This window comes from Caulobacter sp. 602-2, from assembly GCF_011043625.1.
In the GTDB taxonomy this organism is placed as follows: domain Bacteria; phylum Pseudomonadota; class Alphaproteobacteria; order Caulobacterales; family Caulobacteraceae; genus Caulobacter.
The window spans coordinates 113,186-169,228 of sequence record NZ_JAAKGT010000007.1 but is presented as its reverse complement, the minus strand read 5'-3'; the positions used below and the strand labels follow the sequence as shown (position 1 = coordinate 169,228).

The following is a 56,043-nucleotide window of genomic DNA, read 5'->3' as shown; positions in this document are numbered from 1 at the left end:
TTGCGGGCCATGGCGTCGGTGAAGGTCTTGGTCGCGCCGTTCCCGGTGGGATGCCAGTCGTGATAGGCCCACGTGTCGCTGATCGGCCAGCGGTCGGGCGCGGGCACTGCGGCCGAAAACGCCTCAAGGGTCGGGAACGACGGCGTGCCGACCTCGACCGAAAAGCCCTTGGCGTGCTCGGTGAAGTAGGTTTCCGGCTCACGGTAGTTGTAGGGCCCGCTGTTCTGCAGGTTCACGCGGTTCGAGCTGCCGGTGTACCAGCGCGTGCCGTCCAGGTCGTGGACCAGGGCCTCCAGGCCCTCGTTGAGGATCGGGTGCGGCACCCCCTCGTTGCGGCCGAACCACAGCACGATCGAGGGATGGTTGCGATAGCGCCTGACGACGTCGGCGGCGTTGGCCAGGAACAGCGGCACGTCCTGGGGTTCGAGCTGGTAGTCCTGGGTCGAGGCCCAGAAGTCGTTGAGCACCAGCAGGCCGTACTCGTCGGCCAGGTCGTAGAACGGCTCCTCGGTGTTCTGGCCCACCCAGTTGCGGATGGTGTTGAGGCCCGCCTCCTTGTGCAGCCGGAAATAGGGCTCCAGCCGCTCGCGCTCGATGCGCTTGCGCCAGTCGTCCGTGCCCCAGTTGCCGCCCCGCGCGGCGATCTTCACGCCGTTGACCTTCAGCACCAGGTGCGGCGCCAGGCCCGTCTCGGCAACGTCGCGCACCGCCGGCGAGGCCTCGCCCTGCGCCGTCAGCGAGGTCGCCCAGCCGTCGACCACCTTGCGGATGCCCTCGTGGCTGCCGTCGGTGATGTCCTGGCCCAGCTGCCTGGCCTTGGAGAAATCGACCTCGACGCGCCGCAGATGACCGGCCGGGTTCATCAGGGAAAGCTCGTAGGTCACCTGGCGGATGCCGAACCGCAGGCGCTTTTCGTCCGAGGACCGGCCGTCCACCGTCGCCGTCAGGGTCAGGTCGTGCAGGGCCTGCTCGCCATAGCCGTTGGGCCACCAGAGCCTGGGATTGGCGATCGCCAGCTGCGGGAACTCGGCCGGCGTCATTCGGACGCTCGATACGCCTGGCGCCGCGGTCGCCGTCTTGGACACCGTGACGCCGTCGAAGGCGGCCGTCACCGTGACCTCCACCGGACGGTCCGACAGGTTCTCGACCGGCGCCAGGATCTCGACCTCGGCCAGGCTGTTGTCGGCCTTGCCAGCCACGTGGGGCAAGGTGGTGACCACCTGCGGGTCGCCCAGGCGCGCATCGCCGGAGGCCTCCAGCACCACGTCCTGCCACAGGCCGGTGTTGCGATCTCGGACGCTGGGGATCCAGTCCCAGCCCTCGCTGGCCACGAAGGTCGGACCGTCCAGCGCCATCATGCCGCCGTTCTCGCCGACGCCGGCGGTCAGCGACTCCTCGTGCGCCAGGCCCGGATGCGGCGGCGGCGAGACCTTCACGGCCAGCACGTTGCCGACGGGCCTGAGCTTGCCGGCGACCTCGAAGCGCCCTCGCACGAAGGCGCCCTTCATGTCGCCCAGCTTTTCGCCGTTCAGCCAGACCTCGGCCGCGTAGTTCACGCCCTTGAACGTCAGGCGTGGCCGCTTGCCGGCCATAGCCGAGGGCGCGTCGAAGGTCGTCCGGTACCAGTAGGCCTGCCGGTTGAGGCTCTCGGGGATGACGGTGTTGTTGAGGCCGTAGTCGGGATCAGGATAGACGCCGCGGTCGACCAGGGTGGTCAGCACGGTGCCGGGCACGGTGGCGGCATACCAGCCCTTGGCGTCAAAGCCGGCCGACGAGACCGCCGCCCCCTCCCCGACCACCTTGGGCGCCTCGGCCAGGCTCCAGCGCTTCAGCGTCCAGGCACCGGGTCCGGCCTCGACCAGCGCCGGACCCGCATAGGGCGGCTTGGCGACGGGCGCCGAGATCGCGCCCTTGCCCTCCGGGCGCGTCCAGGCCTCCTGCGGCGTGACTTGGCCGGCCTGCTGGCGCACCTGCACCGGCCAGGTCGGACTGCCGGTCTCGAACACGGTCAGGGGATCGGGCCGGCGGGCCGCCAGCGCTCCGACCTCCCGCTCGGAGAGCGCTCGGCCTTCGGCGCGGAAACCCGCAACCTGTCCGGCGAAGGGCGCGAACCCCGGCGCCTTTCGCGGCCCCAGGGCGACCATGGCCGGCGTCGCGGCGGCGGGCGCGGCGCCCTGGGCCTCGGCCTTGCCGTCGACATAGAGGGTCACCCTGGCGCCGTCAGAAACAGCGGCGACGAACCGCCAGTCGCCGGCGCGAGGCGCGTTCCCGCCCCTTATCGCAGTCCCGGCGCTGACGACGGCGTAGCCATCGGGCCCGACGGCGAGGAACCGGCCGCTGGCGAGGTCGCCGATCCCAGCCGCCAGCGCCTGGCCCGGCCGCGTCTCGGAGGTCTTGATCCAGGCCGACAGCGACCAGGGCGCGCCGGCCGGCAGGGTCTGGCCTTCCGCAGCGCCGACCAGCGGGCGCGACAGGCCGTCGCCGCCGGCTGGGAACTCGGCGTTGTAGGGCCCCCAAGCCTGGCCGGCGGCCGTCAACGGCGCCAGCAGGGCCAGGGCGCAACCGGCGACCAGGACGGATTTGGAGCGGGTCTTCATCCTCTTCGTTTCCTCCGCGCGCGGCTTGGTCGCCGCTTGTTGCTGATGGTCTAGGGTCGGGTGTGGAACCGGCAGGCGGGCTCCTCGCCCGTCTCGGCCCTCGGCCCGGAGGCGGCGAAGACCAGCCGCTCGCCCGCGCCGCGCTCGGCCGGCCACGGCGGCGCGCCGGGCGTGTTGGGATCGCCCGTTCGAGCAAACGCCGCCCAATAGGCCTGCATGGGCGGGCGCCCCTCCGTGGGGCGATCGAAGACGTAGGGCAGTTCCGAACCGTGCCCCACGGTCGCCTGGCCTGGCGCGGGAACTTCCAGCTCGTAACGCCAGACCTTGCCGCCGGCCTTCTGGCGCAGGCGCGCCGTCTCGTTGGCCGGACAACGGAACATCCTGTCGGTCGCCAGCCGCAGCACGGCGTCGCCCCGCACCGGATCTGCGACAGGCGGCGAGGCGCCGTCCAGGCCATAGACGGCCAGAACCTCCGAGGCCCGCGGTCCGAACGCCTGCCGGGTCCACGCCCGGGCGCGTTCGGGCTCGCCGCCGAACAGGCCGATCTCGCGGGCGCTGGAGCCGACGATCATCGGCTTCACCGTCGGGTCCTTGAGCAGGACCTCAGGCGCCTCGGGCAGCACGCGCCCGTCGATCACCGCCTGGGTCCAGATGAAGCCCTGGTCGTCGATGGGAGCCGTCAGGCTCTCGGCCGCCTTCAGCAGCTCGGCGCCGGAGACGCGCCTGAGGTCGCCAAGCGAGCTTGCGCCGACACGATGCGCCAGGTCTTCGCCGATCGCCTCGTTCTGCTTCAGCGAGCGCGGCGGAAAGCCGAAGCCCGGCGTTCCGCTCTGCAGGATCCCCCGTGCGAACAGGCCCCGCGCGTCCGGGCTCAGCATCACCAGACCGACGTCCTGGCCGCCGGCCGAATGGCCAAACAGGGTGACATTGGCCGGATCGCCGCCAAAGCCGCCGATGTTGTCGCGCACCCATCGCAGGGCCGCGATGATGTCCATCAGGGCGTAGTTGCCCGAAGCCCCGCCCTGCTCGCCGCTCAGCCCCGGATGCGACAGGAAGCCGAAGACGCCCAGGCGGTACTGCACGCTGACCAGCACCACGCCCTGGTCGACCAGGGCGGACTCCACCGTACCCGCTCCCGAACCGGCGTGGTTGGCGCCGCCGTGGATCCAGACCATCACGGGCAGGCGCGCGCCCGGCGCATGTCGCGGCGAGCGGATGTCGAGGTAGAGACAGTCCTCGCTAGAGCGCGCGGCGTCCGCCGCGTTCCATCCGCGCGAGGCCTGCAGGCAGGCGGGCCCCGAAGCGCGCGCTGCTCGCTCGCCTTCCCAAGACGGCATCGGTTGCGGCGGCTTCCAGCGCAGATCGCCCACCGGCGGGCGGGCGAAGGGAACGCCCAGGAAGGCCTGGCTTCCGTCCGCCCGTTCCTCGCCGACCAGCAGGCCGCCGACCGTCTGTACGCGGACGGGATCGGCCGCCGCCGGCGCCGCCACAGCCAGGGCAGCCGTCAGGAGAACGCCCGAAGCCCTCTTCACGAGGCCACGCGAAGCCGGGTGTCGGCGCGAGCCAGGGCCGTGCTCAAGGCCTCGATGGCGCAGACGATGTGATAGAACGAACTGGCCGGCGCCGCCTCGTCGATCATCCGGCCCTCCGGCGTCAGGCGATCGAACCAGAGACCAGGCGTCGACGTGGCCAGATAGGCCTCCAGCCCACAGACGGCTTGGGCCGCCAGCGCCCAATGCTCGGCCTTGCCGGTCTCGATCGCGGCCAGGGCGTGGGCCTTGATGCGTTCGGTCTGCGGCCACAGGCGCGCCTGCGCGTCATGCGGCGAGAAATCGTCGAGCAAGGCGTTGATCGCGACGTTGCGCCCCTTGTCGACGCCATGCCGCTCGCCGATCTCGATCAGCCGCAGCGCGGCCTTGCGACAGGCCTGGGCGTCGGCCGGATCATCGGCCAGCCCCGCCCAGCGTAGCAGCAGCCATCCCCATTCGAACTGATGTCCGGGTTCGACGATGCGCCCCGCCAGACCCGGCGCCGGGCGCCAGGCGTCGTCGAAGGTCTCTCGCAACGCGCCTTCGTCGTCGATGAAGACCTCAAGGGCCAGCGCCTTGATCTCCATGGCCAGGTCGCGCCACTCGCCGTCCCCGTCGGCCTCGATCCAGGCCAGCGCGGCCTCGAACAGGTGCATGTGCGGATTGGACAGCAGCACCCCGTCGGGCGGAAAGGTCGAGTGGAAGCCGGCCACGGGATGCCGGAACGCGGTCAGAACGGCATGTCGCAAGGCCTCGGCGCTGACCTCGGCGGCCGGCCCCAGCACGACGTCCATGTCCGCCAGGGCGAACAGAGCGAAGGCCTGATCATAGAGCACGGCGCTGTCGTCCAGCACCCTTCCATCGTCGTCGACCGCAGCGCGGATCAGGCCGCTGGCCTTGACGTAGCGGGTGAGAAAGGCCGCCAGACCGCGACGCACGGTCCGCTGGTCGACAGCGGCCCCCAATCGCTCGGCGCCGACCAGGGCGTAGAGTTGCCTGGGCTGCACCCTGGCCCGGCGGAGGCTCGCGATCGGACGGCCGTCCTGGCCGAGCTTTTCCTCGAAAGCCCCCGAGGCGTCGACGCCGGCCTGGCTCCAGAGCGGGATCGCCGCCTCGGCCAGCCAGCGCTTCAGCCGGCCGCAGGCGGCGCGGGCCTCGTCAAGCGGCGACATCGCCGGCCCAGTCGGCCTGGCTCCACAGGCGCGCGGCTCCGCGCACGCCGGAGGAGTCGCCCCAGCGGGCCTTGACGATGCGGCTCTCCCAATTGTCGGTGAAGACGTGCGGCCCGACCAGCGCCGGCAGGCGCTCGTAGAGCAGCTCGACGTTCGACATGCCGCCGCCCAGCACGAAAACGTCCGGGTCGACGATGTCGGCGATGACTCCCAGGCCGCGGGCCAGGCGGTCGAGATAGCGGTCGAGCGCCCCCTGGGCGACCGGGTCGCCCGAGGCGGCGGCCTCGACGATGGCAGCGCCACTGAGGTCGCCGCCGCCATGCTCGCGGAAGTCGCGGCGGAAGCCGGTGCCGGAAATCCAGGTCTCAAGGCAGCCGTGGCGGCCGCACCAACATTGCGGCCCCGGGCTCTCCTCGGCCTTGGGCCAGGGCAGCGGCACGTGGCCCCACTCCCCCGCCACGCCGTTGGCGCCCTCGACCAGCTTGCCGTCGATGGCCAGACCGCCGCCGCAGCCGGTGCCGATGATGACCGCGAAGGTCACGCGCGCGCCGGCCGCCGCGCCGTCGACCGCTTCAGACAGGGCCAGGCAGTTGGCGTCGTTGGCCAGGCGGATGGGGCGTTCGAGGACGGCCTCCAGATCCTCCCGGAACCGGCGGCCGTTCAGATAGGTGGTGTTGGCGTTGCGGATCAGGCCCGTGCGCGGCGACACCGAGCCCGGCGCGCCCACGCCCACCGTGCCCTTGCCGCCGACCGCCTGCTCGGTGCGCTCGACGAGATCGCGCACCACCTTCAGCGCCGCGTCGTAGTCGCCGGGCGTGGCGGCGCGGAGCGTCGACAGCACGCGTCCCTCCGGCGAGAGGGCCGCGGCCTCGATCTTGGTTCCGCCGAAATCGACCCCGATCTGGATCACCCGATACTCCCTCGTCGCACGCGTCATCACCGGACGCCGCAACCTCCAGCGGTCAGAGGCTTACCTTGGGTCCGCCAACCGCGCCAGATTAAAAAAAGACTTTTTATTTATTCATACTACAAGTCAGGGCGTGACCCTGATCATCACGACGCCATGGGCCGGCGCCTCGGCCGAATAGCCGCCCTTGCGAACGCCCAGGTCCTTGCCCGCCCACAGGTCGCGCACCTTGGCCGGAAGGGTTTCGGGGTAGTCGAGCATCGCCCAGTCCACGCCGATCGTCGCCGGCGCCTGGCCGCGGTTCAGCAGCACGACCGCCCGGCCGCCGCCCTTCAAGGGCCGCGCCCAGACCTCCAGATCGCCCTGCTTGGACACCCGCCGCGCCTGGGCGCCGAGCGGATCCTGGTCGACGGCGATGACTTCCTTGTTGGTCAGGATGGCCTTGGTGTCGGCGTCCATGTGGCCGATGTCGTTGCCGGCGACCAGCGGGGCGGCCAGCATCGCCCAGAGGCTGAAGTGGGCCCGGTATTCCTGGGTGGTCATGCCGCCGTTGCCGACCTCCAGCATGTCCGGATCGTTCCAGTGGCCTGGCCTGGCGTGCGGGTAGAGCTCGACCTGCTTGTCGAGGATGTTCATGACGCCCAGGCTGTAGCCCTTCACGCCTTCCCAGGCGTCGTAGATGTCGCCGGTGGTGCGCCAGAGGTTTCCGACCGACGCGCCCCAGGTCCAGGGCTTGGAATTGCCCCACTCGCAGATCGAGAAGACGATGTCCCGGCCCGAGGCCTGAAGGGCCGCCGACATGATGTAGTAGGACGACGGCGCGTCCTGCGTGCCGGCCATGCACCAGTCGTATTTCAGGTAGTCGACGCCCCAGGCGGCGTACTGGCGGGCGTCCTGGTACTCGTAGCCGCGGCTGCCGGGACGACCGGCGCAGGTCTTCAGGCCGGCGTCGGAATAGATGCCGAACTTCAGCCCCTTGGAATGGATGTAGTCGCCCAGCGCCTTCATGCCGCTGGGAAAGCGCTTGGGGTCGGGCTGGATGTCGCCGCGGGCATCGCGCTCGCCGTGCCAGCAGTCGTCGATGACGACGTATTCGTAGCCGGCGTCCTTCATGCCCGAGGCGACCATGGCGTCGGCCATGCGCCTGATCAGGGTCTCGTCGACGTTGCAGCCGAACTTGTTCCAGCTGTTCCAGCCCATCGGCGGGGTACGGGCCAGGCCGTTGTCGGGCAGAGGCGGCGGCGGATCGTCGGCCAGGGCCGGAGCGGCGGACGCGAGCAGGGACGCGGCCGCCAGGGTCGAGACGAGGCGCTTCATGGGTTCACGCTGGCGATGGGGTGAAGAGAAGGACGGTCCGCCGGTCCCTTGGCTCCCGCTTGCAGGAATCTTGGGAAAGGCGCGGGTGAACCGGCGGACCGCGAGGCGACGAGGGCCTCAGTCGATCAGGCGGGGAAGAAAGCGGTTGGAGGGCGCGAAAGCGCGCCGGGGCCGTGCCCGAAAATCATGTTTGCCTCCCCAAGTCCCGCGCCGCGTCCTTGGTGGCGCGGGCGGCTGGCTTGAGACGGAGGTGACCACGGCGGCCCGGCGGCCGTCAATAGAATAAATAAATTTGTTTTTCTTTTTACCGCTACCTCAATGGATCCAAGTGACGCCCACCCTCACGCTGCGCGGCGCGTCATAGCTGGTGATGCCGTCGCCGGTGCGGCCCGTGGCGACCTCGGCGTCCAGCGCGTTGCGCAGGTCGAGCTCCACGCGCGTCGAGGCGCCCAGGGCGTAGCGGGCCGACAGGTTCAGGGTCGTGGCCGCCGCCAGCCGGCGCGTGTTGAGGTCGTCGTCGAAGCGCGCCCCCTCGTGGCGGGCGGCGAGGAACAGGTCCAGGCGCTGGCCGGCGCGCCATTCCAGGCCGGCCGAAGCGGCCACGCGCGGCGCCTGGGCCGGACGCTTGCCCGTCAGTTGCGGGGCCTGCGCGCCGCCGTCGACCTCGGCGTCGGTCGCCATCGCCGAGCCGGTCAGCACGAGACGCTCGCCGAGGCTGACGCGGCCTTCCACTTCGATGCCGACCGCGTCGATGCGACCGACGTTCCGGCGCTGGCGCAGCACGCCGCCGGCTGGGATGAAGCCCGCCGTCGGGAAGGTCGCCGGCCCCTGCCCGATCGTGACATTGGCCACCGGATCCTCCAGCCGGTTGAGGAACAGGGTGGCGGTCAGGCTCGCCCCCTTCCCTTCCAGGCCGGCCCCGGCCTCGACGCCGTAGAGCCGCTCGGGCTTCAGGGCGGCGTTGGCCTCGGTGACGTCGTTGCCCACCCGGAACGGCCGGTGCAGTTCGTTGAGGCTGGGCGGGCGGAAGCCGGCATAGGCGGCCGTGCGCACGAAGCCCGCCCCCAGATCGCGGCGCAGGCCGATGCGGCCCGTCGGCGTGGTCGTCGAGCGCCCCGCGGGGGTCTCGTCGAGGGTGGCCGCGCCCGTCTGCAGGTCGAACTCGCGGCGACGCGCGTCGAAGGCCCGCCAGTGGTCCAGGCGCAGGTCGCCGGTCAGCAGCCACGGCCCGGCGGTCCAGCTTGCGTCGGCATAGGCGCCCAGGGTCGTGGTCCGCCCGCCCGCCTCGCGCAGGCGGGTGAACTGGCCGCCCATGTAGCGGAAGCGCTCGTGGGTCTCGCCTTCGGCGGCGCGCAGGTCAGCGCCGACCTCCCATTCCAGCGGTCCGCGCACGCCGCGCAGGGCGGCGTTGAAACCATAGCCGTAGGCCGGCGTCTCGAACTGGTCGTTGGCCGGCGTCGTAAAGGCCCGGCCCGCGCCGACGGCGACCGAACGGTTCTGCAGGTCGCTGACCAGGCTCCAGGCCTGCAGCCGCCAGCCGTTGCGTCCCTCGGCCGGTGCCTGCGCCAGCGTCAGGCTGGCCTGGGCGCCGCGCGAGCGGGAATCGGCGCCGACCAGGCCCGAGCGACGGTTCTCGTCATGGACGGCGATGCGGGCGGCCACGGCCGGGCCGGCCGCAAAACGGGCGTCGTAGCGCAGCGCCGCCGACCAGGTGTCGAGGGCCAGGGGCTCGTCCGCCGCGCCCCTGCCCTCGCGCACCGGCGTCCAGCCGTCCGAACGCTCGGCCGTCACGCTGGCCAGCAGGCCGCCGCCGCCCGCATTGACCGCCGCGCGGCGATAGCCCAGGCCGCCGCCCTCGACGCCAGCCTCCAGCACCGGCCCGCCGCCGTCGCGCCCGGTCAGGGCGACGACGCCGGTCAGGGCGCCCGCGCCAAAGGCCTGGGCCCCGGCGCCGCGCACGATGCGCAACGACTGGATGGTCTCGGACGGCAGGCCGCTCCAGATCACCCAGCCGCCGAAGGGATCGTTCTGCGGCACGCCGTCCAGCGTGATCAGCGCCCGCCCGGCCCCCGAGGGGGCGATGGCCCGCAGCGACAGCCCCTGCGTCGTCGGATTGGCGGCCAGGCTGGACGTCCGCCGAAACAGCGACACGCCCGGCGCGCGCGCCAGCTGCTCGTCGAGACGCGGCGAGCGGGCCCAGGCCGGATCGGCCAGGGCGGTGATGGAGAACACCCCCTCGCCGGCCGAGGGCGGCAGGCGGGCGCCGGTGACGACGACTTCCGAGACCGGGGCTTCTGGCGCGGGCGCGGTCTCGAAGGGGGCGTCGAACATGGCGGCTCCGGAGGATTGAGAGTCGGTGCAGCCTATCGTCGCCCCGCCGCAAGGGAACACCCGGCCAGGCAAAAGCCGTCGACCGTCATCAATCCGTTTTGAAATCGTCGCATAAGCCCTCGCGCGCGGCCGCACGGCTTGCGCGCGGTTTCCCGGGGGACAAGTCGGATGACCCATCTTCGCGCCAGCGCCGCCGTCGGCGTGCTCGCCTTCCTGCTCGGCGCCGGATCGGCCCTGGCCCAGGCCCCGGCGGTCGCCCCCGTCGTCGCCACCGCGCCGACGGTCGAGGGCGGCGCCAACGGCGTGGCCCTGATCCGCAATCCGGCCGCGCCGGAAAAGAGCCTGATCGCCGCGACCGGCGAAGGCGGCGGGCTGGAGCTCTATGGCCTCGACGGCAAGAAGGTCGGCGCGATCCCCGGCGGCGAGGTCTATGGCGTCGACGTGCGCGACCTGGACGGCAAGCCGCTGCTGGCGCTGCTGGACCGCAAGGGCGCCCGCCTGCGCCTGGCCGCCTACGATTTCGCCGCTGGAACCTCCGCGAGCCTGGACGCCAAGCCCCTGACGCTGGACTACGCCGGCGAAGGCGTCTGCCTGCATCGCTCGCCCCGCGACGGCTCGCTCTACGCCTTCACCCTGGGCGTGGCCGGCCAGATGGACCAGTGGCTGCTGTTCCCCACCGCCGAGGGCAAGCTGGACGGACGCATCGTGCGCCGCCTGCACCTGTCGTCCGAGGCCAAGTACTGCGTCAGCGACGACGCCGCCGGCGCGCTCTACGTCGCCCAGGAGGCGGTCGGCATCTGGCGCTACGACGCCGATCCCGAGGCTGAGCCCGCGCCGACCCTGGTCGACGCCAACCGCCTGGGCCACGTCGCCGGCGAGGTCGCGGGCCTGGCCCTGGTCGACGGGGGGCCGAGCGCCCGCTTCCTGGTGGCCGCCAACGCGACCGCCGGCGACTACAACGTCTATGACCGCGGCCGCGACGACGCCTTCGTCGGGACCTTCCGCATCCAGGCGGGCGACCAGAACGCGGTCGAGAACCCGTCGGGCCTGTTCGCCCTGCGCGCACCTCTCGGCGATCGCCTGCCGGCCGGCGCCCTGCTGGTCGCCGACGACCGCAAGGCCGACGCGAACATGAAGGCCGTGTCGTGGGCCGACATCGCCGCCGGACTGAAGCTGGCCGTCGGCGACGCGGCCGGGTCCAAGCCCGCCAAGGGCTTCGCCGCCGTGCAGCCGACCATGGAGACCAGGCCCGTCGGGCATGACGGCGACGCCGCCGACGATCCGGCGATCTGGGCCAACCCCGCCGATCCGGCCAAGAGCGCCATCATCGCCACCGACAAGAAGGGCGGCCTCCTGGTCTACGACCTGTCGGGCCAGCCGCTGCAGTACCTGGCCGACGGCAAGATGAACAATGTCGACCTGCGGGCCGGCTTCAAGCTGGCCGGTCGCGAGACGATCCTGGTCGCCGCCAGCGACCGCACCCACAAGTCGATCGCGCTGTACACGCTGGACCCGGCGACGCGGCAGCTGACCTCGGTCGCCGACGGCGTGCAGGCCACGGGGCTTTCCGATCCCTACGGCCTTTGCATGTATCGCGGCCGCAAGGGAGAGACCTACGTGTTCGTCGGCGATCCCGACGGCCTGGTGCGCCAGTGGCGGCTGGTCGCCCAGGCCAATGGCAAGGTCCGCGCCGTTCCGGTGCGCGACGTCAGGTTCGACACCCAGACCGAAGGCTGCGTCGCCGACGACGAGACCGGCGCCCTGTACGTGGCCGAGGAGGACGTCGCCCTGTGGAAGCTCGGCGCCGAGCCGACCGACCGCAAGACGCCCAAGGCCATCGACCGCGTGGCGTCCAACCCGGCCCTGAAGGACGACCTGGAAGGCATCGGTCTCTACCGGCAGCCGGGCGGCAAGGGCTATCTGGTGGTGTCCAGCCAAGGCAACAACAGCTACGCCGTCTATCGCCGCGAGGGCGACAACGCCTATGTCGGCAGCTTCTCGGTCACCGCCGACGGGGCCAGGGGGATCGACGGGATCTCCGAGACCGACGGCCTGGACGTCACCAGCGCCTCGCTGGGCGCGGGCCTGGAAACCGGCGCCTTCGTCGCCCAGGACGGCCGCAACGTCTTCCCGCCGCAGCACCAGAACTTCAAGCTCGTGCCCTGGTCGGCGATCGCCGGGGCGCTGGGCCTGAAGTGAGGCGGAGGGGCTCTCGCTGAAGGGGGAGCCGACCGAGGAGGTCCTGGCGCCGGAGCCGGCCCCCTCTGGCCCTCTGGGCTGCCTCCCCCAGAGGGGGAGGACCTTGGGCTCTAGCGCGGGCCGAACAGCCTGGCCTGCAGCGCGTCGCGCATCGCGCCGAACACGGCTTCGCGCTCGGCGGGGGCGGCGAAGCGGAGTTTGCCGATCAGGCCGCTCATCACGGTGGACCAGACCATCGCGTCCAGGCCGTCGGCGTCGTTGACGCCCTGGCGGCGCAGCATGCGCATGGAGGTGGCGCCGCGGGTGGCGCGGACGGCGGCGGCCAGCGGCTGCAGGGCCGGCTCGCGAGCGGCGGCCAGTTGCAGCGCGCCCAGCGCCCGCACCCGCGCCGAGAAGCCGCCGGTGGGCGCCATGACGGTGGCCACGCCCGTGTCGTCAGCCGAAGCCAGGACCTCGGCCCGCACTTGGCGGTGCAGCTCGACCATCGCCGCCTCGACGAGGTCGGCCTTGGTGCGGAAGAAGTAGGTGGTGGCGGCCAGCGACACCCCGGCCCGGGCGGCCACGTCGCGCTGGGTCAGGCGAGAGACGCCGCGGTCGGCGATGCCGGCGATGGCCGCCTCGACGATGCGGCGGGCGGTGTCGTTGGCGTGCTCGCGCTCGGGCAGCGCCTCGTCGGGCGCCAGGCCGGCCGGGACCGGATCGATCGCCGTCCTGCCCAGGCGCGCGCCCAGGCGACGGAAGGCCGGCGCCAGCCACAGCTGCCGCTCGCCCGCGTCGGGCTCGACGTGCAGCAGGGTGCAGAGGCCGACGGCCAGACCCGCCCAGCCGTCGGCGTCGGCGTCGCCGGCGCCCAGCAGAAGGGCCGTCTCGCGCCAGAAGGCGAACTCGGCATCCCCGCCCCGCCCCGCCGCCGCCTGGAGCTCCAGGTCGCCGCCGACCTCGGCCTCGATCTCGAACTCGCCCAGCAGCACGAAGCCCAGGCGCCCCGCCTCCAGGCGTTCGGCGACCAGCAGGGTCATGCGATCGGCCAGGCTGCTCCAGCGCGGACCGCGCGAGAGGCCCGGGCGCAGCGCCTCGCGCTCGCGCCCGGCCTCGTCCAGCGCCTGGGCCTGGATCCGACGCAGAAAGCCGGCGCGATCGCCGAAATGATAGTTCACGGCCGACGCGGCCGCCCCGGCCCGAGCGGCGGCGGTGCGCGCGCTGACGGCCCCCAACCCCTCCTCCAGGGCGATGCGCCAGCCCGCCTGCGCCAGTTGGAGAGCGGAATCCAAGTCTGCGAAAGCCATGCCCCGTGTGTGGCTGGACAGGCGTTCGAACGCAAGTCTGGACAAGCGTTCAAGCTGAGCCCTCACCACAACGAGAGTGCGCTCATCACCCAGAACTTATGTCTCTATTTTTCAGTTACTTATTCACAAATACATCAATCCGTCGCCTAAATTTCACGACAGTTTCACACGGTACAATCGTTCGAATTGCTATCCGCCCCTCGTCTTCATCGAGGGGAAGCCATCATGACCCGCGCCAGCCGGAGCGCCGCCAAGGCCCTGCTGCTCACCACCGCCGCGCTCGCCCTGCCGATCGCCGCCCATGCCGCCGACGCGGCCCAGCCCGCCGCCATCTCGGCCACGGCGGCCGCCACCGGCCGGGTGGTCGGCACGGACGGGGCCTATCTGGTCGCCGCCGAAGTGTCGGCGCCGAAGCTGAACCTGCGCACCACCACCGACCGCGAGGGCCGCTTCAGCCTGACCCTGCCGGCCGGCCCGCAGACGCTGCTGGTGCGCTATCCGGGCCTGCCCGACCGCGAGGTCGAGGCCACGGCCGGCGCCGCGCCGATCACCGTCAGCTACGCCGACGCCCAGGAGATGGAGGCGCTGGTGGTGACCGCCGGTCCGATCCTGGGCTCGCAGGCCGCCGCGATCGCCCAGCAGCGCGCCGCCGACAACATCATGAGCGTGGTCGCCGCCGACGCCATCGGCCGCTTCCCCGACCAGTCGGCCGCCGCCGCCCTGTCGCGCATTCCCGGCGCGGCCATCGAGCGCGACCAGGGCCAGGAGCGCTACGTCCAGCTGCGCGGCGCGCCCGAACGCTGGACCGTGGTGTCGATCGACGGGATGAACGTGCTGGGCGCCGAGGAGCGGGTGTTCCGCTTCGACTCCGTGCCGGCCGTCGTCATCCAGTCGATGGAGGTCAACAAGACCCTGACGCCCGAGCAGCCGGCCGAGGCCCTTGCGGGCCGCATCAACATCGTCACCGCCTCGCCCTTCGACCGCCGCGGCCTGCACGTGTCGGGCGACCTCGGCTACGGCGAGATGCAGCTGGGCGACGGGCCCCAGCGCCAGGGCTCGATCCGCGGCTCGTGGTCGAACGACAGGTTCGGCGTCGTGGCCGCGCTGGCGCACTATCGCCGCAACCAGACCACCGACAACCGCGAGATCACCTGGAACCGCGACGGTGACCTGAACACCGTCGACGACTTCTCCTTCCGCTCCTACCGCCTGGAGCGCGAGAACAACGCCGCCCAGCTGGGCCTGGAATACCGCCCCGACGGCGGCGGCCGGATCTTCTTCAACAGCCTCTATTCGGAATTCATCGATCGCGAGCAGCGCAACCAGTACGACTTCCAGCTGTCGCGCGCCCGCACCCAGACGGCGGCCAACCGCGGCCCCGACAGCGGCTTCGTCGACGGCGCGGCCTACACCGGCAGCTGGGAATACGGCCGCTACTACAGCGACACCTTCGCCAACACCCTGGGCGGCGACCACGACTGGGCCGGCAACCAGATCAAGTGGCGGCTGAACTACACCCACACCGACGCGGGCGCGTATCTGCCGCTGATCCAGCAGAACTTCGGCCGCCTGTCGCTGGTCTATAGCGGCGCGACCTCGGGTATTCCGGACCTTGACCTCTATACGACCAGCGGTTCGGGCACGACCTACACGCGGGGCTCGGCGCTGAGCGCCCTGCCGCAGACCGGCTCGCAGGCCGACGTGCTGATCCCGATCGTCTACAGCACCGACACCGACGCCTGGACGGGCCAGGTCGACATCGCCCGCGACTGGACCTCGCTGGGCGCCGAGGCCACCTTCAAGGCCGGCGTGAAGTACGACAGGCGCAAGGCGACCGGGAACACCTTCTCGGGCGTGCCGGGCGCGACGCCGGTGCTGCAGAGCCTGGCGGCCCAGACCGGCGGGACCTGGAGCGTGACCCCGCGGATCACGGGCGCCCAATGGACCAGCGACTTCGCCCGCGGCTGGGGCGTGGCCCTGGTCGACAACATCGGCCTGCGCCAGGACCTGGACACCCTTCTGGCCAAGGCCACCAGCGCCGGGCTCTACAACGCCGCCGCCGCGGTGCAGCCGCAGGACCGCTTCGCCGTCGACGAGAACATCCTGTCGGCCTACGCCCAGAACAAGTGGACCCTGGGCAAGTGGGAGGTGCTGGCGGGCCTGCGCGTCGAGAGCGTCGACCTGGAGAGCCGGGGCGTGGTGGCCAGCGGGTCGAGCCTGACCCCGCTGACGGCCAAGCAGAGCTACACCGACCTGTTCCCCAGCATCCACGTCAACTACGAGGTCACCGACGACATCCAGGCGCGCTTCGCCCTGATCAGCGGCGTGGCCCGGCCCTCGTTCGGCGAGATCCGCACCAGCGTGTCGGTCAACGACGCCAGCGAGACGGTCAGCGGCGGCAACCCCGACCTGAAGCCCGAGCGCGCCTTCGGCTTCGACACGGCGCTGGAATGGTACCTGCCGGGCGCGGGCCTGCTGTCGGCCTCGGCCTTCTATCGCCGGATCGACGACGTGCTCTACGACAGCGTCGCCACCATCCGCGACGACCGCTACGACGTCGGGACGCTGGACCGTACGGGCTACACCTACTCGACGACGCTGAACGGCTCGGACGGCAGGATGGCCGGCATCGAGCTGGCCTACATGCAGCAGTGGCGGTTCCTGCCGGGCCCGCTGAGCGGCTTCGGCTTCCAGGGCAACGTCACCTTCCTGGACGGCGAGTTCAAGACGCCCGAAGGCGTCAAGAGCGCCTTCCCGGGCCTGTCGGACACCCTCGTCAACGCCTCGATCTTCTATGAGAAGTACGGCCTGTCGGCGCGCCTTTCCTACCAGTGGCGCAACGACTGGCTGGACGAGCCCAGCGTCGACGCCACCGACCAGACCTACTGGGCGGCGACCGAACAGTTGGACCTGTCGCTGCGCTACCAGGTGCGCGACGGCGTCACCGTCTACTTCGACGCCAGCAACCTCACCGACGAAACGGGCATGCGCTACCAGGGCCACGCCAACCGCCCCATCGAAGCCGAGGGCGTGGGCCGCCGGTTCATGGGCGGCGTGCGGTTCAACTTCTAAAGCCAGGACATAGAAAAATGCTGATCCGCAACCTGCTGACGGCCGCCTGCGCGGCGGCCGTCCTCGCCGCCCCGGCCGTCCAGGCCCGCACGGCTTCGACGACCGTGACCGAAGCCTCGGTCGTTCTGAAGGACGGGACCTACCACGCAGCCTGGAAGACCAGCCGCCCCGGCGCGCCGGTCGACCTCTATGTCGCCGCCTCGCCCGACGCCCCGCTGAAGGCGATGCGCAAGCTGGCCGACAACGACACCGACGGCGCCGCCAGCGTCACGGCCGCCCAGGCCGGCGCGAGCCGCCCCTACTTCTACGTCGTCGCCGATGGCGAGAAGACCGGCGTGCGCACCGCCACCCGCGTGGTGCCCCTGCAGGGCGCGGCCAACTTCCGCGACCTGGGCGGCTATTCGGCCGCGAACGGCAAGCACGTGCGCTGGGGCCAGGTGTTCCGCTCCAACGGCCTGTCGACCCTGACCGACGCCGACTACAAGACCGTCGGCGACCTGGACGTGCGCCTGGTCTGCGATCTGCGCACCGACCAGGAGCGCAAGACCCAGCCCACCGTCTGGCGCGGCGGCAAGGCCGTGCCGGTGTTCCTGAACTCGCCCAAGGCCGGGCTGGACATGGACATGCGGGCGCTGTTCGGAAACGGCCCGCCGACGCCGCAGGCCGTGCGCGCCAACTTCATCGGCTTCTACAAGCTGATGCCCGACGCCTATGCCGGCGAGTACAAGGCGATGTTCGAGAAGCTGCTGGCGGGCGACGCGCCGATGCTGGTGCACTGCTCGGCGGGCAAGGACCGCACGGGCGTGGCCTCGGCCCTGATCCTGACCGCGCTGGGCGTGCCGCGCGCGCAGGTCACCGCCGACTACGCCATGAGCGAGACCCTGCTCGACAACGAGAGCGCCCGCCGCGCCATGGCCGCCGGCGCCAAGTCGGACGATCCCAACGCCGCCATGTTCGCCAAGCTGCCGCCGGAGATCACCCGGGTGCTGATGCGCACCGAGCCGGCCTATGTGGAGGCGGCGCTGGACGCGGTGACGGCCAAGTACGGCTCGGTCGAGGCCTATCTGGACAAGGTGCTGGGCGTCGACGCCAAGGACCTGGCCACGCTGCGGGCCCGATATCTCGAGTATTAGTTTCATTTTATGGGATCAATGCTCATAAAATGAATGGATAATCCTCCAGATCGCTCTATGGTCTGACCAATTCGACCAAGCTGCCTGACAGCTTCGCGATCTGGAGGAAACCCCATGCGGCTGACGTCGCTGCTGGCCGGCCTTGTCGCCGCCGTCTTCGCTACGACCGCCTGGGCGCAGGACGCCTGGGTCAGCGACAAGCGCACACCGGGCGCGTTCCCCATCGCCGGCGCCGAGATCCTCTATGCCAAAGGCGACTTCCCCGTCGTCGGCCTCGCCGTCGGCGACCTGCGGGACGACCTGGGCGCGGTCGTCGGCACGTCACCTTCCCTCTCCACCGGCAAGCCCGTCGGCAAGACCGCGATCATCGTCGGAACGCTGGGCAAGAACCCGCTGATCGACGACCTGGCGCACGACGGCAAGCTGGACGTCGGCGACCTGCGCGGCGCCTGGGAAAGCTTCGTCATCGCCGTGGTCGACAATCCCGCGCCGGGCCTCGACAAGGCCCTGATCATCGCCGGCAGCGACCGGCGGGGCACGGCCTTCGGCGCCTATGAACTGAGCCGCGCGGCCGGCGTTTCGCCCTGGACCTGGTGGGCCGACGTCAAGCCGCAGCGCAAGAAGGCGCTGTACGTCGCCGCTGATGCGCGCCGCTTCGGTCCGCCGTCGGTGAAGTACCGCGGGATCTTCATCAACGACGAGGACTGGGGCCTGCAGCCCTGGGCGGCCAAGACCTTCGACCCGGCCTATGGCGACATCGGCCCCAAGACCTACGAGAAGGTCTTCCAGCTGCTGCTGCGGCTGAAGGCCAACACCCTGTGGCCGGCCATGCACGAGGTGACTAGGCCCTTCAACGCTGACCCGGCCAACGCCGCCCTGGCCGACCGCTGGGGGATCGTCATGGGCTCGTCCCACGCCGAACCGATGCTGCGCAACAATGTCGGCGAGTGGAAAGCGGGCGCCGATGCCTTCAACTACGCGGCCAATCCGGGGGGCGTGCTCGACTACTGGCGCGAGCGGACCAAGACCAATGGCGGGTACGAGAACATCTACACCCTGGGCATGCGGGGCATCCACGACTCCGGCATGGTCGGCGGCGGCGACATCGACGGCCAGCGCGCCCTGCTGGAGAAGATCATCACCGACCAGCGCGGTCTGATCGGCCAGCATGTCGACCCCAAGGTCGAGACCGTCCCGCAGGTGTTCACCGCCTACAAGGAGGTGCTCGACATCTACCGCTCGGGGCTGAAGGTTCCCGACGACGTGACCCTGGTCTGGCCGGACGACAATTTCGGCTACATCCGCCAGCTGCCGAACGCGCAGGAGCGCAAGCGGCCGGGCGGCTCGGGCGTCTACTATCACCTGTCGTACCTGGGCGCGCCGCTGTCGCACCTGTGGCTGTCGACCGTGCCGCTGGCCCTGGTGATCGAGGAGATGGGCCGGGCCTGGGACCTGGACGCCCGCAAGCTGTGGGTCGTGAACGTCGGCGACATCAAGCCGGCCGAGCTGGGAACGCAGCTGTTCCTCGACATGGCCTGGGACGTCGAGCGCGTGCGCGGCCTGGGCGCCCACGGCTATGAGCAGGCCTTCGCGCGAGAGACGTTCGGACCCGGCCAGGCCAAGGCGATCGCCGCGATCCTGGCCGAGCACCATCAGCTGAACTTCGAGCGCAAGCCCGAGCACCTGCAGTGGTTCTGGGGCCGGAACGCCACGCCGCGCTCCAGCCCGCTGTCGGTCGAGCAGGCGAACGCCCGGCTGGCGCGGTTCGACGCGCTTGTGGCCAAGCTCGACGCCGAGGCCGCCAGGATCCCGGCCCAGCAGCGCGACGCCTGGTTCGAGCTGGTGGACTATCCGGTGCGGGCCGCAGCCCTGGCCAACCATCGCTTCTTCGACGCCGAGGCCTTCGACCGGCTGATCGGCGAGCGGCCGGACGAGGCCCGCGCCCGCGCGGCCAAGGCCCGGGCGGCGGATGCGCAGATCGCCGCCCTCACCCGCCGGTTCAACGACGAGATCGCCAGCGGCAAGTGGCGCGGGATCATGTCGGTGGAGCCGGCCGACGGCTCGTGGACCTCGTTCCGCCAGCGGCCCTTCGCGGCCCCGGCGACGGATGCGACCGCGCCGCGCCTGGCGCCGGCGCCGGTCGAGGACGAAGGCCTGATCGTGGTCGAGGCCGAGACGGCCGGCGGCAAGGGCTGGCGGCGGATCGACGGCCTGGGGCGCGGCGGCGCATCCATGGCGGCCGGCGACGTGCGCGAGGCTTCCAGCGGCGGCGCGGCGTTGGACTACGCCGTGAAGCTGCCGGCCGGGGCCTGGGCGCTGGATCTCGACCTGCTGCCGACCTTCCCGCTGAACGGCCAGACGGCGCTGCGGCTGGCGGTCGGCGTCGACGGCGGCGCGCCTGTGGCCGTGGCCGCCCCGCGCAAGGTGGGCGACAAGGCCTGGGCGCAGGGCGTGACCGACGGCCGCCTGCGGGTGGGCTCGGGCCTGACGCTGTGCGGCGGCGAGCGGACGGTGCGGGTGAGCTCGGTGGATCCGGGGGTGGTGCTGGACGCGCTGGTTCTGCGGCCGGCGGGGGCGTGCGCACGTTGATCCTTCTCCCATAGGGAGAAGGCAGCCTGCGAAGCAGGTCGGATGAGGGGTTAGGGAGGGTCGACGGCGTGCCGGCACGCCGGTTGGCGGCGCAACCCCTCACCCTCCCAGGCTATCGCCTGGGCCCCTCCCTCTCCCTATGGGAGAGGATCAGAACGCGGCCTCGAAGGCTTCGAAGTCCTTCTCCAGCCGCCACTGCATCGCGGCCTTGAGGTTCTTGCTGAGGAACACGTCGCAGGCCGTGCCCGGCTTGGCGCATTCGGTCGCGCCGCGCAGGCTCTTGCCCGGCAGGAAGGCGTATTCCAGGCTGTCGCGGGCCATGGCCTTGAGGTCGGCATAGCGCAGGCCATGCTCGGTGGCGGCGCGGACGTACTCGTTGGTCAGGTCGATGCGCGAGACGCCCTCGTCGTCGGTGGACAGCACCACCGGAACGCCGGCCCGGCGATAGAGCGCCAGCGGGTGTTCGGCGCCCTTCACGCCCAGGATGACGTCGTTGCTGGTCAGGTTGATCTCGACGGCGATCTTGTCCCTGGCCATCTGCTTGAGCAGGCCCGGCGCGTCGTGCTCGTAGGCGATGTCGACGCCGTGGCCGATGCGCTTGGCGCCGGCCACCGTCACGGCCTGGTTGATGTGGAAGGTCAGATCGCGCGGCGGCGTCAGGCCCAGGGTCAGCTCGCCGGCGTGCAGGGCCATCGGGACCTTGGGATAGCGGCCCGACAGGTACTTCATCATCTTCATGTGCAGGGCGTAGTCGCCGAGCGAGACCGGGTGGTCCTCGGGATTCACGATGTTGACCCCGACGAAGCGCGGGTCGGCGTCCACCAGGGCGAAGGCGGCGGCCATCTGGGCGAAGACGAAGCCGGCCGGCTGGGCGCGCTCGACGAAGGGCTGGAAGCGGACCTCGACGGCGCAGGGGCCGGCGGTTCCCGCGTTCTGGGCGCAGTTCAGGCGCCTGTCGCCCTCGGCCAGGGCCGCGTCCATCTCCTTGCGCGAGGCCTCGACCATGGCCGGCAGGCCGGAGGCGAAGGCGGCGTAGGTCTTGGCGAAGTCGCCGTCCCAGCGGCCAGCCTCGCGCTCGGCGAAGGCGCGCATGGCGTTGGGATTGGCCGAGCTCTCGACATAGGACACCCGGTCCTGGGCGGCGTATTCGCGGGTGACGGCGACCATCGGCCCGATGTTGGGCACGGCCGCGGCGGCGAAGCGCTCGAAGGTCGAGAAGAACTGGTCGTGGCCCGAGGCCGCCGCGTTGTCGGCGCCGCGGTCGTAGTTGCGCACCGACAGGCTGTCGATCACCCGGTTGTAGAGGGCCGGATCGCGACGGGCGAGGCCGGCGGCGGGCACGGTCGCCTTGCCGTCGCAAGGACCTCCGGTCAGGGCCGGCGGCGTCGCGGTGGAGACGCAGAGGCCGCCCTCGCCCGCCCAGGCGACGAAGTCCTCGGCATAGGGCGCGCCCCACAGGTGGTTGTGCAGGTCGCCGCCCTTGGGCATGGCCTGGAGGAAGAGCCGCAGCTTGGCCCTGTCGCCGGCCGCGGCGTCGAAGGCGGCCGATGCGCGCGCCTCTGACGGCGACGGAGCCGCGTGGGCGGGCAAGAGGGTCAACAGCCCGCCCGCGATCGCCATTCCGCTCGCCAGCCATTTCGTTCGCGCGCGCATCGTCCGCCCCCAGATCCTTTCCGCCTACCCACGATGATTTGCGTCATTTGGCAAATCGCGGACGGCGGAAAGGAGCAGAAGCGGGCCGCTGGCTCAGACCTCCAGCAGCGGGAAGCGCTCGGCCGCCTTGGCGTTGGTGGTCGAGCCTTCCGTCCCGCCCTCGGCAAGGGCCGCGACGCCGATGCCCAGCAGCCAGCCGGTCAGCATCAGGCCAAGGCCGCTGTTGAAGGCCTCCAGCGCTTCGCGCACCGGCTCCATGCCCGGCTTGGTCAGGTCGAAATCGGCCTGGCCGACGGCGCCGCCGGTGATGCTGCTGGTCCAGCCCGACGAGGCGTCGTCGGCCTCGTGGATGACGAAGCCGTCGTCATGGGCCGCGTCGAGGGCGTAGCCGTTGCCCCCGAGCGTGACCGAGAAGTCGCCCTTGGTCTGCTCGCTGACCCCGTCGATGACGATCGCCTGGTCGCCCTTGGTGACCACCACCTGCTCGGCGTAGGTCATGTTGTTCCACTTCGAGGTCTCGGTGTTGATCGTGATCTTCGTGCCGTTCTCGAGCTGGAAGGTCGTGGTGCCCCAGAAGTCGCCGATGTGCTCGCCGTTGTAGCTGACGTGCGGGTCGCCCCAGACGCGGGTGGCGTTGCCGTCGGCGTCGCGGACGATGATCTCCGAGCTCGCCTCGTTGATCGACAGGGTGTAGCCGTCGCCGATGTCGATCTCGGCCTTGCCCTCGCCGGGCATGCTGGCGGTGAACGGCTGCTGGGCGGGGGCGGGCTGGAACAGCCCGGCGACCATCGCGCCCAGGGTGAACTGCATGGCGCTGAAGGTCTTCAGCGACTGGCCGAGGCCCGCGCCGACACCGGTGAGGATCGCCGCGTTGAGCGCCGTGTTCAAGGCGCCGTTGATGGTGGTCATCGCTCCTACCCCTGCTCCGTCGAAAGCCGCCGAATGCGGCCTGCGACGAAAGGTGGCGCCAAGCGGGGCGGTCCAGATAGCTGGGGCGTATCCCATCAGGGAAAACCCTAGGTCGTCATGAGGTCCTTCTCCCCTTGCGGGAGAAGGTGGCGGCCGAAGGCCGACGGATGAGGGGTCGCGCGGACGGTTCTGAGAGCCCCCTCACCCGACCTCGCTCCGCGAGGCCACCCTCTCCCGCAGGGGGAGAGGGATCAGTGTTTGCCGTCCAGCCCGCGCAGCACCTGCAGGATCACCGTCGGCCGGGCGCCGATCTCGTTGAGCAGCAGCTGGACGAGGCCGGTCAGCATGGCCAGGACCACCGCTGTGGCGATCCACGACTTGATGGCCAGGCCCAGCGAGAAGACGTTCAGCTGCGGGGCGTAGCGGTTGATCAGGCCAAGGCCGCCGTCGACGAGATAGAGGACGATCAGCGCCGGGGTGGCCAGCATCACGGCCATGACCATCAGCCGCGAGAATTCGCCCTCGAACAGGGAAAGGCTGCGCAGGGACAGGATCGGCGTCAGGCTGCCGATCGGCCACACCGCGTAGCTGTCGAGGATCACCCCGACCATCAGCAAGAGGCCGCCGCTGAACATGAAGACGAAGTTGGCCAGGCGGCTGAGGAACTCGCCGGTCAGCGAGGTCTGGTGGCCGCTCAAGGGGTCGACGACCTGGGCGATGGTGGCGCCGACCTTGGCGTCGATGATCTGGCCGGCGGCCTCCAGGGCCCACAGCATGGTTCCGAAGAAGAAGCCGATGACCAGGCCCACCAAGGCCTCCTTGGCGAAGATCATGATCCACTGGACCGTCGGTAGTTCCATCTGGGCCAGTTGCGGCTGCAGCGTGATGACGATGATCCCGAAGGCCAGGAAGATCGAGTTGCGCACCAGGGCCGGCACCGTCTCGGGCGACAGCAGCGGCAGCAGCATGAAGGCCGCCGCCACCCGGGTCGCGCCGACGGCCAGGATCAGCGTGTTGTCAAAGATCGCCCCGAGCCAGTCGGGGGCTCCGGTCATGCGCCCCTCGTCATCGGCGGACCATGGCCGGGAACTCGGTGAACACCCGATCGCCGAAGCGATAGAGCGTGCCGCCCAAGAGGCTGGCGGTGACGAAGATCGTCAGCACGATGGCGAAGAACTTGGCCGCGTACTGCAGGGTCTGCTCCTGCAGCTGGGTGGCCGACTGGACCACCGCCACGACGAGGCCGACCAGCGAGGCGGCGACGATCGGCGGCGCCGACAGGATCAGCACCAGCCAGAGGGCCTGGTTGACGAGCTCGATAGCCTGGGCGTTCAGCATGCGCAGCCTCGCCTCACGTGTAGGACAGCACGAGGCCGTGCGAGAGCTTCACCCAGCCGTCGATCAGTACGAACAGCAAGAGCTTGAACGGCAGCGACACCGTCGTTGGCGACAGCATCATCATGCCCATGGCCAGCAGGATGTTGGAGACCACCAGGTCGATGATCAGGAACGGCAGGAAGATCAAGAAGCCGATCTGGAAGGCCGCGGCCAGCTCCGACACGGTGAAGGCCGGGACGACGACGATGAAGTCGCGCTGGGTCAGGGCGCGGGCCTTTTCCGGGCCGTTGATGCGCTGGGCGGTCTTCAGGAAGAAGGCGCGCTCGCGGGGCGTCGAATGCTTGATCAGGAACTCGCGCAGCGGCTCCTTGGCCTTGTCGGCGTAGGTGAACAGGGCCTGGGTGTCGCTGCTGACGGCGGCCACGGGCTTCACGCCCTGGTTGGCGGCGGCCATCTGCTGGCCGACCGGATACATGACGTAGAGGGTCAGGATCAGTGCCAGGCCGTTGAGCACGATGTTGGGCGGCACCTGCTGCAGGCCCAGGGCGTTGCGCAGCAGGCTGAGCGTGACGACGATCTTGGTGAACGAGGTGACCATCACCGCCACGAACGGCGCCAGCGCCAGCAGGATGACGGTGATGAGGGCAGAGCCCGGCGAGAATTGCGTCAGGTCCATCTGAACTCAGCCCTCGCCGCCTATGGTTTCGATCAGCACGCCCCAGGCCTCGCCGACGGGGACGAGGCGGCCGCGGGCGATCGGGCGGTCGCCGGCCAGCAGCACGGCGGGGGCGTCCTCGCGCGGGCCGGCCAGCACGACGGTCGAGCCGGGGCGCAGGCCCGCCAGTTCCGACAGCGGCAGGCTGGCCTCGCCCAGCAGCACCTTCAGCGGCACGGGCAGGTCGGCGGGAGCGACGGGCGCGGCGTCGGACGCCGTGTCCTCGGTCGGGGCGACGGCGATGTCGAGCGGCGGGGTCATGGCGCTCTCCTCGATGGCGTTGAGCGTGAAGCGACGATGGGAAAGCTCGAACCGGCCGACGAGGCGGCGGTCGAACAGGGTGAGGCTGGCCAGGCCCGGGCGCGCGGCCGACAGCGGGGTCAGCACGATGTCGCCGGGGCGCAGGGCCGCGGCGGTCGTCGCCGGCAGGTCGGGTCCGTCGAGCACCAGCGGCCCGGCGGCGGGCGCGGAGAGGTGCGCGCCGGGCGCCCAGGGGTCGAAGATCGGCTGCGGCCAGGCGCGGGCGGCCTCGGCCTCGACGGCCAGGACGAGCCGGGCGAAGGGCGCGCCGTCCTGGGTCTCGACGGCGATCGAAAGGGCCAGAAGGCCGCCGGGCGCCTGCGCCTCGACGCCCAGCGGCGACAGGCTCTCGGTGGTGGCGGCCTCGATGGCGACCAGGACCGGCTCGACCCGGTCCAGCGCGATCAGCAGCTCGGCGTCGTCGGCCGGGGCGAAGGCGGCGCCGGACAGCTGGCGGATCGCCAGGCGCAGGCTCGGCGCATCCTCGCAGAACAGGATCCACGGACCAGGGCCCACCTCGGCGTCGAGGGCGACGCGGGTGACGAGGCCCGGCGCGCGCAGGGCGGCCAGCACCGCCAGGGCGTGGTTGCGGGCGACGAGATCGGAAAGGTCGGCGGCGGGCGACGCGCCCTCCCCGGCCTGGAGGTCGAGGAAGGCGCTCATGCGTCGTCGTCCACGGTTGCGGTGACGGCCATGCGCACCAGCCGGGTCAGGCTGGTCGCCTCCATCTTGGTCATGATCCGCGAGCGGTGCAGCTCGACGGTCTTGGGACTGATGCCCAGCTCGTAGGCGATGACCTTGTTGACCTTGCCGGCGACGACCAGGGCCATGACCTCGCGCTCGCGCTCGGTGAGACCGGAAAGGCGGCGGACATAGGCCTCCTGGCCCGGGGTCCGGACGGGACGGACCTGGGCGAAGGCCCGTTCCAGGGCCGCCTCGAGCGCGGCCTCCTGGAACGGCTTTTCCAGGAAGGTGATCGCGCCCTTCTGCATGGCCTCGACTGCCAGCGGCACGTCGCCGTGTCCGGTCATGAAGATCACCGGCCGCTCGCAGCCGCGGGCCTTCAGCGCATCCAGCAGCTCCAGGCCCGACATGTCGGGCATGCGCACGTCGAGCAGCAGGCAGGCGTCGGGCGGCGGATCGCCGGCGTCGAGGAAGGCGCGCGCGCCGTCGAAGGTGGAGACGGCGTAGCCCAGGCTTTCCAGCCACCAGGCGGCGGACTGGCGGAACTCGCCGTGGTCGTCGACCAGGCAGACCGCGCCCAGGGGGCCGGGCTCAGGCGTCGATGTCGAGGGGGTGGTCATGGCTCCTCCTGGCGCGCCGCGGGCAGCGCGATGTGGAATACGGTCCCCCCCTCGGGATCCGGGGCGTGCCAGAGACGCCCACGATGCAGTTCGACGATGGACCGGCAGATCCCCAGCCCCACCCCCATGCCGCCGGGCTTGGTCGAGAAGAACGGCGAGAACATCTTGCCCTCCGCCCCCGCCTCGACGCCCGGGCCACTGTCGGCGACGGTCAGTTCGACCATGCGGTCGCTGCCTTCCATGGGCGCGGCGGCGATGGTGAGGCGGCGGGGACCGGGCCGGCCGCGCATGGCGTCCAGGCCGTTGCGGGCGAGGTTCACCAGCACCTGCTGGATCATCACCGCGTCGCCGAGCACAGGCGGCAGATCAGCGAACCGAGCGCGGGCGAGCACCTTGTCGCGGGCGATCTCCCAGTCGAGCAGGTCGAGCGTAGCGCGCACCAGCCGGGGCAGGTCCAGCGGCTCGACCTGGGGCTGGCGCTGCTCGACGAAGGAGCGCATGCGCTGGATGACGCCCGAGGCGTAGAGCGCCTGCTCGGCCGCGCGGTCGAGGGCCTCGACGCCCTCCTCCTTCGACAGCGCCCCGCGCGCCAACCGGGCCTTGAGCCCCCGCGCGATGTTGGCGATCGAGCCGATCGGCTGGTTGAGCTCGTGGGCGATCATCGTCGCCATCTCGCCCACCGACATGACGCGCGAAGTCAGCAGCAGGCGCTCACGGTCGGCCAGGCGACGGCCTTCCGCCTCCTGGCGCTCGGCAGCGCTGGAGAGGATCAGGCAGACACGGCCGTCGCCGTGCGCGGCCCGAGCCTCGAAGGCCTGGCCGTCCAGGTCCAGCGGCAGGAGGTCGCCCTCCCCGCGCCGCGCCGCCTCGACGGCCGCCAGCAGCCCGCCGGCCGGCACCTGGCCGGGGCGAAGCTCGGGCGTCAGCCGCGCGAAGGCGGGCGAGCGCCAGGCCAGCCGCGGCGCAGCGGCGTCCTCGAAGGCGGCGACGGCCAGACCCAGGACGTCCAGCGCCTCGGCTTCGGGCGATTGGGAAAGGAGCGCGGCCAGGCCGGTCATGCGACACACGGGCCGGCTAGGGGAAACGGGCCGGCTAGGGAAAACCCGACTGGCGGGCGCGCGTTGTCTTTCGTATCGAGAGACTGAAGGAGCTCGCCATGTCCGCCAGCCGTATCGACGCCCCGTCCGTCTCCGGCGTCTGGAGCCACGGTCTTTCCGGGATCAGCCCGGCCGGCGAGCCCTCGCGCGCCCAGGCCTTCGGCGACTTCTCCGGCTTCTCGCGCCATGACGGCCGCATCGGTCTTTCCGGCGTCTCGCGCGACCTGGACGACACCGCCCGCGCCGTGGCCGACCGCCTGACCGACACCCGCGACAACGGCCTGTTCTGACGCTAGCTTTCCGGCGTGAACGCCGACCGCATCCTCAAGTCCGAGCCCGACTGGTTCGGCGCCGCCCAGGCGCTGGTCGAGGGCCTGCAGGGCCAGGCCAGCCTGGACCGCCGCGTCGACGTGCTGGAACGCGTCTGCACCGATCTGGGCGACGCGCTCTATCCGGGCTTCGCAAAGCTGCTGGCGGCCGTGGCCCATTTCGGCGAGCCGGAGGTCAAGGCGCTGGTCGCCGATACGCTGGCCCAGGCCCTGCTGACCGCCCGCCTGCCTGCCGCGCGCGTGCCGGCCTGGGGCGCGGGCGGGTTCTCCGGACTGGGCGGCGGGCCGCTGCTGAGCAACAGCCGCAAGGTCGGGCCGCTGGAGTTCCTGTGCGTCTGGCTGGTGCGCGACATCGCCGACGCGCCGCTGGACGCCGAGGCCTTCGAGACGGCGGCGACCTATCTGCTGGACCTGGTCGGCGCCTCGCCCAAGGCCTCTGCGCTCTATGTCGACAAGCTGCGCGCCGACGCGGCCGACCCGACCGAGGGCCTGCACAACGCCCAGAGCCGCCGGCTGATCGAGGTGCTGGCCGAGCGCTGGGCCGCCGGCGATCCGCCGTCCGAAGTCGCCCGCGCGGTGGCCCGCGCGGCGGAAGCCGATCGGAGCGTGGGACGGTTCGGGCTGCCGTTGCGGTGAGCGCGTTAGGCCGGCTTCGCTCCACCCAACACCCGTTATTCCCGCCCTTGTGGCGGGAACCCCTGGGTCCGCCTGCAAGGGCGTTGCAAGCGGCGTGCTGAGCACGCCGCCCCATCCGCACTTACGGCTGAGAGAGGGGTTCCCGCCACTTGGCTTGCCCTCGGGCCAGCCTTTGGCTGGTCCCGGTGGGCGGGAATGACGGGACTGATGGGGAGAGGCGCGCAAGCTCAACGCACCCTCCGGATCAGCGCCTCGGGATCCAGTCCGTCGTCGGCCTCGACGAAGAGGTCCGCCAAAGCCAGGCCGCGGACTTCGAGGCGCTTGCGCAGGGTCTCCAGAGCCTTGGTCAGTTCGGGCGTCGCGTCGGGACGGGCCGCCAGCGTCAGTGACAGCGAACCGTCGGGGGCGCGCGACAGGCCAAGGCCGGTCAGCAGCGAGGCCTTGTCGGCCAGGCCCAGGGCGAGCGTCTTGCGATCGCCGCCGGAGGCCAGCCAGGCCTTGTCCATGGCGGCGGTGAAGGCCTCGATGTCGGCAGCGGCCGCGCCGGGCGCCGACACGGGGGTCTCGACCGCGCCGCCGCCGGACCTGGTCAGGGCCGACAGGGCGTCGACGCCGCTGGCCTCCTGGCCGCCGGCGACCTCCTGGAAGTCGCGGGCGGGACCCAGCAGGGCCGAGATGTCGACCTTGCCGTCGTCCTCGTCGCGCTCGGTCTCCTTGTCGCGTTCGGCGCGGCCGGTCTGGCGGGCCTGCGGCTCGCGGCGCTCGGCGGCCTGCTGCAGCAAGGCCTGGAACTCCGAGCCGCGCCAGGGCGTGGGCGGCTCGCTCGAACCACGCGGGCTGGAGGTGTTCGGACGCTCGGCGGCGGCGTTGTCGCGGATGGTGGTCATCGGAAGCTCCTGAAGGCGCCGGCGTCTTCGATTTCGAGCTGTTCGCGAGCCTCGCGGTCGGCGGCGACCAGGGCGCGGGCGTGGTCGAGGCGGCCGTTCATGGCGTCGAAGCGGCCCTGGGCGCGGGCCAGGGCCTGGACGGCGGCGGCCAGATCCTCGCGCGCCAGGTCCAGGGCCACGGCCTCCTGGTCGCGCAGGCGCTGGTCGGCGTCGCGGGCGAGCGCGACGGCTTCGCGCCGGGCCAGGGCGGCCTCGACCAGATGGGCCGCGCCCGACAGGCCGCCGGCGAACCAGTCGTCGAGCCGCGCCTTGGCCACGTCGTGCGCGGCGATCAGACGGTCGCGGGCGGCCAGCGCCTCGACGGCCTGGGCGACCTTGCGGCGGGCTTCGGCGGCCTCGCGCATAGCCTTCTCGACCCGGCGCTCGCGCAGCCGAACCACCGGCGTCAGGGCCTGGACCTGGGCGCGGGGGCTCATGCGGCGGTCTCCGCCAGCGCGGCCAGGGACTGATCGAAGGCGACGGCGTCATGCGGGCCCTGGCGCAGCAGGTCGGTGATGCGCGAACGGCGGGCGATGGCCTCGTCGGCCAGGGGATCGCCGCCGGGCTTGTACTCGCCGATCTGCAGCAGGAACTCGACCTCGGCGTACTTGGCCATCCAGCCGCGCACCCTGGCGGCCGCGGCCTGCTGCTGCGCCCCGGCGACGCGGGGGAAGACGCGGCTGAGGCTGGCGGCGACGTCGATGGCCGGATAGTGGCCGGCTTGGCCCAGCTTGCGCGACAGGTAGATGTGGCCGTCGAGGATCGAGCGGACCTCTTCGCCGACGGGATCGCCGCCCTCCTCGTCCTCGATCAGCACCGTGTAGAAGGCGGTGATCGCCCCGCCCTCGATCGCCCCGGCCCGCTCGAACAGGCGCGGCAGTTCGGCGAAGACCGACGGCGGAAAGCCCCGGCGCACGGCAGGCTCGCCCACCGACAGGCCGATCTCGCGCAGGGCGCGGGCGAAGCGGGTGACGCTGTCCATCTGCAGCATGACCCGGCTGCCCTCGGCCCGGAACCCTTCGGCGATGGCGGTGGCGACGTGGGCGGCGCGCACCCGCTCCATGGCCGGGCGGTCGGAGGTGGAGACGATGACCACCGAGCGGGCCAGGCCTTCGGGCCCCAGGCAGTCGTCGAGGAACTCGCGCACTTCCCGGCCCCGTTCCCCGATCAGGGCGATGACGTTGACGTCGCTGCGGGCATGGCGGGCGAACATGCCCAGCAGGGTCGACTTGCCGCCGCCGGCCATGGCGAAGAGGCCCACGCGTTGCCCCTCGCCGGTGGTCAGCAGGGCGTCGACGCAGCGCACCCCCGTGGCGAAGGGCGTGTCGATCGGCGGACGGGCCAGCGGATTGGGAGCCTCGCCATAGACCGGGAACGAGCGCAGCGGGCCGGTGATCGGCCCCAGGCCGTCCAGCGGCTCGCCATGGGCGTCGAGCACGCGGCCCAAGAGCCCCTGCCCCACCCCGATCTCGCTGCGACGGGGACCGGCCACCACCTCGGCGTCGACGGCCACGCCCTCCAGGCGCGACAGCGGGGTGAGGATCGCCGCCCCGCCGTCGAGGCCGACCACCTGGGCCTTCACGACATGGCCGCCGGAGCGATCGACGATCTCGCATTCCTGGCCGATGCGAACGTCGAGGCCCGTGGCCCGGACCGTGGTGCCGAAGGCCTGGGCGACGCGGCCCCGGCGCTCGACGGTGCGGGCGCCGCGCAGAACGTCGCGCAGACGGTCCTCGGCCGGGGTTTCGGTGAGCGGGGCGTCGAAGCTCATGCGGCGGCCTCGCCGGCCGGAGCGGCGAACACCGCCTCAAGGGCCCGAAGCTGGGTCTCGAGCCCGGCGTGGGTGCGGCCCGAGGGGGTGTCGAGCACGCAGTCGCCGGCCGCCACGTCGGCGTCGGCGACCACCTCGATGCGGGCGTCGATCGACCACAGGCGACGGGTCACCGCGCCGGCGGCCTCTGGCGCGACGCGGACGCGGATCGGCTCTTCGGGCAGCAGGTCGCGGGCGGCCTGCTCGGCCAGGGCGGCCAGCACCTCGTCGGGGGCCAGGCCGGCGGCGATGCGGCGGACGATGTCGAGCGCCAGGGCGCCGGCGCTGGCCCGCAGGCGGTCGCGCTCGACCTGCAGGGCGGCGTGAACGCTGGCCAGAGCCTGGGCGGTCTCGCGGGCGGCGGCGGCGGTTCCCTCGGCATGGCCCTGGGCGAAGCCGTCGCGCAGGGCGGCCTCGCGGGTCGCCTGGCGCAGGGCGTCGAGGGCGGCGGTCAGTTCGGCCGCGTCGCGCACGGCGCCGACGTCCTCGCGACGGATCACCGGCTGGTCGGTCAAGAGCGTGCCCGAAGGACCGGAAGACAGGAGCAGATAGGTCATGCGGCGGCCTCCAGCGCGCCGGCCTCGAAGGCCATGAAGAGCCCGCGCCCGGCATGCGCCGCGCCCAGGCCCCGGTCGGGATCGATCGCCAGCGGGGCGACCGCGAACAGTTCGGAAAGACGGGCGACGACGGCCGGACGGCGCCCGGCCTCGGCCAGCAGCACCCCGGCGCCGAGGGCGCAGAAGGCCTCGTCGTCGGCCAGCGCGCCTTCCGCCTGCGCAAACGCCGCGACCAGGCCGGGCGGCGAGGCGAGGACGGCGTCCAGGGCCGGCTCGCCGATGCGGCGGGCGACGCGGGCCAGGCGCCTGCCATCGATCGTGCGGCGCAGGATCTCGGCGCAGGCGGCCGCGGCGGCGAAGTCGGCCAGGCGCGCGCGGCGCTCGGCCGGCCAGGCGGCCCAGTCGGGAACGGCCGCGACGTCGGCGAAGGCCAGCGGCGTTCCGGCGCGGCCGGCCAGGCGTCGCGCCAGCCGCGCCGCGCGCGGGCCGACCGGCGCGGGAACGCCGATCGCCCCCAGCAGGCGGGCCTGGCCGACCAGGCGCTGTCGATCGGCGCGGGCGTTCATGCGGCCGGCGTCCCGGGCTCGGCCAGGGTCTTCAGCTTGCGGCGCGGCTTGCCCCGGCTGGTGCGGCTGAAGACATAGGCCCCCACCCCGCCGATGGCGGCGAGAATGGCGATGGCCGGCATCGTGAACGACCGGATCGGCGAGGCCGGGGTCGCGACCATCACCGGCTTGGCCGGAAACATCACCACCGTCACCTTGTCGTAGGGCAGGCCTTCGATGGAGTTGGTGACCAGGGCCTTGATCGAGCCCACCTGGCCGGAAAGATCCACGTCGGGGTTGTGGCGGATGAACACCGAGGCCGAGGACGGCTTCTGCTGCTCGGCCAGGGGATCGGCCTCGGGCACGGCGATGTGCACGCGGGCCTGCACCACGCCGTCGATCGACGAGATGGTCTGGCTGAGCTCCTGCGACAGGCCGTACATCAACCGCGCCCGCTGCTCCATCGGCGAGGAGACGAAGCCCTCCTTCTTGAAGACCTCGCCCAGGCTCTCGAACTTGTCGCGCGGGTAGCCCTGGTCGTGCAGCACGGCGACGGCCGACGAGAACTGCTCGGCGCGGGTCTTCAGCGCCCAGACCTTGCCGTCCTTGCTGCTCTTCGACGCCGAGACGTTGGCGTTCTGGAGCACGGCGACCATCTCGTTGGCCTCGCGCTCCGTAAGGCCGCCATAGAGCTCCTTCTCGGCGCAGCCCGTAAGGCCCAGCGCCGCGGCGACCAGGACGGCCGGCAGGATCTTGCGCATGGCCGCCACCCTCAGGCCTGCTGCCGGAACAGCTGCTGCAGGCCGTCGGACGTGCGGTTGGCGATGTTCGAGGTCAGCTGGCAGTTGAACATGAACTCGTGGCACTGGACGGTCAGGCCGATCATCTCGCCAGGCGTGATCGCCGCGCCCTTGGCCTCGGCGGCCTTGGCGTGGGCGGCCAGGTTCGAGGCCTGGCTGTTGACGAACTCCAGCTGGTTGAAGACGCCCTTCATGGCCGGGGCCAGGGCCTCGGGACCGCCGCGCCCCGCCACCTGCGAGGCGCCGGCCGTGTGCAGGGCGTTCTGGAACTGGACGGCGTCGGTGAGGCTGGCGCCGTAGCCGACCTGGGCCACCTGGGGCGCGGCTTCCTGGGGCATGGCCAAGGCGGCCGCCGAAACGGGATCGAAGGACATGGCGTCCTCTCCTGAAAGACGCGCCTAGTTCTTGCGGGCCATGGTTTCGAGGGCGCGGCCGACGCTGTCGACCGAGGTGGATTCCGAGTTGGCCATGAAGTTCATGCGCAGGCTCTCGGCGGTCAGCTGGGCCATGACCGAGGGCTTGTCCTCGCCGCCGGGGCCGATCTGGTCGGAAAGCTCGGTGATGCGCACGGCCTGCTGGTCGAGCACCTGGCCCCAGGCGTGGGCCATGGCCTCGAACCAGCTGCCAGGCCGGTTCTTGTTGTTGGAGCCCAGCAGGCTGGGCGCCACGCCGGTCGTGCCGAAACCGGAAATGCTGCTGTCGGACATGGTGGTTTCTCCTCGTATCGGGTTGGATTTTCAGAACATCAGGCGGGTGGTGGCGCCGTCCTTCTCGACGACGACGGCCTGGCTCTCGACGCCGACGATGCGGTCGCCCGTGGGCAGGGTGGAGCCGGCGAAGTAGCGGGCGCCGTCGGCGGTGGCGACGTAGCCGGCGTCGCCGCCGACCACCGCCACCACGCGCTTGCCGGGGCCCTGGTCGAACACCGCGCCGAAGCGGTCGCCGCCGGCCGCGCGGGCCACGTCGAGAGCGCGCAGGCCCTTGACGTCGTGCAGGGCGATCTTCTCGACCTTGGCCACCTCGGCCGAGGGACCGGTGACCTGCACCTGCACGCGGCCAAGGCCGTTGGGGCGGGCGGTGGCGGCCAGGCCGTTGGCCTGGAAGACGTCCTCGACGTTCTGGGCCAGGCCCTCGCTGGTGACGACCTCGACGCGGGCGGGCAGCTCGCGCGAGCTGACCAGGCGCGCCAGGCGGGCCTTCTCGGCGTCGCGGTTCAGCACGCCGGCGATAACCAGCTTGCCGTCGGCCTCCGGCTGGACGGCCAGGGCGCCGTAGCCCTCCTGGCGCAGCAGGGCGTGGACCTTGGAGGGGCTGGCCTCCTGGCCGCCGAAGCGCGGCACGTTGGCCACCGCATAGGTGACGCAGGCCAGGGCCGCGCCGAACACCAGGGCCGGCACGAGATGGGGCGTGGAGCCGACCACCCGGACGCCGCGGTCCAGCGTGCGGCGCAGCAGGCTGCGGCCGTCCTCGAAGAGGTCGCCGCCCTCCTCGGCCGACGGCGCGGCGGCTTCGGCGGGACCCGAGGCGGCCAGGAGGCGCTCGGCCTCGCGCCAGCGGGGGCTTTCCTCGACGCCGAGGGCCAGGGCGTTGTCGCCGACGATCAGCGGCACGTAGCAGGGCAGCACGGCGCGGGCCGGGGCTTCCAGCCGGTGGCCGAGCATCTCGACCTGGCCGGAGACCACCTCGATCTCGGCGGCCTCCTCGCCGGCGGTCAGGCGCACGCGCACGCCCCTGGCGCTTGCGTCGCGCAGCACGATGTCGGCGTCGAAGCCGTGGCCGAGCTCGGCGCTTTCGCCGGCCGGCAGGGGCAGAAGGGCGCCGGCGACCCGGCCCGACAGCACCTTGACGACCAGGGCCTCGGACGGCGTGGCGGCGGGAACTTCGGTCGGCTCTTCGGACAGCAGGGCGTGATCGGTCATGGGCCTAGCTCGGATTGGGGATGGGTTTCATCGTGCCGTTGGGTTCCGGCGCTGGTGGCGGCGCGGGCGGCAGCGGCTGGGCGGGCCCGCGCGGGGCCGACTTCGGCGGCGGCTTGCGGTCGGACGGCAGCTTGGGCGCGGCCGGCAGGGGCGCGTTCTCGAACCCCGAGGCCGGCGCGTCGTAGCGCAGGCCCGCCTGGGTGGTGGAGCGCGGCGCGGCGATCGAGGCCAGGCGCGGGGTGATCAGGAACATCCGCTCGATGCGGCCGCTGCTGCGCGACTGCACCTTGAAGAGGTTGCCCAGCACCGGGATGTTGCCCAGCACCGGGATCTTCTGCGAGCCGGTGGTGTCGGACTGCACGGTCATGCCGCCCAGCAAAAGGCTTTGCCCTTCCTGGATCAGGGCCTGGGTGTTGAGCGCGGCGCGGCGGACGACGGGAATGTTGTCGACGCTGGCGTTGGTCAGCGAGCCGTCCTCGATGGTCACCAGCATGCGGATGCGGGTCTGGGTCCCGTCGCGGGTGACGTGCGGGGTGACGCGCAGGGTGGTGCCGGCGGTGACGTTGAAGAGGTCGACGTCGCGCTCGCCGGCCAGGCGGACATAGAAGTCGCGGCTGTTCTCGAACACCGCCTCGACGTTCGACAGGGTGACGATCTGCGGCCGCGAGACGACGCGGGCCACGCCTTCGGTCTCCAGCGCGTTCAGGCGGGCGGCGAAGTAGTCGCCGTTGCCGATGATCGTCGAGGCGACGAGGCCCTGATAGGGCTTGGGCGAGGTTTTGCCGCGCACCAGGTTGCCGTCCTCCAGGCCGGCCGGCGCGTCGGGACCGCGGCCGAACTGGATGCCGCCATTGCCATCGTCGAAGCGCCAGTTGACGCCCAGGTCGCGGGCCTTGGTGGTGTCGATGTCGATGATCGCCGCCTCGACCTCGAGCAGTTGCGGCTCGACGTCCAGAGCGCGGACCAGCTCCTCGTAGGCCGACATGCGCTCGGCCACGTCGCGGACGATGACGGCGTTGAGGCGGGTGTCGGCCTGCACGCGGACGGGGTTCTGCGGCGAGTAGACGCCGGTCTGCTCGTTGGCCAGGGGCATGCCGAGCGTTCCCTGCCCGTCCTGGCCGCCGTAGAAGGCGCCGCCGGGATTGGGCGTGCCCAGCGTCGCCAGCCCCTGGCCGCGCAGGCCCTGGACAGCGGCGGGGATCGGGGTCTCGCTGCGGGCGGCGGCCCCGGCCCGCTCGTTGGGGTCGGAACTGACCAGCGAGCGGATGATCGAGGCCACGCCCGGAATGGTCACCTGCTTGGCGCCGACCGTCAGGTTCACGTCGTCGGCCCAGCCGTAGCGCAGGTAGAAGACCCGATACTGCAGGGTCGGCGACGCGGCCTCGGCCTGCACCCCGCCGCGGGCCAGCTCGTCCACTTGCTGCAGGAAGCGCGGCGCGCCGGTGGCCACCAGCATGTCGCCGGTGGCGCGCAGGGTGTTGCGGTTGTCGAGCAGGCCCAGCTGCCGGGCCGCCCGATCGACCCGCCGCGAGGCCGAGCCCGAGATCGGGAAGCTGCGGCTGGACAGCTGGGCGGCGGTGTACACATAGGCCGCCCCGCCGTCGTAATAGGTGACGAGGTCGAAGGCCTTGGAGATGTCGGCGTCGATCTTGGCGGCCGGGCCGCGGAACACGCCGTTGATCGTGCCGGCGACCTGCGAGGAGATCACCACCGGCACGCCGATCTGGTTGTAGAAGTTCTGCAGGAACTGGGCGATCGGCTGCTCGCGCGCGGTCAGGTCGACGTTGCGCGCGCCCAGCGGAACCTCGCCGGCGCGGACCTGGGGCGCGGCAGCGATCAGCGCGGCGGCGATCGCCGCGGCCACGCCGACTCGGGCGGCTTTACGGACAACGACGGAATCCTTCGGAAGCGACATTCTGTCTCCGGGTTCAGGCGGCCGCGGACTCGGGCGGCGGCGGGTCGGGATCGTTGGGCACTACGGTCAGGGGCTCGCGCGGGAAGGCCACGCGGCCGGCCACGTCCAGCCGCAGGGTCGGCAGCAGTTCGTGGAAGGACAGGACGCCCAGGTCGAAGGCGCGGGCCTCGATCAGCTTGCGCACGTGCCGGCGCAGGTCGATGGCGGCCAAGACGACGGTCGCCCCCGTCTCGTCGACCTTGGCCAGCAGGGCGTCGGTGACGCGACGGCTCATCTCCGGGTCCAGCGCCAGCTGCTGGGCGCCGCCGCCGGTGCGGATGGCCTCGCGCAGGTGCTGCTCCAGGGCCGGCTCCAGCACTACCGCCCGCAGTTCGCCGTCGGGAGCGTAGCGGTGGCTGATCTGGCGGCGCAGGGCGACGCGGGCGAACTCGGTCAGGGCCAGCGGATCCTTCTCGCGCTGGCCGGCGTCGGCCAGGGCTTCGAGGATGTCGCGCTGGTTGCGCAGCGGCACCTCCTCCTCGGCCAGGCGTCGCATGACCTCGGCGATGCGGGCCAGCGGCAGGGCGCGGGCGGCTTCCTTGACGACTTCGGGATACTCGCCCCCGGCGCGGGTCAGCAGGTTGCTGGCCTCCTGGATGCCGACGAACAGGCCGGCGTTGCGGCGCAGGGCCTGGCGCACGGCGTCCTGCAGCTCTGACAGGTCGGCCGGATGGGAGAGCTCGCCAGCGCCGATCGGGGCCTCGAAGGCCAGCAGGCGCCAGCGCGGGCTGCCGGCCCCCTCGCCGTAGTGGAACGAGGCGCGCGGCAGGGCCACGCCCAGGCGCAGCTCGAACTCTTCCAGCACCTCCTCCAGGCCCCGGGTCATGACGGCGGCCTCGTGGCGGCGCACGGCCTCGCCGTCGAGTTCGAGCAGCAGCGGCACCACGGGCTGGGTCTCGGTGGGCTTGGTGCGGGCGGCGGCCGGCGAGGCCTTGGCCTCCTCGGCGGCGGCGCGGCCCGGCGCGATCTTGCGGGTCACCCGGGCGCGGATGTCGGCGTCGACCAGGGCGCCGGTGACGATGGCCACGCCCCCCAGCAGCAGGAACACCAGCACCGGGAAGCCGGGCACCAGGGCCATCAGCCAGCAGATGCCGCCGGCCACCAGGAACACCCGGGGCTTGGCCGCGAACTGCCGGCGCATGGCGTCGCCCAGGTGGGTCTCGCTGTCCTCGTCGGTGGTGCGGGTGACGATCAGGCCGGCGGCCATGGCGCCCAGCAGCGCCGGGATCTGGGTGACCATGCCGTCGCCGATGGTCAGGATCGAGTACTTGTGGATCGCCGAGCCGAAGTCGAGACCCTGCTGCAGCATGCCGATGGCCAGGCCGCCCAGCAGGTTGATGACCACGATGATGATGCTGGCGATGGCGTCGCCTTTGACGAACTTCATCGCCCCGTCGAGGCTGCCGTGGAGCTTGCTCTCCATCTCCAGCACGCGCCGGCGGCGCTTGGCCTCGTCCTTGTCGATCATGCCCGAGCGCAGGTCGCTGTCGATCGACAGCTGCTTGCCCGGCATGGCGTCGAGGCTGAAGCGCGCGGCCACCTCGGCCACCCGCTCGGCGCCCTTGGCGATGACGATGAACTGCACGACGGTGATGATCAGGAACACCACCAGCCCGACCACCAGGTTGCCGCCGGCGACCATCGTGCCGAAGGTGTCGATGATGTGCCCGGCGTGGCCCTCGATCAGGATCATCCGCGTCGTGGCGATCGACAGGGCCAGCCGGTAGAGCGTGGTGATCAGCAGCAGGCTTGGGAACACCGAGAACTCGACGATCGTCGAGATGTAGATCGCCACCAGCAGCAGCATGACGCCGAAGCAGATGTTGACCGCCACCAGCGCGTCGAGCGCCAGGGCCGGCAGCGGCAGGATCATCAGGGCGACGATCGCCACCACGCCCGCCACCAGGAACAGGTCGCTGAAACGCGCCACCACGCCCTGGCGCGGCCGCCTTTGCAGGCGCTTGAGATAGCCTTCGACGCTCATGGGGAAATCCGTCCTCAGAAGCCGCCGCGGGCGGAAACCAGGCCGCGATAGCGGTCGAGGACGCTGGTCACGTAGCCTTGCGTCTCGCGATAGGGCGGGATCTTGCGGCCGTACTTCATGACGGCCCCCTCGCCGGCGTTGTAGGCCGCCAGCACCAGTTCCAGGTCGTTGCCGAAGTGGCCCTGCAGGGTCTTCAGGTAGGCCGCGCCGGTGCGGATGTTGACCATCGGGTCGTCCAGCTCGACGGCCGGGTCGCGCACCCCGAAGCGCTTGGCGGTGGCGGGCATGATCTGCATCAGGCCGCGGGCGCCCTTGGGCGAGATCGCCCCCGGATTGGCCCGCGATTCCACGTGCATGACCGCCTGCAGCAGGTCTGGATCGATGTCGAAGTCGCGGCCGGCGGCGGCCACCAGCGGAGCGTAGAGGGCCGGTCCGCGAGCGCCCCTGACGATGACCACCGGCGCCGGCGCGATACGTCCGGCAGAGATAACGGCGGTCGCCATCTGGGGTCCGTCATAGAGACGGAGCTGTTCCGACACCCCTGTCGGTTGTGTTTCCTGAACGCAATCTATGCGCGCCAGCGAGAACTTTTCATTGATCGGGAGAGCGCTGCTGAACTTCAAGCCGTCAGCCGTGACGCATTCATATGCGAACACTGGACTTGAACAAAATAAGACTAAACACACGCTCGACGCCACTACGCGGAACTTGCGCATAAATTTGTCCCTCTATGCAGCGCCCCGCCTGTGCATACTACCCATTCAAAAGCTAACTTTCGCAGATCAATCCTGTCAACCTCGGAGTTAAAACAATTTTCATACTCAGTATACTGCTTACCAGACAACATATTCTATGGCTCAGCTTAACCACTACTATGGCTAAGCTCGCCGCTTTTTGGCCATGATTGCCGCCATTGTCGGCATCTCACCGGTCGGCGAACGTCCGACGCCCTTCGCGATGACGCCAGAACACACGCTATGGCTGAGAAGAACGACGGCGGCGACAAGACGGAGAAGCCGACACCCAAGCGGCTGTCGGACGCCCGCAAGAAGGGCGACGTCCCCAAGTCCAAGGACCTGACCTCCACCGCGGTGCTGGGCGTGTGGCTGCTGCTGGGGGCGATGACGGCGGGCTTCGCCTTCGACCGCCTGGGCGGGTTGTTCGACGAGGTGTTCGCGGTCATGGACCGGCCGTTCGCCGAGGCCTGGCCGATCGCCGGCGCGGCCGCCGGCAAGGCCTTCGTGCTGCTGACGGCGATCACCTTCGTACCCGTGGCGATCTTCGGCATGCTGGCCGAGTTCGGCCAGGTGGGCCCAGTCTTCACCTTCGAGAAGATGAGCCCGAAGATGTCGCACATGAACCCCGGCGAGGGGCTCAAGCGCATGTTCAGCCTGGACAACCTGTTCGAGGTGGCCAAGTCGCTGGCCAAGACCCTGCTGCTGGGCCTGTTCACCTGGATCGTCGTGGCCCTGTCGTTCGACAAGCTGATGGCCCTGCCGGCCGGCGAGGCCGACGGGGCGCTGTCGGCCTATGGCGGGCTGACGTTCAAGCTGCTGGCCGGCACGGTGGTGCTGTTCGTCTTCGTGTCGCTGCTGGATCTGGCCTACCAGCGCCACAGCTTCACCAAGAAGATGCGGATGAGCCGGCGCGACATCCGCCAGGAAATGAAGGATTCCGAGGGCGATCCGCACGTGAAGGCGCACCGGCGGCAGCTGCACCAGGAGTGGGCGCAGCAGAACGCCGCCCAGGCCGCGCGCGACGCCTCGGTGCTGGTGGTGAACCCCACCCACATCGCCTGCGCCCTGGCCTACGACCCGGCCGAGCACGCCGCCCCGGTGCTGCTGGGCAAGGGCGAAGGGCCGATCGCCCAGACCATGCGCGAGGCGGCCGAGGAAGCCGGCGTTCCGATCATCCGCAATGTCGAGCTGGCCCGCGCCCTGCGCGACAAGGCCGCCATCGACGACATCGTGCCCCAGGACCTGTTCGCCGCCGTGGCCGAGGTGATCCTGTGGGCCCGCCGGCTGAAGGACGAGCAGGCCAGGGCCGCCGCCGAAGACCCGCCGGAAGGGCCGCCGCCCGGCCCCAGCTTCCCGCCCCTCCCCTAGCCGCCAGACGGAGCCCTCGTGAGCGCCATCCTCGACCTGCTGACCGTCGCCATCGCCCTGGCCATCGTGCTGGGCCTGGCCTTCTTCTCGCTGAAGCTGCTCAAGCGGGTGCAGGCGGGCCCGGCCAGCGACGACCAGATTCGCTACCTGCGGGCCCTGCCCGTGGGCCAGCGCGAACGGCTGACCCTGGTGGCCTATCGCGACGAGGTGTTCCTGCTGGGCGTCACCGCCGGCCAGATCACCGTGCTGGACCGCCGCACCCGCACGCCGGAAGAGATCGCCGCCGAAGCCCGCGCCGCCGACGAGGCCCGCACGCGCGCGGCCCAGCCCTCGGCCGCCATGCGCCGGCTGATAGGGAAAACCCTAGCTAGGGAACGACCCGACTACTGACGATCGACCCGCAATGGTTGTCTTGCGGCGTCAGGTCGCAGCGATGAACGCGGGACCGAGGACAGCAAGATTTCAAATCGCGGAGTTCGAAACATGTCCGGCATCTTCAGCGGCGGCGGTCTCAACATCGGCAGCCTGTTCAGCACCGTCGCCCTGGCGGCGCTCACCGGCGGCACCTCGCTGGCCTTCCAGTCGATCTTCCAGCAGATCATCAGCTCGGTCGCCAGCCAGGTGATCCAGCAGGTCGGCCAGCAGCTGGGCCTGCCGCAGGGCGTGATCGACCTGGCCCAGGGCGTGTTCCAGGCCGCCAGCGGCAATCCGGGCGGCGCGGCCCAGAGCCTGACCGAAGCGGTCCAGGGCGCGGCCGACACCTTCGGCTTCAGCCCCGCCGAACAGGGCGACCTGCAGCGCACGGCCGAGGACGTGGCCCAGAGCTGGACCAACTCGATCCTGGAAAGCGTCCGCGACGGCGGCGAGGGCAAGTCGACCAAGGGCGACAGCTTCCTGGTCGCCCTGGCCAAGGCGCTCGGCAAGGTGATGGACGGCAAGATGGGTCAGATGAAGGCCAAGACCGACGAACTGGGCGGCCTGGACTCCAAGGACTCCAAGTACGGCCAGCTGACCGCCGAGATCCAGGCCCTGGGCCAGGAGATGAACATGGTCAGCCAGGCCCTGAACAACTCGATCAAGTCCATCGGCGAAGCCGGCTCGACCCTCGCCCGCAAGGGTTAAGCTCAAGCTCTACAGTAGAAAAGGCAGGCGGCCATCTGGCCGCCTGTCGTTTTCTTGTCAATATTGCACGTCAGGGTTGGAAAAACAGTGGAGCACACCGGATGACCCGCCGTCTCGTTCCCGCGCTCAGCGCCGCCGCCGCCCTGATGATCGGCCTGCCGGCCGCGGCGCAGGACTTCTCCAGCATCGGCACCCAGTACATGGACTTCGGCTCGTCGATGATGTCGGTGGGCCAGATGAACAACGTGCTGGGATCGACGGTCCAGCGCGGCGGACGCACCCGCTCCACCGCCGCCAGGCCCGCGCCCGGCGCCAGCCTGTCGGCCCAGCGCGGCGCCGCGGCGGCCAACACCCGCTACCGCCCCTCGCCCGCGGTCTCCAGCCGCGTGCGCGGCCAGTTCGCCGACTTCGTGGCCAAGCGTGATCCGACCAACGGCGACCGCCTGCGCCAGGCCGTGCAGCAGAAGGACCTGCTGGGCGCCTGGGAAAAGCACGTCGCGGTCGACGGCCTGCGGCGCGGCGACGTGGCCGACGCCATGACCGCCTACTGGGTGCAGAACTGGCAGATCGCCAACAACGTGCCCTTCGCCAACCGCGCCCAGGTGCAGGGGGTGCGCGGCCAGGTCGCCCAGGCGCTGGGCTCCAACCCCGCCTTCGCCCGCCTCGACGACGCCGGCAAGCAGGAGATGGCCGAGGTGTTCATGCTGAACTTCGTGGCCCAGGGCTCGGCCTTCTCCGACGCCAACGCCAGGAAGAACACCACGCTCAGCCGCCAACTGTCGGAGGCCGCCGTGGCGCGCTTCCGCAACGAGATGAGCATCGACCTGCGGCAGCTGAAGCTGACCGAAGCCGGCTTCGTCCGCTGACGGACTGGGGAAAACCCCAATAGCGGCGGCGAACGGCCCGGCGCAGGCTGCACTTCAGGAGGCCCCGGCCATGATCGTGCAAGACCCTTCCGCCGCCGCCCGCGCCGCCGCGGGCCCCGCGCCGCGCGCCGGACGCCTGGACGAGGCCGTCGACCGCTTCACGCGCACCGGCGAGGTGGACGCCGCGGCCTTCGCCGCCGCCGGTCCCGCCCAGACCGCCCAAGCGCTGGAGGGCCTGCCGCCCGCCCAGCGCGGCGCCCTGGAAGGCGCGCTGCTGGCCAAGGGGCTGGGCGGCCTGCTCGACGGCGTCGGCGGCGTGGTCGACGACACCGTAGGCGTGGTGGAAGATACGGCCGACACTGTGGCTGATCCCGTGGTCGAGACCCGCTCGGAGCGGGTCAACGGCGACTTCCAGGCCGCCGTCCACGACGAGTGGTGGAGCCAGATGCGCGGCCAGGCCTGGATGGACGTTACCCTGGCGGTGCACAACAAGCTCGATCGCCCCGCCGCCGCCCTGGCCAACCTGACCCGCGTCGACGACGGCGGGTCCTGACAAAGAGCGCAGGGCTAGAGGGCCCCCGCCCCAACGCGTGTCATCCCGGCCGGAGGAACGCGCCAGCGGTCCGCAGCGCCGGGATCTCCCACACCTGCAGTATCGGAACCGTAGGAGATCCCGGCGCTCCGCTTCGCTGCGGCCGGGATGACAATGTGGTTGGTCGGAGATGGTGATCCGCCCCCCTAGACCGCCCTCAGTTCGGCGGTGGCGCCGTCGATGATCCGCACGAACTGCTCGACGACGTCCGAGCGCGCCGCGCCTGGGGCCGGCTCGCGCTGCAGGCCGGCGGCGACCGAGCGCAGCAGCGGCTCGACGATTGCCGAGGGCGTCAGGTGCGGCTTGTCCGCGGCCTGGGCGCGCAGTTCGCGGGCGAAGTCGGCCAGCACCCGCTCGATGCGGCCGGCGTCGACCGGCGAGGTGGCCGACAGCCGGCCGGCCACCGACTGGCCGCTCTGGGCCGCCAGGATCCGCAGGTCCGCGCCCACCTGGGCCATGCTCGACTGGCCGTGCTCGGCCCAGACGAAGGCGGCGGCCTGGCCGCGATCGCCGCCGCGCAGCGGATCCACCAGGGCCGCGCCGGCGACGGTGGCCATCGCCTCGATCGCCAGCCGCGCGACTCCGGCCCGCGCGGCCGTGGTCGACGGCGTCCAGGTGGAGAGGTCGGCGCCCGAGGCGCGCTCGACGGGACGGATCATGACGCGCCCCCCTCGACCTTGACGACCCGCAGGGCCGGCTTCAGCGCGCTCCAACCGACCTTAGCGCCGATCGCGCGCTGGCTGTTGCGGCCGTCGGCCAGTTCCTCGTTCTCGCCGTCGAACTGCACGACGACCAGGCGCTTGCCGCCACGCTCGATCGCGAACCGGGCCCAGGGATAGCCGTCCAGGATGGTCAGTTGCGCATCCGGCAGAGCCGACGACAGGTCGGCGACGCTGTCGCCTTCCGAGATCGCGCCCGGCGCCTGGCGCACATAGCGGCCGGAAAGGTCGGCGCCGACGCCGCAACCCTGGAAGTCGGTGCTCACGCTCGCCGTCTCCGCATCGAGGATCACCTGCGCCGTGGCCGGGCGGGCCGCCAGGTCGGCCGCGCCGAGGCTGATGTTCGTTCCTTCGAAGGGCACGACCCTGGCCTCGATGCGGCCGCTCCTCAAAGGCCCCTCGGCCTCGAGCTCGCAGTCGGCGGCGGTCGCCGCGCCGTCGGAAAGCGCGCCGCCCGACAGGCTGACGCGCCAGAGATCGCCCTTGGGGGTCAGGGTCAGCACGCCCCGGCGCTGTCCGCTCATCACATACTTGCCCGCAGGTCCCTGTGCGGTGCCGGCGGCGGCCATGGGTAGGGGGGGATCGGCCGCCGCCGGTCGCTCACAACCGGCAACGGCCAGCGCGAGGGCGATGAGGGTTGGGGGAGCAAACTTCATCGTCGGGTGATCCGGGGCGAGCCTTCGCGTCTCTCTGTTCAACGCCGGCCCGCCGCGGCGGTTCTCATCGGCCCAGCATGGCCAGGGCGTCCTGGCGTTCGCTGGCGAAGCGGTTGGCGACCGAGACCTGCACGGCGGCCGAGGCGCTGGTGAAATAGGCCAGCTGGCCCGCGTCGTTGCGCTTGCCGCGCTCGTCGTAGATCGCGTTGATCAGGGCGCGGTCGTAGGCTTGGCCGTCGGCGGGCGACAGCCCCTGCCCTTCCACCCTGGCCATCGCCTTGACGATGGCGCCGGTCTCCGGACCGTGCTGCACCGAGGTGGACCAGACCACGTCGCGGATCGCCGCCGAGCGGGTCGACAGGTCCAGGCCCGTGGCGCTGCTGACCGTGTCGAGCTGCACCTGGTAGTGGGTGCGCTGGATGTAGTCGTGCTGGGCGGCCTCGAACTTTTCCGGCTCGCGGGCGGCGATGGCCTTCCAGGTGGCGGTGAAGCTGGCCGAGCCCGGCGAGGCGCCGCCGAACTCGGCGGCCCACTGGCGGCCCTCGGCGGCCAGGAACTGCTGGGGCCGGCCGCGATTGCCCGCCAGCTGATAGGTGCCGTACGAGACGCCGCCGGGGTCGCCCGCGCCGCTCGACACCGTGCCCGGGCCGCGCCCGCCGGTCTCGTACTGCTCGGACAGGGCGCCGATGCGGGCGTCGCTCGAACCTTGCGTCTGCGTCGTGGTGGTCGCGCCGCCGGGCGGCCCCTGCCTGTCGACGTTCACGAGCACGTAGTTGAAGGCCTTCTGGCCACCCAGGCCGTTCCAGAACGCCTGGAAGTCGCCGGGCTTCAGCGTCTGGCAGCCGGCCGAGCCGGTGTTGGAATTGCCGCCGGCGTGGAAGAGGAACGAGTTGTCGGTGCTGACGCCCTTGCCCTTGGCGTCGCTGTCGTCGATGCGGCCGTCGTGGTTGGTGTCGCGCTGGATGGCGTGGCTTTCGGTCGGGCGCAGCACGTTTCCGAGGCTGGAGCTCGTGCTCTTCTGGAAGGTGACCGTGCCCTCGGCGATGCGGCCCAGCTCCTTGCGGCCGTCGCCGTTGAAGTCGGAGCCATAGCGGCCGTCGTACTGGGCCGAGGGCTCGGTGTTGGCGGCGAACTCGCGGACCTCGCCGCCCTTCTGCAGAACCACGATCCGGTCGTCATAGGCGCCCTTGCCGCCGTTGGCGTTCAGGCTGGTCTCGGTGCGCAGCCCCAGGATCACCTGCTTGCCGGCGGCGAGGTCGGCCTTGGCCTGGGCGTCGCCGTAAGCGTTCACGTAGCCCGCATAGAGCTCGTACTTCTGGCCCTGGCTCATGCCCTGGGTCGAGGGCAGCACGCCCGTGGCCTGGCCGTTCGTGGAGGGCGAAGTCGGGACCGCGTCGGTCGTGGCCGGCGCCGGCCGCGCCGCAGCGCCTCCGCCGGGGATCAGCAGGTCCTGGCCGACATTGATCAGGTTGGGGTTCGACAGCCGGTTGGCCTGGGCGATCGCCTGCCAGGAGACGCCGAACTCGGCGCCGATGCTGGAGAGATTGTCGCCCGCCGCGACGGTGTAGCTGCGCGGCTCGGCCGCCGCGCCGGCCGGCAGCGCGATCTCCTGGCCGGGCCGGATGACGTTGGGATTGGTGATCTGCGGATTGGCGCGGATCAGCGCGTCCAGCGAAACGCCGTGCTGATCGGCGATGGCCGACAGGGTGTCGCCGCTCTTGACGACATAGTCGCCGGAGCGCCCACCGCCGGAGCCTGAGACGGATGACTGGGTGTTGAGGGACACGGCGGTCATCGGGCACTCCTGGTACGGACGCTTTCCTGGGGAAGACGCTAGTCCCCGGGCCCCGGCGGCATAACTAGGGTTATCCCTAGCTAGGGACGCTCCCAGCTATCGACGCCCCCTGCCCCCAGCCATCGTCGCGCCAGTCGAGGCGCAACGGAGGCTTTCATGTCCGGTCTGAACGCAGCCGAGTCCATCGGGGCCTCCAGTCGCGCCGCATCCAGCGCCGCCAGCGTCTCCACCGAGGCTTCCGGCCTGCTGGCGGCCAGCCGCACCGGCGGCCAGCTGAACACCAGCGAACTGGCCGGCCAGCTTTCCGAGATCGCCAAGTCCGATCCGGCCAAGGCCCAGAGCCTGCGCGCGCAGATCGAGGCCGACCTGTCGCCCGCCGACCAGAAGCGCCTGGCCGACGACATGGACGCGGCCACGGCCGCCCAGAAGCAGGAGCTGATCCTCGACCTTGGCCAGATGGCGCTGGACGTGGCGGGCCTGTTCGACCCGACGCCGATCTCGGACGGCGTCAACGGGGTGATCTCGCTGTTCCGCGGCGACTTCCTCGGCGCGGGCCTGTCGGCCGTCAGCATGGTTCCCTACATCGGCGACGCGGCCAAGCTGGGCAAGCTCGGCAAGTGGGCCGAGACGGTGAGCAAGGCCGCGGACCTCGCCAAGGTCGACAGCGCCTTCGCCGCCGCCGCCAAGCCGGCGCTGGAAAAGCTGAAGGGCGCGATCGACGCCCTGCCGCTGGACAAGCTGCCCGACAGCGCCCGCCAGACACTGGAAACCGCCAGCCGCAAGCTGGACGAAGCCCTGTCGGTGCGCCCCCGCGTCGAGCTGGAGCAAGGCGCCAAGGGCGGCTGGAACGCCAAGCTGAACGGCGAACTGGCGCCCAACACCGACTATGTGGTCAGCGGCCGCTACACCTATTCCACCGACGCCAGCGGCCGCGTCGAGCAGGTGACCGGCACGCTCGACCTGAAGCACGCCGACCGCAACGGCTACCAGCAGACCAAGGCGGGCCAGGAAGGCGGGATCAAGGACGGGGTCGACGGCGACGAGGGCGGCCACCTGATCGCGGCGATCTTCAACGGCCCCGGCGAGCAGATAAACTACCACGCCATGGACGGCACGCTGAACAAGAGCGGCTGGAAGGTGATGGAGAACGAGTGGGCCGCCGCCCTGAAGGAGGGCAAGCAGGTCGACGTCGACATCAAGGCGGTGTTCGAGGGCGCCTCCAAGCGGCCCGACGCGTTCAGGGTGGAGTACGTCATCGACGGCAAGCCCTCGACCCGCACCTTCTTCAACGACTAGATTTGGCGTCCACGCCTCCCGGAGGATTCCATGGCCGACATCGACAGCCCCGAAGGCATCTACCGCCACGTCGGCCAGGCCCTGGCCGGCAGCGTGGCCGAGCCCTGGTCGGAGATCCGCCTGAACATCGACGTCATCGACGGCTCGGTGGGCCTGACGGGCGACTACACCAAGGCCGCCGGCGGCGTGGCCGACCTGGACGTGCGCAAGCTGGACTATTCGGTGTCGAAGGCGCTGCGCAACCTGCACCGCCTGACCGCATCGAGCGCCCACGAGCCGTGGTCGAAGGCGGTGTTCTCGCTGAAGTCGGACGGCGCGTTCGACCTGAAGTACGACTACGCGGCGGCGTAAGGCGCCACTCTTGGCCCACTGCGTCAGTACGGCATGACCGGAGTGACGATCGTGCCGTGAACGCCGATAGCGACCGCGGCGAGACAACACACGCCCACGGGCCAACGCCGCCATCCCTTGAAGAAGACCAGGAACGCCAAGCCAAAGCCGATCAACAGGATCTGGTAGAGCGTCCGGTCTAGACCCAGCGACATAGACAGCGGCAGATAGAAGATCGCCAGCAGCAGAAGCAGGCCGCTGGCGATGATCTGCCCGGTAGCGCCTGCGCGTCCCATCTACCCGCCTCCCCCTGTGTCGCCCGTTCCGAAGGACCCGGACGCCGGCTCACGATCTCTCGGAAATGGCGACGTTTCAACGCCCCCTGCGCCCCGGCGCCAGCAGCACGCCGGCCGCCGCGACCAGCATCGTCGTCGCCACGATCGCCGATGCCCGCAGGCCCGTGGCGATCCCCGCCCCGGCCAGCGCTCCGAAGATCGCCACCCCGGCCGCGCCGCCCACCTGGCGGCAGGCGTTGAGCACGCCCGAGGCCGCGCCGGCGTCGTGGCGGTCGACATTGGCCAGCAGGCCGCTGGTCAGGGCCGGAATGGCCAGCCCCATGCCGCCGGGGATCAAAGCAAAGCCCGGCAGCATGTCGAGTACGCCGCTGGCCGGTCCCAGCCGCGCGGTCAGGGCGTAGCCGCAGGCGGCGATCAGCACCCCGCCGCTGGTGACGGCCCGGACGCCGAAGCGTCCGACCAGGGATCCGCTGGCCAGGTTGGAGACGATGAAGGTGGCCGTCAGCGGCAGGAAGGCCAGCCCCGCCTTGCCCGGCGACCAGTGCAGGGTGCGCAGCATGTAGAGGCCGAGCACGAAGATCAGGCCGTAATAGGTGAAGTTCAGGGCCGAGCCGACGACCACCGCGCTCCAGGCCGGGCGGCTGCGAAAGACGGAGAGCGGCATGGCCGGATATCGGGCGTGGCGCTCGAACACCACGAAGGCCAAGGCCAAGATCAGGCCAGCGACGAGGGCCGCCAATGGCGCGCCGCCCCAGCCGCGATGACCGCCCTCGATCAGACCGCCGACCAGCAGGGTGACGGCGGCCACCGCCAGGGCTTGCCCCGGCAGGTCGAACGGGACCTTGGGCTTGGCCGGGGTCGCCGGGGCGACCAGCAGGGCCAGCACCGCCCCGATCGCGCAGAGCGGCAGGTTGACGAAGAACACCCAGCGCCAGCCCAGGGTCTCGACCAGCAGGCCGCCCAGAACCGGTCCGGCGGCGATCGACACCCCGCCGGCGGCGGTCCACCAGCCGACCGCGGCCGCGCGCCGGCGATCGTCGCCATGGGCGGCGTGGGCGATCAGGGCCAGGGACGGCGGGATCAGCAGCGCCCCGGCCGCCCCCTGCGCGACCCGGGCCAGGATCAGGCCCAGCGGCCCCGTGGCGAACCCGCAGGCCGCCGAGGCCAGGCCGAACAGGACCAGCCCCGCCAGGAGGGCCCGCTTGGGGCCGATCCGGTCGCCGATCGCCCCGGCCGACAGCAGCATGGCCGCCAGGGCCAGCACATAGGCGTCGACCACCCACTGCAGCTGGGCGGTGGGCGCGCCGAACGCGTCGCCGATCGCGTCCAGGGCGACATTGACGATGGTGACGTCCAGCTGGGTGACCAGGAAGCCGAAGCTGGCGGCGGCCGTGATCAGCGGCAGGCGGGAGGGCTGGGTGCTCATGGGCCTCGTCATGCGCCGTCCGCGCCGCCGGATGCTACATGCGTCGATGAACCATTGCGGCGACGATCGGGGTAGAGTGGCGCCATGGACGCCAATATCGCCAGCCCCGCCGCCCTGATCGGCGATCCGGTCCGCGCCGCCATGCTGCAGGCGCTGCAGGACGGCCGCGCCCAGCCGGCCGGGGCCCTGGCCTGGGCGGCGGGCGTCACGGCCCAGGCGGCCAGCAACCACCTCTCCAGGCTGGTCGAGGGCGGCCTGCTCAGCGTCGAGCGCGAGGGTCGCCACCGCTATTATCGCCTGGCTTCGGCCGAAGTGGCGCACGCCATCGAGGCGCTGTCGGCGATCGCGGCCCCGGTGCGGTCGCTGGAGGTTCCGCGCTCGCCCAAGGCTCGCGCCCTGCGCGACGCCCGCTGCTGCTATGGCCATCTGGCCGGACGGCTGGGCGTGAAGGTCGCCGACGCCCTGGTGGAGCGCGGGCTGCTCACGCCGGCCGACGACAAGCGCTATGCGGTGACGGACGAGGGCCGGGCCTGGTTCGGCGAACTGGGGATCGAGGTCGCCACCCTCGCCTCCCCGCGCGGCGTCGCCCGCCAGTGCCTCGACTGGACCGAGCGCCGGCATCACCTGGCCGGGCCGCTGGGCGTGAAGCTGCTGGCGGCGATGCGCGAGCGGGGCTGGCTGGCGCTGGAGGCCAAGGGACGGGCCGTGCGGCTGACGGCCGAGGGCGTGATCGCCTTGCGCGGCCTGCTCGGCGTCGGCCTGGACGACGACGGCCGCGTCGCAGCCTGAGGCCATTTTCCATCCCGTCATTCCCGCCCTTGTGGCGGGAAACCCTGGTTCCGCTCGCAAGGGCAGCGCAAGCAGCGTGCTGAGCACGCCGCCCCATCCGTACTTGCGGCCGAGAGAGGGGTTCCCGCCACAAGGGCGGGAATGACGGGATTTGGTGTTGGGCGCCGTAGATCCTGCCCCCACCGCACTAGGGAATTCCCCAACTATCCCCTCCCCGCCGCCGCGCGCAGCATCGCGGTCCTGACGAAGACGCCGAGGGACAGAGGGCCATGCGCATCGATGGCGGATCGGGGATCAGCGCGACGAGCGAGCGCTTCGACAGCAGCGCCGGCGCGCGGGTCGCCGTCGACGCCCGGGTGGCGGCCGAATGGGACGCGCCCGCCTCGCGGCCGGCGGTCGCCACCACGGCCCAGGCCGAGGTGCGGATCTCGGCCGCGGCGGCGGGCGGCGGCAAGTCCGCGGAACTGGCCGAAGCCCGGGTGCACATGGCCCTGGCCGCCGACGTCTACAACGACACGCCCAACCCGCCGCCGGGCTGGGAGGTGGCGAGCGCCGACGACCTGGCCCGCCTGGGCCTGGACGCCACCGACCTGGAAGAGCCGGGCTCAAGCTTCCGCGCCCGGGTCTATGTCGACGCCCAGGGCGACTATGTCGTGGCCTTCCGCGGCAGCCAGAACGCCGAGGACTGGCGTAACAACTTCCAGCAGGGCCTGGGGCTGGACTCCGGCCACTACGACAAGGCGCTGGTGATCGGCGAACGCCTGCGCACCGCGGGCGAGGACGTCACCCTGACCGGCCACTCGCTGGGCGGGGGCCTGGCCTCGGCGGCGGCGGTGGCCTCGGGCCTGTCGGCCGACACCTTCAACGCCGCGGGCCTGCACGAGGACACGCTGGAGGCGGCCCGGGCCGGCGGCGCGGCCGCCCCGCAGGTCGACGCCTACTATCTGGACGGCGATCCCTTGAGCCGCGTGCAGGACGGCGGCGACCGCTGGCTGGGCGCGGGCCTGGGCGGCCTGCTGGGCGGCATCCCCGGCGCGATCCTGGGCGGCCTGCTGGCCGACGCGCCGCCGGCCTATGGCGAACGCCACGTGCTGGCGCCGGTCGGGCCCGAAGGCCAGTCGGCGGGCGACGCCTCGCTGGGCGACCTGCACGGCCAGGCCTGGCTGTCGTCCAGCCTTGACGCGGCCTACCGCGCGGCGGCCAACTGAGGCTCGTGACCCGCACAGCAGCAATCGCCGCCCTGGCGGCTTCGATGGTGATGATGACGGACGCCGCGCTCGCCTCGTGTTTCGTGGGCGGAACCGCCCTGCCCGACAGCCGCTCGGCCTTGGCCGCCGCCGATCACGGCCAGGCCGGACGCGACCTGATGGCCGCCGTGCTGAAGGGCGACGTCGACGAGGCGCGCCGCCGCCTGCGCGCCGATCCGGCCCTGAAGGCCACGCGCGGCGGGCCGGGGGGCGACCTGCTCAGCCTGGCCATCGCCCGCTGCGACAAGCCGATGGTGAGCGCCCTGCTCGATCTGGGCGTCCCGCCCGACGGCGCCGCCGACGCCGTTCCGCTGAGCCTGGCCCTGCGCGCCACCGACCCCGCATTGGCGACGCAGCTGCTGTCCGCCGGAGCCAGCCCGCAGCGGCGCGCGGCCTACTGGCCCTTGAAGGCGGCGATCGGCCTCAACTCGCTGGGCGCGGTGCGGCTGCTCCTGCAGCATGGCGCCAGGATCAACGACCACGACGCCACCGGCGCGACGCCGCTGCGGCTGGCCGTGGAGCAGCAGAACTTCCGCATCGCCGACCTGCTGCTGGAGAAGGGCGCCGATCCCTGGGCCGTGGGAAGCAACGGCGAGACGGTGGGAACCGTGCTGTCCGGCCCCATGCGTCCCGGCGAGCCCGAGGAGCAGGCGGCCCGCCCGCGCGTGCTCGACGGCCTGAAGGCCGCCGGCTGGCGCATTCCGGGCGCGCCCGACGCCAAGGAGACCCGCCGGCTGGTGCTGACCGGCGCCTGGCCGCCGCCCGAAGCCCGCGCCGCCGGCTGGAAAAATCCGCCGCCGGCCGACGTCGCCGACCGGATGCGGCGCTTCTGGACCGAGAGCGGCGACAAGCGCCCGCGCTGACGGAATCACCCGCGACTCGCAGGCGATGCGATTCCATCGCCGACAGCGTCGCCGACGACGCGCAAAACGCGCGCCGAATGGCCGCCCAACAAGGGCTAAACATCTGATTTTAAAGGGGGATGGCGGAGACGGAGGGATTCGAACCCTCGATACCCTTTTGAGGTATGCCGCTTTAGCAAAGCGGTGCCTTCAGCCTCTCGGCCACGTCTCCTCCTGAGAGGGAGCGGTTCGATAGCCTGTTCGCTCGCGAATGACAATCGAGGCGTGAAGGAAAATCGCGTTAACGCGACGCTCAGACGGCCACGCTAGGTTGAACCCCGTTCTCCCGTGCGCAGAAGCCCAAGAGCGATCATGAGTTCCGCCCTCGCCCGCCCCGCGGACGCAAGCCATGCGTCAGCCGCCGAACGCAGCCGGCGCGGACCGTTCCGGCCGGAACGGCTGACCCCGGCTCGCGCCAGGGTGCAGATCCAGAACCTCACTCGCGCCCTCCGCATCGTCGATTCGATTCTCGCCGCCGCCCTGGCGCTCTGGCTGGCCCGCGATGGAGGCCTCGTCGCCCCGCTGGTGGGCGCGGCCGTCCTGCTGGTCGTGCTGCATGGCCTGGAAGCCTACGCCTTTGCCCATCGCGAGCCCCTGATCCGCCACCTGCTGCGCGTTGGCGCGGCCATCGGGGCCTCGGCCATCGCCGTGCAGGCCGTGGCGCTGACGCCGCTGGCCCGTGGCGAGCACGTCGTCGCCCGCTGGCTGCTGACCGCCCTGCCCGCCTTCGTCGCGCTGCACGCGACCTGGTGGGTCCTGGTCCGTCACGGTCGCCGCACCGGCAGGCTGACCCCCAACATCGTGCTGGTCGGCGCCACCACCAACGCCGAGCGGCTGATCGCCGCGGCCCTGCGCACCGGCGAGGTCAATGTGCTGGGCGTGTTCGACGACCGCGCCGCCCGCGCGCCCGAGGCCGTACTGGGCGTGCCGGTGCTGGGCGACACCAAGGCCCTGGTCGACCACCGCATCATGCCCTTCGTCGATCGCGTGGTGATCGCCGTCGAATCCACCGCCCAGGCCCGCGTCGGCCAACTGGTGGAGCGGCTGTCGGAACTGCCCAACCCCGTCAGCATGATCGTCGATGTCGGCGGCGACGCTGATCGCGACGCGGCCCTGTCGCATCTGGCCGACCTGTCGGGCGCCCCGACCGACGCCCGCCGGGCGACGGTCAAGCGAATCCAGGACCTGGCGGTCGCCGGCGTCGGCCTGATCCTCGCCGCCCCGGTCATGCTGGGCGTGGCCCTGGCCGTGAAGCTCGACAGCCCCGGCCCGATCTTCTTCCGCCAGCGCCGCCACGGCTTCAACAACGAGACCATCCTGATCTGGAAGTTCCGCTCGATGCGGCACGAGATGGCCGACGCCCGCGCCGCCCGCCAGATCAGCGCCGACGACGACCGCGTCACGCGGGTCGGCAAGTTCATCCGCAGGACCAGCCTCGACGAGCTGCCGCAGCTGTTCAACGTGCTGTCGGGCGAGATGTCGATCGTCGGCCCGCGCCCCCACGCCATCGGCATGATGACCGGCGACGTGGAGTCGGCCAAGCTGGTGGCGACCTACGCCCATCGCCATCGCATGAAGCCCGGCGTTACCGGTTGGGCGGCCATCAAGGGCTCGCGCGGGGCCGTCGACACGCCCGAGCTGGTGCGCCAGCGCGTGGCCTACGACGTCGAGTACATCGAGCGGCAGTCGTTCTGGCTGGACCTCTACGTGATCCTGATGACCGTCCCCTGCCTGCTGGGCGACAAGACCGCCGTGCGCTGACCATGTTCTGGCGTGGCGTCCTGGGCTACCTGCCCGTCAACATCGCCCAGGGGGTCGTCGGCCTCCTGACGATCGTGCTGTTCACGCAGATCCTGTCTCCGGCCGAGTACGGGATCTATGCGCTGGCGTTCTCGGTGCTGAGCCTGACCCAGACGGCGTTCCTGACCTGGACCGAGGCCGCCATGGCCCGCTTCCTGGCCCGCGCCGATGAGGACGGCCGCCTGCCCGACCACTTCGCCACCCTCTATCGCCTGTGGATCCTGATGGCCCTGGCGATCCCAGTGCTGGCCGCCTTGGTGCTGCGCTTCTGGCCGATGGCCCCGGCGCTGAAGGCGGCGATCGCCGCCGCCTTCGCCGCCGCGGCGGTGAAAAGCCTGGCCAAGATGTCTCAGGAGCGCCGCCGCGCCGCCGGCGAGGTGTCGGGCGCGGCCCTGCTGGACGTGATCCAGACGGTCGGCGGCTTCGCCCTGGGGCTGGTGCTGGCCCTGGTGGGCCTGGGCGGCGCAGCCCCGATCCTGGGCACGGGCGCGGTCGCGCTGCTGTGCCTGGTGTTCGTGCTGCCGACGGACCTCAAGCGCCTGAAGGGCGGAAGCTTCGACAAGGCCATGGCCAGGACCTACGCCGCCTACGGCGTGCCGGTGGCCTTCTCGCTGATCCTGGCGCTGGTGCTGTCGACCACCGACCGCTTCCTGCTGGCCGCCTTCCTCGACGAGAGCGCGGTCGGCGTCTACCACGCCGGCTATTCGCTGGGCTCGCGCACGCTGGACGTGGTGTTCATCTGGCTGGGCATGGCCGGCGGTCCGGCCATGGTCGCGGCGCTGGAGCGCGGCGGCCGGCCGGCGCTGGTGGAAAGCGCCCGCGAGCAGGCCGACTTCATGGTGCTCTTGACCCTGCCGGCCGCCGTCGGCCTGGCCCTGGTCGCCCGTCCGCTGACCGAGGTGATGATCGGCCCGGCCCTGCGCGAGGGCGCGGCGGGCGTGACGCCGTGGATCGCCGCAAGCGGCTGGCTGTCGGGCGTGACCACCTATTACCTGCTGCAGGCCTTCACGCTGGGCCGGCGCACGACGATGCTGAGCGCCTGCATGGCGATCCCGGCCGGCGCCAACCTGGCGCTGAACCTGATCCTGATCCCGCGCTTCGGCCTTTCCGGCGCCTTGTGGGCGACCACCGCCAGCTACGCCCTGGGCGCGATCGCCGCCGGCGTGTTGGGCCGCAAGGCCTGCGCCCTGCCGA

The 56,043-nt window shown here is 71.4% G+C and carries 50 protein-coding genes, 1 tRNA gene and 1 pseudogene (2 of these 52 only partly in view); 18 read left to right on the top strand and 34 right to left on the bottom strand.

Features of this window, described 5'->3' with window-relative positions:
* The 6 genes from G5B46_RS15745 to G5B46_RS15720 form a co-directional block, all read right to left on the bottom strand.
* Positions 1-2,597: the 5' portion of a LamG-like jellyroll fold domain-containing protein gene (locus G5B46_RS15745; RefSeq protein ID WP_165260152.1), read on the bottom strand. The gene continues 832 nt to the left of window position 1, outside the view; 2,597 of the gene's 3,429 nt are visible here — the first part of the coding sequence; its start codon is at positions 2,595-2,597; its stop codon lies off the left edge, out of view.
* A 50-nt stretch (positions 2,598-2,647) separates the two neighbouring features.
* Complete coding sequence (locus tag G5B46_RS15740) at positions 2,648-4,129, bottom strand: carboxylesterase family protein (RefSeq protein ID WP_165260150.1); 1,482 nt, start codon at positions 4,127-4,129, stop codon at positions 2,648-2,650.
* A complete protein-coding gene (locus G5B46_RS15735; RefSeq protein WP_165260148.1) occupies positions 4,126-5,298 on the bottom strand; it encodes an AGE family epimerase/isomerase in 1,173 nt (390 codons plus the stop codon). The genes G5B46_RS15740 and G5B46_RS15735 overlap by 4 nt, the downstream gene beginning before the upstream one ends.
* Positions 5,285-6,208 carry an ROK family protein gene (locus tag G5B46_RS15730; RefSeq protein WP_165260147.1) on the bottom strand — a complete coding sequence of 308 codons (924 nt, stop codon included), beginning with the start codon at positions 6,206-6,208 and terminating at the stop codon, positions 5,285-5,287. The genes G5B46_RS15735 and G5B46_RS15730 overlap by 14 nt, the downstream gene beginning before the upstream one ends.
* A 123-nt stretch (positions 6,209-6,331) precedes the next feature.
* The gene (locus tag G5B46_RS15725; protein ID WP_165260145.1) at positions 6,332-7,522 is read right to left on the bottom strand and encodes a glycoside hydrolase family 27 protein; all 1,191 of its coding nucleotides are present in this window, start codon (positions 7,520-7,522) and stop codon (positions 6,332-6,334) included.
* A gap of 315 nt (positions 7,523-7,837) precedes the next feature.
* On the bottom strand, positions 7,838-9,853 hold the full coding sequence (locus G5B46_RS15720) for a TonB-dependent receptor (protein ID WP_165260143.1): 2,016 nt from the start codon (positions 9,851-9,853) through the stop codon (positions 7,838-7,840).
* Positions 9,854-10,021: 168 nt separating this feature from the next.
* On the opposite strand from G5B46_RS15720, the gene G5B46_RS15715 reads away from it, so the two are divergent.
* The gene (locus G5B46_RS15715) at positions 10,022-12,052 is read left to right on the top strand and encodes a phytase (protein WP_165260141.1); all 2,031 of its coding nucleotides are present in this window, start codon (positions 10,022-10,024) and stop codon (positions 12,050-12,052) included.
* A gap of 110 nt (positions 12,053-12,162) precedes the next feature.
* On the opposite strand, the gene G5B46_RS15710 is transcribed toward G5B46_RS15715, so the two are convergent.
* On the bottom strand, positions 12,163-13,323 hold the full coding sequence (locus G5B46_RS15710) for a TetR family transcriptional regulator (RefSeq protein WP_205691708.1): 1,161 nt from the start codon (positions 13,321-13,323) through the stop codon (positions 12,163-12,165).
* A gap of 240 nt (positions 13,324-13,563) precedes the next feature.
* Here G5B46_RS15710 and G5B46_RS15705 point away from each other — a divergent pair, with 240 nt between their 5' ends.
* The 3 genes from G5B46_RS15705 (at position 13,564) to G5B46_RS15695 (ending at position 20,132) form a co-directional block, all read left to right on the top strand.
* Positions 13,564-16,410: a TonB-dependent receptor gene (locus tag G5B46_RS15705; protein ID WP_165260139.1), complete on the top strand. Its 2,847-nt coding sequence runs from the start codon at positions 13,564-13,566 to the stop codon at positions 16,408-16,410.
* Between the two features lie 17 nt (positions 16,411-16,427).
* Positions 16,428-17,543 (top strand): tyrosine-protein phosphatase, encoded by a 1,116-nt coding sequence (locus tag G5B46_RS15700; RefSeq protein WP_165260137.1) that lies wholly within the window; start codon positions 16,428-16,430, stop codon positions 17,541-17,543.
* Between the two features lie 114 nt (positions 17,544-17,657).
* Complete coding sequence (locus G5B46_RS15695) at positions 17,658-20,132, top strand: glycosyl hydrolase 115 family protein (RefSeq protein WP_165260135.1); 2,475 nt, start codon at positions 17,658-17,660, stop codon at positions 20,130-20,132.
* Between the two features lie 150 nt (positions 20,133-20,282).
* Here the strand turns inward: G5B46_RS15695 and G5B46_RS15690 are convergent, their stop codons facing one another.
* From G5B46_RS15690 to G5B46_RS15655, 8 genes are all read right to left on the bottom strand, one after another.
* Complete coding sequence (locus G5B46_RS15690; RefSeq protein ID WP_240903518.1) at positions 20,283-21,731, bottom strand: adenosine deaminase; 1,449 nt, start codon at positions 21,729-21,731, stop codon at positions 20,283-20,285.
* 147 nt (positions 21,732-21,878) lie between these two features.
* Positions 21,879-22,694 carry a DUF1521 domain-containing protein gene (locus G5B46_RS15685; RefSeq protein WP_165260131.1) on the bottom strand — a complete coding sequence of 272 codons (816 nt, stop codon included), beginning with the start codon at positions 22,692-22,694 and terminating at the stop codon, positions 21,879-21,881.
* 251 nt (positions 22,695-22,945) lie between these two features.
* Positions 22,946-23,749 carry a type III secretion system export apparatus subunit SctT gene (sctT, locus tag G5B46_RS15680; protein WP_165260129.1) on the bottom strand — a complete coding sequence of 268 codons (804 nt, stop codon included), beginning with the start codon at positions 23,747-23,749 and terminating at the stop codon, positions 22,946-22,948.
* Between the two features lie 10 nt (positions 23,750-23,759).
* The gene (gene sctS / locus G5B46_RS15675) at positions 23,760-24,032 is read right to left on the bottom strand and encodes a type III secretion system export apparatus subunit SctS (protein ID WP_165260127.1); all 273 of its coding nucleotides are present in this window, start codon (positions 24,030-24,032) and stop codon (positions 23,760-23,762) included.
* A 13-nt stretch (positions 24,033-24,045) separates the two neighbouring features.
* A complete protein-coding gene (gene sctR, locus G5B46_RS15670; protein ID WP_101712241.1) occupies positions 24,046-24,708 on the bottom strand; it encodes a type III secretion system export apparatus subunit SctR in 663 nt (220 codons plus the stop codon).
* A 6-nt stretch (positions 24,709-24,714) separates the two neighbouring features.
* Positions 24,715-25,710 carry a FliM/FliN family flagellar motor switch protein gene (locus G5B46_RS15665; RefSeq protein WP_165260125.1) on the bottom strand — a complete coding sequence of 332 codons (996 nt, stop codon included), beginning with the start codon at positions 25,708-25,710 and terminating at the stop codon, positions 24,715-24,717.
* A complete protein-coding gene (locus G5B46_RS15660; RefSeq protein WP_165260123.1) occupies positions 25,707-26,351 on the bottom strand; it encodes a response regulator in 645 nt (214 codons plus the stop codon). Before G5B46_RS15660 ends, G5B46_RS15665 begins: the two co-directional genes overlap by 4 nt.
* On the bottom strand, positions 26,348-27,409 hold the full coding sequence (locus tag G5B46_RS15655; protein WP_165260121.1) for an ATP-binding protein: 1,062 nt from the start codon (positions 27,407-27,409) through the stop codon (positions 26,348-26,350). Before G5B46_RS15655 ends, G5B46_RS15660 begins: the two co-directional genes overlap by 4 nt.
* 98 nt (positions 27,410-27,507) lie before the next feature.
* Here G5B46_RS15655 and G5B46_RS15650 point away from each other — a divergent pair, with 98 nt between their 5' ends.
* Positions 27,508-27,738 carry a hypothetical protein gene (locus tag G5B46_RS15650; RefSeq protein WP_165260119.1) on the top strand — a complete coding sequence of 77 codons (231 nt, stop codon included), beginning with the start codon at positions 27,508-27,510 and terminating at the stop codon, positions 27,736-27,738.
* A 15-nt stretch (positions 27,739-27,753) separates the two neighbouring features.
* Positions 27,754-28,413, top strand: coding sequence for a hypothetical protein (locus G5B46_RS15645; RefSeq protein WP_165260117.1), 660 nt, complete (start codon positions 27,754-27,756; stop codon positions 28,411-28,413).
* Positions 28,414-28,640: 227 nt separating this feature from the next.
* On the opposite strand, the gene G5B46_RS15640 is transcribed toward G5B46_RS15645, so the two are convergent.
* The 12 genes from G5B46_RS15640 to G5B46_RS15585 are packed head-to-tail and all read right to left on the bottom strand — an operon-like array spanning position 28,641 to position 39,411.
* Positions 28,641-29,300: a hypothetical protein gene (locus G5B46_RS15640; RefSeq protein ID WP_165259911.1), complete on the bottom strand. Its 660-nt coding sequence runs from the start codon at positions 29,298-29,300 to the stop codon at positions 28,641-28,643.
* Positions 29,297-29,776 (bottom strand): hypothetical protein, encoded by a 480-nt coding sequence (locus G5B46_RS15635; protein WP_165260115.1) that lies wholly within the window; start codon positions 29,774-29,776, stop codon positions 29,297-29,299. Before G5B46_RS15635 ends, G5B46_RS15640 begins: the two co-directional genes overlap by 4 nt.
* A complete protein-coding gene (locus G5B46_RS15630) occupies positions 29,773-31,110 on the bottom strand; it encodes a FliI/YscN family ATPase (protein WP_165260113.1) in 1,338 nt (445 codons plus the stop codon). The genes G5B46_RS15635 and G5B46_RS15630 overlap by 4 nt, the downstream gene beginning before the upstream one ends.
* Positions 31,107-31,706 (bottom strand): FliH/SctL family protein, encoded by a 600-nt coding sequence (locus G5B46_RS15625; RefSeq protein ID WP_165260111.1) that lies wholly within the window; start codon positions 31,704-31,706, stop codon positions 31,107-31,109. The genes G5B46_RS15630 and G5B46_RS15625 overlap by 4 nt, the downstream gene beginning before the upstream one ends.
* Positions 31,703-32,272 carry a hypothetical protein gene (locus tag G5B46_RS15620; protein WP_165260109.1) on the bottom strand — a complete coding sequence of 190 codons (570 nt, stop codon included), beginning with the start codon at positions 32,270-32,272 and terminating at the stop codon, positions 31,703-31,705. Before G5B46_RS15620 ends, G5B46_RS15625 begins: the two co-directional genes overlap by 4 nt.
* Complete coding sequence (gene sctJ, locus G5B46_RS15615; RefSeq protein ID WP_165260107.1) at positions 32,269-33,012, bottom strand: type III secretion inner membrane ring lipoprotein SctJ; 744 nt, start codon at positions 33,010-33,012, stop codon at positions 32,269-32,271. The genes G5B46_RS15620 and sctJ overlap by 4 nt, the downstream gene beginning before the upstream one ends.
* Before the next feature lie 11 nt (positions 33,013-33,023).
* The gene (locus tag G5B46_RS15610) at positions 33,024-33,425 is read right to left on the bottom strand and encodes a hypothetical protein (RefSeq protein ID WP_165260105.1); all 402 of its coding nucleotides are present in this window, start codon (positions 33,423-33,425) and stop codon (positions 33,024-33,026) included.
* A gap of 24 nt (positions 33,426-33,449) precedes the next feature.
* Positions 33,450-33,758: a hypothetical protein gene (locus tag G5B46_RS15605; protein WP_240903517.1), complete on the bottom strand. Its 309-nt coding sequence runs from the start codon at positions 33,756-33,758 to the stop codon at positions 33,450-33,452.
* Positions 33,759-33,788: 30 nt separating this feature from the next.
* A complete protein-coding gene (locus G5B46_RS15600) occupies positions 33,789-34,970 on the bottom strand; it encodes a hypothetical protein (RefSeq protein WP_165260103.1) in 1,182 nt (393 codons plus the stop codon).
* Between the two features lie 4 nt (positions 34,971-34,974).
* On the bottom strand, positions 34,975-36,885 hold the full coding sequence (gene sctC / locus G5B46_RS15595; protein ID WP_165260101.1) for a type III secretion system outer membrane ring subunit SctC: 1,911 nt from the start codon (positions 36,883-36,885) through the stop codon (positions 34,975-34,977).
* 13 nt (positions 36,886-36,898) lie between these two features.
* Positions 36,899-38,908, bottom strand: coding sequence for a flagellar biosynthesis protein FlhA (locus G5B46_RS15590; protein ID WP_165260099.1), 2,010 nt, complete (start codon positions 38,906-38,908; stop codon positions 36,899-36,901).
* 14 nt (positions 38,909-38,922) lie between these two features.
* Positions 38,923-39,411 carry a lytic transglycosylase domain-containing protein gene (locus G5B46_RS15585; protein ID WP_165260097.1) on the bottom strand — a complete coding sequence of 163 codons (489 nt, stop codon included), beginning with the start codon at positions 39,409-39,411 and terminating at the stop codon, positions 38,923-38,925.
* 474 nt (positions 39,412-39,885) lie between these two features.
* Here G5B46_RS15585 and sctU point away from each other — a divergent pair, with 474 nt between their 5' ends.
* From sctU to G5B46_RS15560, 5 genes are all read left to right on the top strand, one after another.
* The gene (sctU, locus tag G5B46_RS15580; RefSeq protein ID WP_165260095.1) at positions 39,886-41,013 is read left to right on the top strand and encodes a type III secretion system export apparatus subunit SctU; all 1,128 of its coding nucleotides are present in this window, start codon (positions 39,886-39,888) and stop codon (positions 41,011-41,013) included.
* A gap of 18 nt (positions 41,014-41,031) precedes the next feature.
* Positions 41,032-41,403 (top strand): flagellar biosynthetic protein FliO, encoded by a 372-nt coding sequence (fliO, locus tag G5B46_RS15575; RefSeq protein WP_165260093.1) that lies wholly within the window; start codon positions 41,032-41,034, stop codon positions 41,401-41,403.
* 93 nt (positions 41,404-41,496) lie between these two features.
* A complete protein-coding gene (locus tag G5B46_RS15570; RefSeq protein ID WP_058348252.1) occupies positions 41,497-42,135 on the top strand; it encodes a hypothetical protein in 639 nt (212 codons plus the stop codon).
* A gap of 101 nt (positions 42,136-42,236) precedes the next feature.
* Positions 42,237-43,001, top strand: coding sequence for a DUF6683 family protein (locus tag G5B46_RS15565; RefSeq protein ID WP_165260091.1), 765 nt, complete (start codon positions 42,237-42,239; stop codon positions 42,999-43,001).
* A 70-nt stretch (positions 43,002-43,071) separates the two neighbouring features.
* A complete protein-coding gene (locus G5B46_RS15560; protein WP_165260089.1) occupies positions 43,072-43,554 on the top strand; it encodes a hypothetical protein in 483 nt (160 codons plus the stop codon).
* A gap of 185 nt (positions 43,555-43,739) precedes the next feature.
* Here the strand turns inward: G5B46_RS15560 and G5B46_RS15555 are convergent, their stop codons facing one another.
* From G5B46_RS15555 to G5B46_RS15545, 3 genes are all read right to left on the bottom strand, one after another.
* Positions 43,740-44,252 carry a hypothetical protein gene (locus G5B46_RS15555; RefSeq protein WP_165260087.1) on the bottom strand — a complete coding sequence of 171 codons (513 nt, stop codon included), beginning with the start codon at positions 44,250-44,252 and terminating at the stop codon, positions 43,740-43,742.
* Positions 44,249-44,836, bottom strand: a complete 588-nt coding sequence (locus G5B46_RS15550; protein ID WP_165260085.1) for a hypothetical protein — start codon at positions 44,834-44,836, stop codon at positions 44,249-44,251. The genes G5B46_RS15555 and G5B46_RS15550 overlap by 4 nt, the downstream gene beginning before the upstream one ends.
* 196 nt (positions 44,837-45,032) lie before the next feature.
* Positions 45,033-46,763, bottom strand: coding sequence for a LysM domain-containing protein (locus G5B46_RS15545; protein WP_165260083.1), 1,731 nt, complete (start codon positions 46,761-46,763; stop codon positions 45,033-45,035).
* Positions 46,764-46,919: 156 nt separating this feature from the next.
* On the opposite strand from G5B46_RS15545, the gene G5B46_RS15540 reads away from it, so the two are divergent.
* Entirely contained in the window at positions 46,920-48,059 is a 1,140-nt protein-coding gene (locus G5B46_RS15540; RefSeq protein ID WP_205691707.1) for a DNA/RNA non-specific endonuclease, read from the top strand.
* A gap of 30 nt (positions 48,060-48,089) precedes the next feature.
* Positions 48,090-48,410: a hypothetical protein gene (locus G5B46_RS15535; protein WP_165260081.1), complete on the top strand. Its 321-nt coding sequence runs from the start codon at positions 48,090-48,092 to the stop codon at positions 48,408-48,410.
* A 23-nt stretch (positions 48,411-48,433) separates the two neighbouring features.
* Here G5B46_RS15535 and G5B46_RS15530 read toward each other — a convergent pair whose 3' ends face one another.
* Together G5B46_RS15530 and G5B46_RS15525 are read right to left on the bottom strand one after the other, a co-directional pair.
* On the bottom strand, positions 48,434-48,685 hold the full coding sequence (locus G5B46_RS15530; RefSeq protein ID WP_165260079.1) for a hypothetical protein: 252 nt from the start codon (positions 48,683-48,685) through the stop codon (positions 48,434-48,436).
* Between the two features lie 76 nt (positions 48,686-48,761).
* Positions 48,762-50,123 (bottom strand): MFS transporter, encoded by a 1,362-nt coding sequence (locus G5B46_RS15525; RefSeq protein ID WP_165260077.1) that lies wholly within the window; start codon positions 50,121-50,123, stop codon positions 48,762-48,764.
* Between the two features lie 72 nt (positions 50,124-50,195).
* On the opposite strand from G5B46_RS15525, the gene G5B46_RS15520 reads away from it, so the two are divergent.
* From G5B46_RS15520 to G5B46_RS15510, 3 genes are all read left to right on the top strand, one after another.
* The gene (locus G5B46_RS15520; protein WP_165260075.1) at positions 50,196-50,900 is read left to right on the top strand and encodes a winged helix-turn-helix domain-containing protein; all 705 of its coding nucleotides are present in this window, start codon (positions 50,196-50,198) and stop codon (positions 50,898-50,900) included.
* A 269-nt stretch (positions 50,901-51,169) separates the two neighbouring features.
* Entirely contained in the window at positions 51,170-52,108 is a 939-nt protein-coding gene (locus G5B46_RS15515) for an Mbeg1-like protein (RefSeq protein ID WP_165260073.1), read from the top strand.
* 44 nt (positions 52,109-52,152) lie between these two features.
* The gene (locus G5B46_RS15510; RefSeq protein WP_165260071.1) at positions 52,153-53,010 is read left to right on the top strand and encodes an ankyrin repeat domain-containing protein; all 858 of its coding nucleotides are present in this window, start codon (positions 52,153-52,155) and stop codon (positions 53,008-53,010) included.
* Positions 53,011-53,130: 120 nt separating this feature from the next.
* On the opposite strand, the gene G5B46_RS15505 is transcribed toward G5B46_RS15510, so the two are convergent.
* Positions 53,131-53,221 (bottom strand) — tRNA-Ser (locus G5B46_RS15505).
* A gap of 297 nt (positions 53,222-53,518) precedes the next feature.
* Positions 53,519-53,632: pseudogene (locus tag G5B46_RS24475) on the bottom strand (IS5/IS1182 family transposase); the annotation flags it as partial.
* Between G5B46_RS24475 and G5B46_RS15500 the strand changes: the two are divergent.
* Entirely contained in the window at positions 53,599-54,810 is a 1,212-nt protein-coding gene (locus G5B46_RS15500) for an exopolysaccharide biosynthesis polyprenyl glycosylphosphotransferase (protein WP_346764939.1), read from the top strand. The pseudogene G5B46_RS24475 and the gene G5B46_RS15500 sit on opposite strands and share 34 nt — an antisense overlap.
* A 2-nt stretch (positions 54,811-54,812) precedes the next feature.
* Positions 54,813-56,043, top strand: the 5' portion of a protein-coding gene (locus tag G5B46_RS15495; RefSeq protein ID WP_165260067.1) for a lipopolysaccharide biosynthesis protein. The gene runs 209 nt beyond the window's last position; the window shows 1,231 of its 1,440 coding nt (coding positions 1-1,231); it begins with the start codon at positions 54,813-54,815; the stop codon falls past the right edge of the window.

Bases quoted from the DNA above. Each gene is read 5' to 3' on its own strand.
- G5B46_RS15735 (WP_165260148.1), bottom strand. From the start codon at position 5,298: ATGTCGCCGCTTGACGAGGCCCGCGCCGCCTGCGGCCGGCTGAAGCGC.
- G5B46_RS15725 (WP_165260145.1), bottom strand. From the start codon at position 7,522: ATGAAGCGCCTCGTCTCGACCCTGGCGGCCGCGTCCCTGCTCGCGTCC.
- G5B46_RS15720 (WP_165260143.1), bottom strand. From the start codon at position 9,853: ATGTTCGACGCCCCCTTCGAGACCGCGCCCGCGCCAGAAGCCCCGGTC.
- G5B46_RS15715 (WP_165260141.1), top strand. From the start codon at position 10,022: ATGACCCATCTTCGCGCCAGCGCCGCCGTCGGCGTGCTCGCCTTCCTG.
- G5B46_RS15705 (WP_165260139.1), top strand. From the start codon at position 13,564: ATGACCCGCGCCAGCCGGAGCGCCGCCAAGGCCCTGCTGCTCACCACC.
- G5B46_RS15700 (WP_165260137.1), top strand. From the start codon at position 16,428: ATGCTGATCCGCAACCTGCTGACGGCCGCCTGCGCGGCGGCCGTCCTC.
- G5B46_RS15695 (WP_165260135.1), top strand. From the start codon at position 17,658: ATGCGGCTGACGTCGCTGCTGGCCGGCCTTGTCGCCGCCGTCTTCGCT.
- G5B46_RS15685 (WP_165260131.1), bottom strand. From the start codon at position 22,694: ATGACCACCATCAACGGCGCCTTGAACACGGCGCTCAACGCGGCGATC.
- sctT (WP_165260129.1), bottom strand. From the start codon at position 23,749: ATGACCGGAGCCCCCGACTGGCTCGGGGCGATCTTTGACAACACGCTG.
- sctS (WP_165260127.1), bottom strand. From the start codon at position 24,032: ATGCTGAACGCCCAGGCTATCGAGCTCGTCAACCAGGCCCTCTGGCTG.
- sctR (WP_101712241.1), bottom strand. From the start codon at position 24,708: ATGGACCTGACGCAATTCTCGCCGGGCTCTGCCCTCATCACCGTCATC.
- G5B46_RS15665 (WP_165260125.1), bottom strand. From the start codon at position 25,710: ATGAGCGCCTTCCTCGACCTCCAGGCCGGGGAGGGCGCGTCGCCCGCC.
- G5B46_RS15660 (WP_165260123.1), bottom strand. From the start codon at position 26,351: ATGACCACCCCCTCGACATCGACGCCTGAGCCCGGCCCCCTGGGCGCG.
- G5B46_RS15655 (WP_165260121.1), bottom strand. From the start codon at position 27,409: ATGACCGGCCTGGCCGCGCTCCTTTCCCAATCGCCCGAAGCCGAGGCG.
- G5B46_RS15650 (WP_165260119.1), top strand. From the start codon at position 27,508: ATGTCCGCCAGCCGTATCGACGCCCCGTCCGTCTCCGGCGTCTGGAGC.
- G5B46_RS15640 (WP_165259911.1), bottom strand. From the start codon at position 29,300: ATGACCACCATCCGCGACAACGCCGCCGCCGAGCGTCCGAACACCTCC.
- G5B46_RS15635 (WP_165260115.1), bottom strand. From the start codon at position 29,776: ATGAGCCCCCGCGCCCAGGTCCAGGCCCTGACGCCGGTGGTTCGGCTG.
- G5B46_RS15630 (WP_165260113.1), bottom strand. From the start codon at position 31,110: ATGAGCTTCGACGCCCCGCTCACCGAAACCCCGGCCGAGGACCGTCTG.
- G5B46_RS15625 (WP_165260111.1), bottom strand. From the start codon at position 31,706: ATGACCTATCTGCTCCTGTCTTCCGGTCCTTCGGGCACGCTCTTGACC.
- G5B46_RS15620 (WP_165260109.1), bottom strand. From the start codon at position 32,272: ATGAACGCCCGCGCCGATCGACAGCGCCTGGTCGGCCAGGCCCGCCTG.
- sctJ (WP_165260107.1), bottom strand. From the start codon at position 33,012: ATGCGCAAGATCCTGCCGGCCGTCCTGGTCGCCGCGGCGCTGGGCCTT.
- G5B46_RS15610 (WP_165260105.1), bottom strand. From the start codon at position 33,425: ATGTCCTTCGATCCCGTTTCGGCGGCCGCCTTGGCCATGCCCCAGGAA.
- G5B46_RS15605 (WP_240903517.1), bottom strand. From the start codon at position 33,758: ATGTCCGACAGCAGCATTTCCGGTTTCGGCACGACCGGCGTGGCGCCC.
- G5B46_RS15600 (WP_165260103.1), bottom strand. From the start codon at position 34,970: ATGACCGATCACGCCCTGCTGTCCGAAGAGCCGACCGAAGTTCCCGCC.
- sctC (WP_165260101.1), bottom strand. From the start codon at position 36,885: ATGTCGCTTCCGAAGGATTCCGTCGTTGTCCGTAAAGCCGCCCGAGTC.
- G5B46_RS15590 (WP_165260099.1), bottom strand. From the start codon at position 38,908: ATGAGCGTCGAAGGCTATCTCAAGCGCCTGCAAAGGCGGCCGCGCCAG.
- G5B46_RS15585 (WP_165260097.1), bottom strand. From the start codon at position 39,411: ATGGCGACCGCCGTTATCTCTGCCGGACGTATCGCGCCGGCGCCGGTG.
- sctU (WP_165260095.1), top strand. From the start codon at position 39,886: ATGGCTGAGAAGAACGACGGCGGCGACAAGACGGAGAAGCCGACACCC.
- G5B46_RS15570 (WP_058348252.1), top strand. From the start codon at position 41,497: ATGTCCGGCATCTTCAGCGGCGGCGGTCTCAACATCGGCAGCCTGTTC.
- G5B46_RS15565 (WP_165260091.1), top strand. From the start codon at position 42,237: ATGACCCGCCGTCTCGTTCCCGCGCTCAGCGCCGCCGCCGCCCTGATG.
- G5B46_RS15560 (WP_165260089.1), top strand. From the start codon at position 43,072: ATGATCGTGCAAGACCCTTCCGCCGCCGCCCGCGCCGCCGCGGGCCCC.
- G5B46_RS15555 (WP_165260087.1), bottom strand. From the start codon at position 44,252: ATGATCCGTCCCGTCGAGCGCGCCTCGGGCGCCGACCTCTCCACCTGG.
- G5B46_RS15550 (WP_165260085.1), bottom strand. From the start codon at position 44,836: ATGAGCGGACAGCGCCGGGGCGTGCTGACCCTGACCCCCAAGGGCGAT.
- G5B46_RS15545 (WP_165260083.1), bottom strand. From the start codon at position 46,763: ATGACCGCCGTGTCCCTCAACACCCAGTCATCCGTCTCAGGCTCCGGC.
- G5B46_RS15540 (WP_205691707.1), top strand. From the start codon at position 46,920: ATGTCCGGTCTGAACGCAGCCGAGTCCATCGGGGCCTCCAGTCGCGCC.
- G5B46_RS15535 (WP_165260081.1), top strand. From the start codon at position 48,090: ATGGCCGACATCGACAGCCCCGAAGGCATCTACCGCCACGTCGGCCAG.
- G5B46_RS15530 (WP_165260079.1), bottom strand. From the start codon at position 48,685: ATGGGACGCGCAGGCGCTACCGGGCAGATCATCGCCAGCGGCCTGCTT.
- G5B46_RS15525 (WP_165260077.1), bottom strand. From the start codon at position 50,123: ATGACGAGGCCCATGAGCACCCAGCCCTCCCGCCTGCCGCTGATCACG.
- G5B46_RS15520 (WP_165260075.1), top strand. From the start codon at position 50,196: ATGGACGCCAATATCGCCAGCCCCGCCGCCCTGATCGGCGATCCGGTC.
- G5B46_RS15515 (WP_165260073.1), top strand. From the start codon at position 51,170: ATGCGCATCGATGGCGGATCGGGGATCAGCGCGACGAGCGAGCGCTTC.
- G5B46_RS15510 (WP_165260071.1), top strand. From the start codon at position 52,153: ATGGTGATGATGACGGACGCCGCGCTCGCCTCGTGTTTCGTGGGCGGA.